The following is a 51,273-nucleotide window of genomic DNA, read 5'->3' on the forward strand; positions in this document are numbered from 1 at the left end:
GGCCTCGAACAAGGCTGGATCACCCACGATGCCTCGCGCCTGGAGCAGGACCTGACGTTTGAGGCCGATGTCGCCGTGATCGGCAGCGGCGCAGGCGGTGCCACCACGGCCGAGGCACTGAGTGCCGCCGGCCTGAACGTGCTGCTGATCGAGGAAGGCCCGCTGAAAACCAGCAGCGACTTCCACCTGCTGGAGCACGAAGCCTACGCCGATCTTTATCAGGAGGGCCTGGGCCGGCTGAGCAAAGAGGGCGCCATCACCATCCTCCAGGGCCGCGCAGTGGGCGGCACCACCCTGGTCAACTGGACCTCGAGCTTTCGCACCCCGTCGCAAACCCTTGAGCACTGGGCCCGGGAACACGCCGTCAAAGGCCTGGACAGTGCCACCCTGGCCCCCTGGTTCGAGCGCATGGAGCAGCGCCTGGGCATCACCCCCTGGGCGCTGCCACCCAACGCCAACAACGACGTGCTGCGCCGTGGCTGCGAGGCGCTCGGCCACCGCTGGGCGGTGATCCCGCGCAACGTGCGCGGCTGCTGGAACCTGGGCTACTGCGGCATGGGCTGCCCGGTCAACGCCAAGCAGTCGATGCTGGTCACCAGCATCCCGGCCCTGCTGGAAAAGGGCGGCACGTTGCTCTACCTGGCCCGCGCCGAACGCTTCAGCCATGACGGCCAACGCATCGACCACCTGCAATGCCAGGCCCTGGATGCCCGGGGCGTACACCCCACCGGCCGGCAGGTCCAGGTGCGCGCCCGCCACTACGTGCTGGCCGGCGGCGGCATCAACAGCCCGGCCCTGCTGCTGCGCTCCGAGGCCCCCGACCCGCACCAACGCCTGGGCAAACGCACCTTCCTGCACCTGGTCAATTTCAGCGCCGCGCAGTTTGCCGACAAGATCGACCCGTACTACGGCGCGCCACAGTCGATCTACAGCGACCAGTTCCAGTGGCAGGGCGGCGTCGACGGGCCGGTCGGCTACAAACTCGAAGTGCCACCGCTGCACCCGGCCCTGGCCAGCACCCTGCTCGGTGGCCAGGGCCAGGACAACGCCCTGCGCATGGCCGAGTTGCCGCACACCCATGTGATGCTGGCGCTGCTGCGCGACGGTTTCCACCCGGACAGCCCGGGCGGCCAGGTGGAACTGCGCGGCGATGGCTCGCCAGTGCTCGACTACCCCGTCACCGACTACCTGCGCGATGGCTTGCGCCGGGCCTGGCACAGCATGGCGCAGATCCAGTTCGCCGCCGGGGCCCGCCAGGTCATGCCCGTGCATGGCGATGCCCGCTACATCAGCACCCCCGCGCAAGCGACCGAGATGATCGACGGCCTGCCCCTGGAGCTGTTCCGCATGCGCCTGGGCAGCGCCCACGTCATGGGCGGCTGCGCCCTCGGCGAAGACCCGCGCCAGGCGGTGTGCGACAGCCTGGGCCGGCATCATCAGCTGGAAAACCTGTCGATCCACGACGGCTCGCTGTTCCCCACCAGCATCGGCGCCAACCCGCAGCTGTCGGTATACGCCCTGGCCGCGCGGCTCAGCGAGGCACTGGTTGGCCGCCTGACACAGACCGCATGACAGCCGATACACACAATGTCTATAGTGCCATCAGCCAGCCGCGCGGCTTGGCCAGGCGCGGTCGCTGCGCTACCATCCGACTCCCCAACGCACTCCAGCCAGGATGACGCGATGAACCGAGTGTTGTACCCGGGTACTTTCGACCCCATTACCAAAGGCCATGGCGACCTGGTCGAGCGCGCCTCGCGACTGTTCGATCACGTGATCATCGCCGTGGCCGCCAGCCCGAAGAAAAACCCGCTGTTCCCGCTGGAGCAACGGGTAGAGCTGGCCCGCGAGGTCACCAAGCACCTGCCCAATGTCGAAGTCATCGGCTTCTCCTCGCTGCTGGCGCACTTCGCCAAGGAACAGAACGCCAATGTGTTCCTGCGGGGCCTGCGCGCGGTCTCGGACTTCGAATACGAGTTCCAGCTGGCCAACATGAACCGCCAGCTGGCCCCGGACGTCGAGAGCCTGTTCCTCACGCCTTCGGAGCGTTATTCGTTCATTTCCTCGACGCTGGTCCGGGAAATCGCCGCGTTGGGCGGTGATATCGCCAAGTTCGTCCACCCGGCGGTGGCCGACGCGCTGACCGAGCGCTTTCGCAAGTAACTTTCGTGCCCGGGGCGCGTCCCGCTGACGCGCCCGCGTGCACTGCGGGCGCGAATCCGGCACAATTGCGCCTATCGCATTGAAACATGCCCGGGCCCACCGCCCCGGCCGGAGTCCCCATGTCCCTGATCATCACCGACGATTGCATCAACTGCGACGTCTGCGAACCCGAGTGCCCGAACGCTGCCATCTCGCAAGGCGAAGAGATCTACGTGATCGACCCGAACCTGTGCACCCAGTGCGTGGGCCACTACGACGAGCCGCAATGCCAGCAAGTCTGCCCGGTCGACTGCATCCCGCTGGATGAAGCCCACCCGGAAACCGAAGACGAGCTGATGGCCAAATACCGCCGGATCACCGGCAAGGCCTGATGCCGTTCGTCGCCGCGATACGCCGCGCCGCGCTTGGCGCTGCCCTGGCGCTGCTGGCCACGGCCGCCCAGGCCGACGGCCCGGGCCGCGCCGCCATCGCCAGCCCGCACGCCGAAGCCACCGCCGCTGCCCGGCAGGTGCTCGAGCAAGGCGGTAACGCCTTCGATGCCGCCGTGGCCATCAGCGCTGCCCTGGCGGTGGTCGAGCCCTACGGCTCGGGCCTGGGCGGCGGTGGTTTCTTCCTGCTGCGCGAACAGGCCGCCAGCCCACGCTACGCCTTCCTCGATGCCCGAGAGCGCGCACCTGCCGCCGCCCGCGCCGACATGTACCTCAAGGACGGCAAGGTCCAGCCCGGCCTGTCGATCAACGGCCCGCTGGCGGCGGCCATCCCCGGCCTGCCCCAGGCCTTGGCCGACCTCGCCGCCCGCCACGGCAAACTGCCGCTCAAGGACAGCCTGGCACCGGCGATCCGCCTGGCCAACCAGGGCTTTGCCGTCGACCGCATCTACCGTGACCGCGCCACCATGCGCCTGACGGCGCTGCGTGATGACCCAGAAAGCGCCCGGCTGTTTCTCAGCGCCAACGACGTACCGGCCCTCGGCACGGTGATTCGCCAGCCCGAACTGGCCGCCACCCTGCAAACCCTCGCCGCGCATGGCCGCGACGGTTTCTACCGTGGCCCCACCGCCCAGCGCCTGGTCGATGGCGTGCGTCAGGCCGGCGGCCTCTGGAGCCTCGACGACCTGGCCGATTACCACACCGCCTGGCGCGAGCCGCTGCGCTACCAGTTGGCAGAACAACGGGAACTGATCAGCAGCCCACCGCCTTCGGCAGGGGGCATCGCCCTGGCCCAAAGCCTGGCGATGCTCCAGCGCCTGCCCTGGCAAAGCGCCGAGCCGGTACAGCGCAGCCACTACGTGATCGAGGTGCTGCGCCGGGCGTACCGCGACCGTGGCCTGCTGGGCGACCCGGACTACGTCGCCAACCCGGTCAACCGCCTGCTGGCGCGCCACTACCTTACCGGCCTGGCGGACAGCATCGACGTGCACCAGGCCACGCCCAGCAGCGCCCTGCCGCCGTCACCGGCCTGGCGTGAAGGCGACCACACCACTCACTTCGCGGTGATCGACGCCGACGGCAACGCGGTGTCCGCCACGCTGTCGGTCAACCTGCCGTTCGGCGCGGCGTTCAGCGTGCCCGGCACGGGCGTGGTGCTGAACAACGAGATGGACGACTTCGCCGCCGACCCCAGCGGCAGCAACAGCTACGGCCTGGCCGGTAGCCAGGCCAACGCGGTCGCGGCCGGCAAGCGGCCACTGTCGAGCATGAGCCCGACCTTCATCGAAAGCCCGAGCCAGTTCGCCAGTTTCGGCACGCCGGGCGGCAGCCGGATCCCGAGCATGGTGTTGCTGTCGGTGCTGGGGTTCCTGGAGGGCCGCCCCGTGGCCGAATGGCCGGCGACGCCGCGCTACCACCACCAGTACCTGTCGGATGTGGTGGAGCATGAGCCGGGGACGTTCAGCGACGCACAAAAAGCCGAGCTGCAGGCGCGCGGGTATCGGTTGAAGGATGTGGGGCGTAACTACGGCAACCAGCAGGTGCTGTATTGGGACAAGGCTGGCGGGACGGTCGAGGCGGCCAGTGATCCGCGGGGTGTAGGCGAGGCAGTGATAGTCAACTGAACTGCTGTCACCTGCACCGGCCCTATCGCCGGCAAGCCGGCTCCCACACTTTACAGCGCAGCCCCCTGTGGGAGCCGGCTTGCCGGCGATAGGGCCGCTCAGCGGCCCCTCCCGAGTTCAACGCTGGCATTTCGGGCAAAACACGCTCGCCCGCTGCCCCAGCTTCACCTCACGCAATTCAGTGCCGCACACCTTGCACGGCTGCCCACCGCGCCCATAAACGAACAGCTCCTGCTGGAAATACCCCGGCTGCCCGTCACCACCGATGAAATCGCGCAAGGTCGTGCCACCTTGCTCGATGGCCGCCGCCAGTACCCGCTTGATCTCGATCGCCAGCCGCAGATAGCGCGCCCGGGAAATCCCGCCCGCCTCGCGGCGCGGGTCGATGCCGGCGGCAAACAACGCTTCGGTCGCGTAGATGTTGCCCACCCCGACCACCACCGCGTTGTCCATGATGAACGGCTTGACCGCCATCGAGCGGCCACGGGACAGCTGGAACAGCCGCTCGCCATCGAACAGGTCGGTCAAGGGCTCCGGCCCCAGGCGTAGCAGCAGTTCGTGGTTGAGCGGGTCGAGGCTCCAGAGCATGGCGCCAAAGCGCCGGGGGTCGGTGTAGCGCAGCATCAGCCCCGACTCCAGCTCGATGTCCACATGCTCATGCTTGGCCGCCGGCAGGCCCAGCTCGACCAGGCGCAGGTTGCCCGACATGCCCAGGTGGCTGATCAGCGTGCCCACCTCGGCGTTGATCAACAGGTACTTGGCGCGGCGCTCGACGCTGACGATGCGCTGCCCCGACAGGCGCACGTCGAGGTCTTCCGGGACCGGCCAGCGCAGGCGCCGGTCACGCACCACCACGCGGCTGACTCGCTGGCCCACCAGGTGCGGCGCGATACCGCGCCGGGTGGTTTCGACCTCTGGCAATTCCGGCATGGTTCAGTGCCCGCCCAGTTCGCGGATATCCTGCTTGAGCTGTTCGAAGTCGTATTCCGACAGCCCGATGTATTCCAGCACCAGCGGGCCGACCACGTTCCACTCATGGTCGACGCTCTGGTTGCCCAGCACCCGGTACGAGGCGCAGATGTGTTCGGACATCTTCAGCACCGCCAGCAGGTTCTTCAGCTGGGTCTTGGTGTTGCACGAGGACTCGTCGCGGAACACCGCCAGGGCATTGTGGTGGTTGGCGATGGCCGCGCTGATGTGCTCCGGCAGGCGCCAGGACTTGGCGGTAAACAGGCCGACCACCGAGTGGTTGGTGTTGAACGCGCGGTTCTCGGTGTCGACCACACGGGTTTCTGAATCCGCCTTGGCATAGGCGTCTACCAGGACATCCATGTAGTTGGGGAAACGCTTGAGCATCAGCGGCACGCCACAGTCGTGGAACAGCCCCAGGGTATAGGCCTCGTCCGCCGACTGGATGCCGGTGCGCTTGGCCAGGGTGAGGCAAGTCATGGCCACGTCCTGGGCGGTGTCCCAGAAGCGGTTGAGGGTGACGATGGTCTCATCGCTCATCTCGCCCTTGATCGACTGGGCGTTGATCAGGTTGATGATCGAGCGGCTGCCCAGCAGGTTCACCGCGCGCTGGATCGAACCGATCTTGTTCGACAGGCCGAAATGCGGCGAATTGACCAGCTTGAGCAAGGCCCCCGACAGCCCTGGGTCCTGCGCGATCAGCTTGGCGATGGTCTCCAGGTCCGGGTCGGGCATGTACTGCTCGAACTGCAGGTCGACCATGATCTGCGGCTGCGGCGGAATGGTGATGCCTTGCAAGGCTTGCTGGATCTGTTCGGCGGTAAGTTCCTGGGACATGCGCACTCTCTCGCTGGGGACGGGGAATTCTAACCCTGTACGCCGGCAGGGCACCAATTAGTGGATCGTTGGGTTCAGGAATTTCTTTAGCTGTAGGAGCGGCCTCGTGCCGCGAAAGGGCTGCGCAGCGGCCCCGGCGATTTCTGCATGCACGCTGAAATCCTGGGGCTGCTGCGCAGCCCTTTCGCGGCACAAGGCCGCTCCTACAGTAGAGCTGCGTAGGGCAGTGGCTCACACGCTCGCCACTTGGTCGCAGCTACCAGCGAATTCAGGGCCGACGCGGTATACTCCCGCTCTTTTTTCCCGGAGCGACGTCATGTCCCTGCCCAGCCTTCGTCTCAAAGCCAATGCCGACCGCCGCCTGCGCGCCGGCCACCTGTGGGTCTACAGCAATGAAGTCGACGTTGCCGCCACCCCGCTGCAGGGCCTGAAGGCCGGCCAGCAGGCCATCCTCGAAGCCGCCAACGGCAAGCCGCTGGGTGTGGTGGCCATGAGCCCGAACAACCTGATCTGCGCCCGCCTGCTGTCGCGCGACGCCAAGCTGCCGCTGGACAAGTCGCTGCTGGTGCACCGCCTGAACGTGGCCCTGTCACTGCGCGAGCGCCTGTTCGACAAGCCCTGCTACCGCCTGGTGTACGGCGACTCCGACCTGCTGCCGGGCCTGGTGGTCGACCGTTTCTTCGACATCCTCGTGGTGCAGCTGGCCTCGGCCACCATGGAAGCGCACAAGGACGAAGTGATCGCCGCCCTGATCCAGGTGCTCAAGCCCAGCGGCATCCTGTTCAAGAACGACTCCGCCGCCCGTGATGCCGAAGGCCTCGAGCGCTATGTCGACACCGTCTACGGCGAAGTGCCGGACTGGGTCGCCCTGGAAGAGAACGGCGTCAAGTTCGAAGCCCCGGTACGTGAAGGGCAGAAGACCGGCTGGTTCTACGACCACCGCATGAACCGCGCGCGCCTGGCGCCCTACGTCAAGGGCAAGCGCGTACTCGACCTGTTCAGCTACATCGGTGGCTGGGGTGTGCAGGCCGGCGCGTTCGGCGCCAGCGAAGTGTTCTGCGTGGATGCCTCGGGCTTCGCCCTGGACGGCGTCGAGCGCAACGCCGCGCTGAACGGCATCAGCGAGAAGGTGACCTGCATCGAAGGCGATGTGTTCGAGGCCCTGCGCGAACTGAAAGCCGCCGAAGAGCGCTTCGACGTGATCGTTGCCGACCCGCCCGCCTTCATCAAGCGCAAGAAAGACCTGAAAAACGGCGAGGCCGCTTACCGCCGTCTCAACGAACAGGCCATGCGCATGCTCAACAAGGACGGCATCCTGGTCAGCGCTTCGTGCTCGATGCACCTGCCCGAGGACGACCTGAACAACATCCTGCTGACCAGCGCCCGCCACCTGGACCGCAACCTGCAACTGCTCGAACGCGGCGGCCAGGGCCCGGACCACCCGGTGCACCCGGCGATCAGCGAGACCCGTTACATCAAGAGCATTACCTGCCGCTTGCTGCCCAACAGCTAGGCGCGGCGGCCTGACAGCATGGGCGAGGTGGGACAACTGTCTTGCTCAGCCTTTCTGTAGGAGCGGCCCGGCAAGGCCGCTCCTACAGTGGGCGTGTGCACACACGCGATGGGCTGCAGGGCAGGCCCGTTACCGCCTGAAATCCTGCATCAGCTCCTGCCCGCCAATGCTCAAGGTCTTGTAGCGCGGCGTGACCAGCTTCACCGCCCCTTCGCGAATGCCGTTGGCCAACCCCTCCAGGTTGTCCATGTTGCCGCTCAAACTCCCCACTTCACGCCATCCCTGGTTATCCCAGGTGAGCACGAACAGGCGCGATGCATAGGTGTGCCGGGGGATCATCAGCACTTCGTTGTGCCCGTCGCCGTCCAGGTCCACCGCCCACAGATAGCACCCTTTGCCACCGCACTGGCTGTCGGCCAGGGTCGAGTCGGCCAGGGCTTCGCTGCTGGACTGCACCGGCCCCAGCCACTCCAGTTTTGGCCCGCGCTCCACGGCCACCTCCGGCTTGCGCACTTCCTCCAGCGTCGCCAGCAGTTGCGCACGCCCTGGCGCATCGAGCAACTCATCCGTTTGCAGCCGTTTCTCAAGCTGTTCGAAGGCGTCACGCCCCGGCTGGCCTAGCTCGTGATACAGGTTGCGCGCATCGAACTCGCCGACCGGCGTGCGCCCACTGACCAGGCGCTCGACCTGGTTTTTCGCACTCAGCGCCTGTGGCGCGAGCAACGGCGTGTAGAACACCACTACCAGCACCGCGCTCAGCAGAGCGATCCACGGGTTGCTCACCCGCAGGCTGTACAACCAGCCTTCGCGCGACGCCAGCACCGCCCAGGCCGCCGCCAGGCCGTGGGCCAGCATCACCCCCACCAGCAACAGCGCCAGGATGCGCGATGGCGTCAGCCCGTACTGATCGATGCGCATCCAGCTGGCGTAGGCGGCCAGGCTCACCAGCACCGGCAGGCACAGCAGGCTGGCGTTTACCAGGCGCTTGAGCGCAACGGGGTAGACGCTGCCCTGATGCCCCTCCTGGAACACACCATTGACCAGGAACAGATTGATGATCGCCAGCACCAGCAGCAGGGTCGTGGAATAGCCTGTGTCCCACACCGGCTGCAGCCCGGTGAACGGCAGCGTCAGGGTGAACAGCACGGTAATCAGTGCACCGAGCGGCAGCAGGAAGCGGCACAGCGTCAGCAGGATGCCGCGCAGCAGGCCGATGACCTTCTCGTTCTCCCGGCCCATGCGCACACCCAAGGAAAACACCACCGGCAGCACCAGCCAGAGAAACAACGGCGACTCCACCGCATCCGTCACCTGCGGGATACCCAGCATCTTGAACAGCAGCGCACACAGCCACAGCAGTTGCCAGAACAGGCCTGTCAGCATCTGCGCCAGGAACAGGATGAACACGTTGTTCCAGGCATGGCGGAACAAGTCTTCGTAGCGCGGCCGCAGCCCCTCGCGGGTCGGCCAGGCAAGGATGAACGCGGTGCCGATATAGCCCAGCACCACCGCGGCCAGGCACCAGGTCTGCTGCAGCCAGCCCATGGGCTCGGCGGCAAACACCCAGGCGCTGATCCCGCTGATCAACAAGGTGAGGCCCAGCACCAGCCATCCCGTGCCACGCTGGCGCACGGCGCTGCCGAGCAACTGCAGGTTGAGGCCCGCCACCACTACCGCGACGCACACGGCGACCGACAGGCCGAAGCCGAGCACTTCACCGTGCCCCAGCACGGTGGTGAGCAATACCAGGCCCTGGAGCAGGCCGATGACAACGTAATACAACAACGAGCGAGTAGGCGCCGGCATGGCAAATCCTTTTGGCCAGTGGGGTACGAAGCGCGTGAGTTTACCGAACCCTGCGCAACCGATGCCAAGGGCTTTACCGTGCGGGCTGGGCCGACTGCCAATTATCACAACGGCATTCCCTCGCAGGCGCGGCGGTGTAGAATCGGGCCTATTCATCGCCAGACATCCCCGGCGGGTTTATGAGCTCTGGTCGAGCCTGCGGCGATCCCGCGCGGTCTTCGGCCCCCATCCTTGCCAGCGGCGACCGGCCTTCGGCGTTTCAGGACAAGAGAAGCTCACTCCCTATTTACGTGACGTGATTTGCCGCCAGGAGCGCTCCATGCCTGATTACCGTTCCAAGACCTCCACCCACGGCCGCAACATGGCCGGCGCCCGCGCCCTGTGGCGCGCCACCGGGATGAAGGACGACGATTTCAAGAAACCGATCATCGCCATCGCCAACTCGTTCACCCAGTTCGTCCCGGGGCACGTGCACCTGAAGGACCTGGGCCAGCTGGTCGCCCGCGAGATCGAACGCGCCGGTGGCGTGGCCAAGGAGTTCAACACCATCGCGGTGGATGACGGCATCGCCATGGGCCACGACGGCATGCTCTATTCGCTGCCCAGCCGCGAGATCATCGCCGACGCCGTCGAGTACATGGTCAACGCCCACTGCGCCGACGCCATCGTCTGCATCTCCAACTGCGACAAGATCACCCCCGGCATGCTGATGGCCGCCCTGCGCCTGAACATCCCGGTGATCTTCGTCTCCGGCGGCCCGATGGAAGCCGGCAAGACCAAGCTGGCCAGCCACGGCCTGGACCTGGTCGACGCCATGGTCATCGCCGCCGATTCCAGCGCCTCCGACGAGAAAGTCGCCGAATACGAGCGCAGCGCCTGCCCGACCTGCGGTTCGTGCTCCGGCATGTTCACCGCCAACTCGATGAACTGCCTGACCGAAGCCCTCGGCCTGGCCCTGCCGGGTAACGGTTCGACCCTGGCCACCCACTCGGACCGCGAGCAGCTGTTCCTCACTGCCGGGCGCACCATCGTCGAGCTGTGCAAGCGCTACTACGGCGACAACGACACCTCGGTGCTGCCGCGCAGCATCGCCAACTTCAAGGCGTTCGAGAACGCCATGATGCTCGACATCGCCATGGGCGGCTCGACCAACACCATCCTGCACCTGCTGGCCGCGGCCCAGGAAGGCGAGGTGGACTTCGACCTGCGCGACATCGATCGCCTGTCGCGCAAGGTGCCGCAGCTGTGCAAGGTGGCGCCGAACATCCAGAAGTACCACATGGAAGACGTGCACCGCGCCGGCGGCATCTTCAGCATCCTCGGCTCGCTGGCCCGTGGCGGCCTGCTGCACACCGACCTGCCGACCGTGCACAGCGCCAGCATGGAGGAAGCCATCGCCAAGTGGGACATCACCCAGACCGATGACGAAGCCGTGCACACCTTCTTCAAGGCAGGCCCGGCCGGCATCCCGACGCAGACCGCGTTCAGCCAGTCGACCCGCTGGGAAACCCTGGACGACGACCGCGAGAACGGCTGTATCCGCAGCTTCGAGCACGCCTACTCGCAAGAAGGCGGCCTGGCCGTGCTGTACGGCAACATCGCCCTGGACGGCTGCGTGGTGAAGACCGCCGGCGTGGATGAGTCGATCCATGTGTTCGAAGGCAACGCGAAGATCTTCGAAAGCCAGGACAGCGCCGTGCGCGGCATCCTTGCCGACGAAGTGAAGGCCGGCGACATCGTGATCATTCGCTACGAAGGCCCGAAAGGCGGCCCGGGCATGCAGGAAATGCTGTACCCGACCTCGTACCTGAAATCCAAAGGCCTGGGCAAAGCCTGCGCCCTGCTCACCGACGGCCGCTTCTCCGGCGGTACTTCGGGCCTGTCGATCGGCCACGCCTCGCCGGAAGCCGCCGCGGGCGGTGCCATCGGCCTGGTGCAGGACGGTGACAAGGTGCTGATCGACATCCCCAATCGGTCGATCAACCTGCTGGTCAGCGATGAAGAGCTGGCTGCACGCCGTGCCGAGCAGGACAAGAAGGGCTGGAAGCCGGCCGAAGTACGCCCACGCAAGGTGACCACCGCGCTGAAGGCCTACGCCCTGCTGGCCACCAGTGCCGACAAGGGTGCGGTGCGTAACAAGGCGATGCTTGAAGGGCTGTGAGGCTCTGACTGGCTGAAAGAAGAACCGGCGCCCTGAGCGCCGGTTTTTTATGCCTGTGATGGCCCTATCGCCGGCAAGCCGGCTCCCACAGGTACAGCGTGATTGCAAGGCCTGTGACAACCCTGTGGGAGCCGGCTTGCCGGCGATGGGGCCGGTACAGGCAACCCAGCTGTTACTGAATCTGCTCCGGCGTCACGATCACCCAGTTCTTGTCCGCCGTCACCGGCAACCCCTCCTTGGCCTGGGCCGCCGCATGCTTGGCGATCATGCCGTTCAACTGGTCCATGTACTTGGCCTTGCGGTTTATCCACAGGTGGATGCCGCCCTTGCCCACGTCGACGCTGTGGAACTGCATGTAGCCATCGCTGGTTGGCGTGTCGCCACCCACCAGCACCGGTTTCTTCCACTCGTCGATATAGGTCAGGATCGCTGCCTGCTTGCCAGCCATCCAGGTCGCCGGGGTCCACAGGTAAGGGGTCAGCTCCAGGCCTTCGTTGGCCTTGGGGTCATAGTGCCCGGCCGTGATCTGCTTGCGCGCGGTGGTCAACTGGCCCGTGGCGCGGTCCTTGAGCAACAGGCTCACACCAATCACGTTCTCGGGTTTGACGTTGTAGCCGTACTTGGGGTCGGCGGCGACCATGCGCACCAGCTCTTCCGACGCCGCCGAAATCACGTACACCTCGATGCCATTCTCCATCAGCTTGTTGTACAGCTCGGCCTGGCCGGTGAAGACCTTGGGCGGCTGCACTTCGATGGTCTTGACCTGGTCCCCTTCGTAATAGGTGCTGGGGATCGGCTTGCCCGAGGCCATCAACTCGTCGACCTGCTGCTTCAGCTCCTTGAGGGTGAAGCCCGAGAACACCTGGGCCACCCAGGGGTAGCAGACCATGTCGTCGATCTCGCACAGGCGGTAGTAGTAGCTGAACAGGCTCTCCTTGTGCTCGGCGGTGTCTTTGAACGGGATCAGCTTGAGCGAGGGGTCGAGCTTGTCGCGGGTCAGCAGGCCCTTGTTCTCCATGTACGGCAACAGCGACTCTTCGAGGTCGAAGCGGTAACTGGTGTTGTCCATGTCGAACACCGCGTAGTTACCCTTGTTGGCATTGGCGGCGATCATTGCGTCGAGTTTGCTGGCCGCTTCGGCGGGCCAGTGTTTGAGCTCGGTGGCCGCCCAGCTGCTGGCGCTGAGCAACAAGGCCAGACTGCCGGCAAGCAGTTTCGGAGCAGACATCATGTGCAGTTCTCCCAAAGACGTGGCCGCTCAACCCTAGACCCGTTTTGTGACACCCAGACGCTCGCGACCGACCCCGACGCAGCCGCAAACGCCATGTGGATTGCCAATTGCGACATGGCGTTATTCCATAAACGACTATGCACATTCCTTTTAGGTATAAATTCGTTTGTTTTCAGGCTGTTAGCATTTCGGTTCGCAATCGCTCATCAGAGGCGATGCCTCTTCTGCTTTTTCTGGAGCTTCAATGAACCTGCCGCTGTCTCTCAACCTGCTGGCGTTCCTGGCCCTGCTGCTGGGCCTGGCGCAAACCCGCCGCACCGACTGGAGCCTGGCCAAGAAAGTGCTGTTGGGCCTGGCCCTGGGCGTGGGCTTCGGCCTGGTCCTGCACACGGTCTACGGCGCCGGTCACCCGGTGCTCAAAGCCACCATTGCCTGGCTCGACCTGGTCGGCAACGGCTATGTCGGCCTGTTGCAGATGATCGTCATGCCGCTGATCTTCGCCTCGATCCTCAGCGCCGTGGCCCGCCTGCACAATGCATCCGCGCTGGGCCGCATCAGCGTGCTGAGCATCGGCACCCTGCTGCTGACCACCGCCATCGCCGCGCTGATCGGCATCGCCCTGACCAACCTGTTCGGCCTCAGCGCCGAGGGCCTGGTGGCCGGCGTGCAGGAAAGCGCGCGGCTGCAGGCGATCCACAGCGACTACGCGGGCAAGGTCGCCGACCTCAACATCCCGCAGCTGCTGCTGTCGTTCGTTCCCACCAACCCGGTGGCCGACCTGGCGCGGGCCAAACCGACCTCGATCATCAGCGTGGTGATCTTCGCCGTGTTCCTGGGCCTGGCTGCCCTGCAACTGATCAAGGACGACAAGGACAAGGGCGAACGCGCGCTCTCGGCCATCGATGTGCTGCAAGCCTGGGTGATGCGCCTGGTGCGCCTGGTGATGAAGCTCACCCCCTATGGCGTGCTGGCGCTGATGACCAAGGTGGTGGCCAGCTCCAACCTCGACGACATCCTCAAGCTGGGCAGCTTCGTGGTGGTGTCGTACATCGGCCTGGGCCTGATGTTCGTGGTGCACGGGGTGATCCTGGCGCTGACCGGCGTCAGCCCGCTGCGTTTCTTCCGCAAAGTGTGGCCGGTGCTGACCTTCGCCTTCACCAGCCGCTCCAGCGCCGCCAGCATCCCGCTGAACATCGAGGCGCAAACCCAGCGCCTGGGCGTGCCGCAGTCGATCGCCAGCTTCAGCGCCTCGTTCGGCGCCACCATCGGCCAGAACGGCTGCGCCGGCCTGTACCCGGCGATGCTCGCGGTGATGGTCGCCCCGGCGGTGGGCATCGACACCTTCGACCCGCTGTGGATCGCCACCCTGGTGGCCATCGTCACCCTGAGCTCGGCCGGTGTGGCCGGCGTGGGCGGTGGTGCAACCTTCGCCGCGCTGATCGTGCTGCCGGCCATGGGCCTGCCGGTGGAACTGGTGGCACTGCTGATCTCGGTGGAGCCGCTGATCGACATGGGCCGCACGGCATTGAACGTCAATGGCTCGATGACGGCGGGCGTGGTGACCAGCCAGTTGCTCAAGCAGACCGACCAGCAGGTGCTGGGTGGGGATGAGCATGCCGAATTGAGTCATTCCTGAGAGATTGCTGGGGGCGCTGTGCGTCCCTTTCCGGCCGGTCCGGCGCCCCCGGCAAGGCCGCTCCTGCAGGAAATCGCATCCTCCTGTAGGAGCGGCCTTGTGTCGCGAGTGGGCTGCGAAGCAGCCCCGGCAATATCAAGCCTTGTCCCAAACCTCGAAGTGATACGCAGGCTTGCCGTCCTCAGCCTGCGCCGCACTCGACGCCAGCCGCCACTGCCCCTTGTCGAACACCGGGAACCACGCATCGCCCTCCGGCGACAGCTCCACCCGAGTCAGGTACATCCGGCTCACCAAGCCCTTCTCCAGCGCCTGCCCGTACAGCTGCGCCCCGCCGATCAACATCAGTTCCTCGACACCCTGCTCCCGCGCCCACTGCTCGGCGCGCACCACGGCGTCTTCCAGCGAAGCGAACACTTCGGCACCGGCCAACTGCAGGCCCGGTTGGCGACTGACGACGATGTTCAACCGCCCCGGTAGCGGCCGGCCCAGCGAATCCCAGGTCTTGCGACCCATGATGATCGGCTTGCCCAGGGTGGTGGCCTTGAAGTACTTGAAGTCCCCCGGCAGGTGCCAGGGCATGGTGTTGTCGATGCCGATCACACGGTTCTCGGCGAGGGCCGCGATCAGGCTGAGGGGAAGTGAGGTAGTCATGGCGGCGAGGATAGCACCGGGCACGTGGGTTATGCTTGCGCCCTGACCTGTGCAATGGACGAGCTTGTGACTGCACTGACTGAACTGGACAAGCGCTGGCTCACCGAAGCGGTGCGCCTGCGCGAAGAACACGCCGGCCCCCTGGAGGACCAGGAAGCCAACCGCCGCGCCCGCCAGCAGGGCGGCGACCTGGCCACGCGCATCGAGGCCCGCGCCCTGTGGCTGGCCGAACGCGACGGCATGGCCGATGCGCTGCGCCACTGGAAGCAAGGCGCCCGCCTGGCACTGATGGCGCTGATGGTGCTGGCCGTGTTCAGCGGCGCCGGGCTGGGCCTGGCGGCACTGGGCGATGGCCAGCGCCCGGTGAACGTGTTCTGGGCCCTGGGCAGCCTGCTCGGGCTCAACGTTCTGTTGTTGGCCGGCTGGGCCATCGGCTTCTGCTACGCAGGCGAACAAGGCGCAACGCTGGGCCGCCTGTGGTTGTGGCTGAGCGAACGCCTGGCCCGTGACGCCAAGGCTGCGCAACTGGCCCCGGCGCTGCTGGTGCTGCTGCAACGCCAACGCCTGAACCGCTGGCTGCTCGGCGCCCTGGTGCATGGCCTGTGGCTGCTGGCGATGCTGGCAGCGCTGGGCATGCTGCTGGCGTTGCTGGCGACCCGGCGCTATGGCTTCGTCTGGGAAACCACCCTGCTCGCCGCCGAACCCTTCATCGCCCTCACCCACGCCCTCGGCGCCCTGCCAGCGCTGCTCGGCTTCGCCGTGCCGGACGAGGCGATGATCCGCGCCAGCGGCGACACCCTGCCGGCCCTCGACCTGGCCCGCCAGGCCTGGGCCAGCTGGCTGCTCGGCGTGGTGCTGGTGTACGGCCTGCTGCCGCGCCTGGTGCTGGCCGCGCTGTGCCTGTGGCGCTGGCGCCAGGGCCGTGGGCGGCTGGCGCTGGACCTCAACCTGCCCGGCTATGCGCAGTTGCGCGAGGCGCTGATGCCACGCAGCGAACGGATCGGCGTGCAGGACGCAGCTCCCGAAGCACTGCCGCAGTTCGAGGCCGGGCAACTGGACAGCGGCAGCAGCGGCGCCCTGCTGGTGGGCCTGGAGCTGGACGATCAGCATCCCTGGCCACCGGCGCTGGCGAAAAACGTGACCAACGCCGGCGTGCTCGACAGCCGCGAGTCCCGCAACAAACTGCTCGAACAACTCGGCCGCTTCCCCCCGGCGCGCCTGGCCATTGCCTGCGATCCACGCCGCTCGCCGGACCGTGGCAGCCTGGCGCTGCTCGCAGAACTTGCACGCAATGCCGGCGCCACGCGCATCTGGTTGCTCCAGCCGCAACCCGGCCAGGCGCTGGACGCTGCACGCCTGGGCGACTGGCACGACGCCCTCGACCGCCTGGGCCTGCGCCACGCCGATACCTCGCCGCTGACCTGGCTGGAGCATGGCCATGACTGAGCCCCTGAAACTGGCCGTGGTCGGCCACACCAACGTCGGCAAGACCTCGCTGCTGCGCACCCTCACCCGTGATGTCGGCTTTGGCGAGGTCTCGCACCGCCCCAGCACCACCCGCCATGTCGAAGGCGTGCGGCTGTCGGTGGACGGTGAGCCGCTGCTGGAGCTGTACGACACCCCCGGCCTGGAAGACGCCATCGCCCTGCTCGACTACCTCGAACGCCTGGAACGCCCGGGCGAGCGGCTGGACGGCCCGGCCCGGCTGGAGCGTTTTCTTCAGGGCAGCGAGGCGCGCCAACGCTTTGAACAGGAAGCCAAGGTGCTGCGCCAGTTGCTGGCGAGCAACGCCGGGCTGTACGTGATCGACGCCCGCGAGCCGGTGCTGGCCAAGTACCGCGACGAGCTGGAGGTACTGGCCGGTTGCGGCAAGCCACTGCTGCCAGTGCTCAACTTCGTCGCCAGCCACCAGCACCGCGAGCCGGAATGGCGCGAAGCCCTGGCGCGGCTGGGGTTGCACGCCCTTGTGCGGTTTGACAGCGTGGCCCCGCCCGAAGATGGCGAACGGCGCCTCTACGAAAGCCTCGCCCTGTTGCTGGAAGAGGCCCGCCCGGCCCTGCAACGGCTGATCGACGACCAGCAGGCCCAGCGCCTGGCCCGCCAGCACAGCGGCAAGCGCCTGATCGCCGAATTGCTGCTCGATTGCGCCGCCTGCCGGCGCAGTGTCGAGCCCGCCGACGAAGCCAAGGCCATCGAGGCCCTGCGCCGCGACGTGCGCCAGCGCGAGCAGCGCTGCGTCGAGGCGCTGCTCAAGCTCTATGCCTTTCGCCGTGAAGATGCCGAGGCCGGTGACCTGCCGTTGCTGGATGGCCGTTGGGGCGATGACCTGTTCAACCCGGAAACCCTGAAGCTGCTGGGTGTGCGCCTGGGCAGTGGGGTGGCGGCAGGTGCGGCGGCGGGTGCCGGTGTCGATCTGCTGGTTGGCGGCCTGACCCTGGGCGCTGCCGCATTGGCTGGCGCCATTGCCGGCGGTGCGCTGCAGACTGCACGCAACTATGGTTCGCGGTTGATGGGCAAGTTGAAGGGCCAGCGAGAGTTGACGGTGGATGACACTGTGCTGCGCCTGCTGGCACTGCGTCAGCAGCAGTTGATGGTGGCGTTGGATAGCCGCGGGCATGCGGCGCAGGACAGCATTCGCCTCGGCGCACTGGACGAGAAGGCCTGGCGCGAAGGCAAGCTGCCCGAGGCGCTGAACAAGGCGCGGGCGCACCCGCAGTGGTCCACGCTCAATCCGGGGGCCAAGGTGAACCAGGCTGAGCGCCAGGAGCAGTTGGAGGCGTTGGTTTTACAGATCTGAGTCAGCAGGCCCGGCCCTTTCGCGGGCAAGCCCGCTCCCACAGGATCTCCAAATAACCTGTGGGAGCGGGTTTACCCGCGAAGAGGCCAGTACAGTCACCATCAGATCAAAGCCAGTGCCTTGGCCTTGAGGACCTCCAGGTCCAGCAATGCCACACCCACTTCCTTGGCCTGCTCATCCCACTCCCGCATCCGCAGGCTCACCGCAAACAACGGATCGCCCTCGAACGTATCCGCCTCGGCCTCACTCATCACCCCACCCTGATACCCCAGCGTGCGTCGGCTCGCCTCGCTCAACCGGTCGTAGTACCCCGGCTGGCGCAGGGTCAGGTAGCGCTTGGCCTCGACGTGGTACTGCACCAGCCGCGCCATGCGCTCGCCGAAACCGCAACGGCGCAGGTAGTCGGCGCCGAGGCGCTCATGGCTGACCACACCAAAGCCGCCCATGCTGCCTTGGCCTTCCCCCAGCAAGTGGCCGATGTCGTGGAAGAACGCGGCCAGCACCACTTCGTCGTCGTAGCCTTCGGCCATGGCCAACTGGGCGGCCTGGGACATGTGCTCGAGCTGGGTGATGGCTTCGCCGATGTAGTCGGCACTGCCGTGGTGTTGGTACAGGGCGAAGGTGTTGTCGATGACCTGGACTGCAGTGAGCATGGATTCACTCCTGGATAAATCGGTAAGGCCAATCGCCGGCAAACCGGCTCCCACAAAGAGCAGCGTTACGCCGACCCTGTGGGAGCCGGCTTGCCGGCGATTCGAGGCCGCAGGCCTCGCAGAAGACCAGCCGCTGTTACTGCTGGGCGACTTTCTCCGACTTGCCGTCATAGCGCTTGCGCCATTCGCTGAGGATCTCGTCGCGGTTCTTCGAGGCCCAGGCGAAGTCGTTCTTGATCAGGCGCTGCTCGTAGTCGGCCGGCAACTCGGTCTGTGGCTTGGCGATGCCCGGAGCAGCGAGCACGGCGAAGTTCTCTTTGTATAGCTCCATCGCGGCGGGGCTGGCGGAGAAATCTGCCAGGCGCTTGGCCGCATCGGCCTTCGGCGAGCCCTTGATCACTGCAGTGGCCTCGATCTCCCAGCCCAAGCCTTCCTTCGGCAGCACGATGTCCAGCGGCGCGCCCTGGCGCTTGAGCTGCACGGCGGGGTATTCGAACGAGATGCCGATCGGGAACTCGCCAGCGGCAGCGAGCTTGCACGGCTTGGAGCCGGAATGAACGTACTGCCCGATGTTCTGGTGCAGGGCGTCCATGTAGGCCCAGCCCTGGGGCTCGCCAAAGGTCTGCAGCCAGGCGCTGACATCCAGGAAGCCAGTGCCGGACGAGGCCGGGTTGGGCATGACGATCTTGCCCTTGTACTCAGGCTTGGTCAGGTCCTGCCAGCTCAGCGGCTTGCTCAGGCCCTGTTTCTCGGCTTCGACGGTGTTGAAGCAGATGGTCGCAGCCCACACGTCCATGCCCACCCAGGCCGGCGGGTTGGCGGCGTCGCGGTAGTTGGGCGAGATCTTGCCCAGGTCCTTCGGCGCATAGGCGTCGAGCATGCCGTTCTGGTCGAGGATGGCCAGGCTGGACGCGGCCAGGCCCCACACCGCGTCGGCCTGCGGGCGGTCTTTTTCGGCCAGCAGCTTGGCGGTGATGATGCCGGTGGAGTCACGCACCCACTTGATCTCGATGTCCGGGTTGGCCTTCTCGAAGGCCTGCTTGTAGCTCTTGAGCTGCTCGGCCTCAAGGGCGGTGTAGACGGTCAGCTGGGTGGCGGCAGCCGAGGCCTGCAGGCTGAACACGGCGGATACGGCAGCGGCAAGTGCGAGGGGCTTGAACATGGTGCGGTTCCTATCGTTGTGGGCAGTCGGTCAATGGCCGGGGGCGCGTTGGCGCCAGGCCTGGGAGCGGCGCAGCAGGCCGCGTGAAGCACCGGCCAGCAGCAGCGAGGCGGCGGCACTGGTGAGCAGGATCAGGGTGGACATGGCGGCGGCGCCGCCGACGTTGCCGGCGTCATCCATGTTCAGCACGGCGACGGCAGCCAGGATGGTGTCGGGGCTGTAGAGGAAGATCGCCGCCGACACGGTGGTCATGCCCGAGACGAACAGGTAGCGGATGATGTCCAGCAGCGCCGGCAGGCAGATCGGTACGGTGACGCGCATGAAGTGCTTGTACAGCGGCGCCTTGAGCGACAGCGCGGCGGCTTCGAACTCGCCGTCGAGCTGGCGCAGGGCGGTGGTGGCGGTCATCTGCGCGGTGGTCAGGTAGTGGGCGATGGTGCACACCACCAGCAGCGCCATGCTGCCGTAGAACACATGCAGCGGGTTGCCGTTGAGGTTGAAGAAGAACACGTAGCCCAGGCCGAGTACCAGGCCGGGCACGGCCATGGGGATGAAGCTGAGCAGGCGCAGGGCCTGATTGAGCAGGCGTTGGCCCTGGGTCTTCTCCATCAGGTAGGCGCCGCTGAAGATCACCACGCTGCCGATCAGCGCCGTGCACAGGGCCATGGTCACGCTGTTGCGGTAGGCCAGCCAGCCGCCACCGGCGGTGTCATCGAACTGGTAGTGGTTCAGCGACAGCGACAGGTTGTAGGGCCAGAACTTGACCAGCGACGAGTACACCGCCATGCCGATCACCGCCAGCAGCGCCGCACACACCAGCACCACGATGGCCAGGAAGCAGGCATCGCGCAGCCTGGAAGGCTTGGGCTCGAACACCTGGGCCCGGCCGCTCATGGCATCGCCCTGGCGGCGGCGCAGCCAGGCATCGACCGCAAAGCTGAGCAAGGCCGGCACCAGCAGCACCATGCCGATCAACGCGCCACGGCCAAATTGTTGTTGGCCGACCACCGCCTTGTAGGCTTCCAGCGCCAGCACCTGGTAATCACCGCCGACCACCACGGGCACGCCGAAGTCGGTGATGGTCAGGGTGAACACCAGGCAGAACGCGGCGAACACCGCCTGGCGCGTGGCCGGCCAGGTAATGCTGAAGAAGGCCCGGGTTGGCCCGGCGCCCATGCTCGACGCGGCGTCGAACAGCCGCGCATCGGCCAGCGACAGCGCCGAGAGCAGGATCATCAGGGCGTGGGGGAAGGTGTAGATGGCCTCGCCGAGCACGATGCCCCAGAAGCCGTAGATGTTGTCGCTGAGCAGCCCGCGCAGCAGGCCCTGGTTGCCGAACAGGTACACCAGGGCGATGGCCGGCAGCATCGACGGTGCCAGCAGCGGCAGCAGCGAGATGCCGCGCCACAGGCCCTTGGCCGGGATCAGCGTGCGTTGCAGGGCATAGGCGAACAGGTAGGCCAGCGGCACCACGATGGCTGCGACGGTGAAGGCCACCGACAGGCTGTTGCCGAGCAGCCAGTGGAAGTTGGCGCTGGCGAACAGCTCGCGGGCCGCCACCAGGCCACCGCCCTGGCCGGCATCGGCACTGAAGCCTTTCCAGAAGATCGCCAGCAGCGGCATCAGCACCGCCAGCACCAACAGGAGCAGCAGCAGGCTCTTGCCACCGACGACAAACAGGCGGTCACCGAAGGCGACGCCACTGCGCGGCGCGGCCTTGGCGGTGTTCAGGGGCAGGGTCATGGGCGCGGCCATCTCAGGCAAACACCTGCAGGCTCTGCGGTGGCAGGGCCACCCAGATGTCCTGCGAGCCCAGGCGGGGCATGGCTTCCGGGGCCAGCTCGGCGAGCAGCGCATGGCCCGGCAGGGCCTTGAGCTCGAAGCTCATGCGGCAGCGGTTGCCGAGGAAAGTGATCTCGCGGACCTTGGCCGGGAACAGGTTCTCTTCATGCACCACCGGGTTGACGGTGATCGCCTCGGGGCGGCAGAACAACCGGCCACTGCTGGCACTGCCGGCGTTGGCCGCCAGGCGCATGTTCATGCCGCCGACCTGGGCATGGCTGTCGCCGCTGCGCTGGAACGGCAGCCAGTTGCCCTGGCCGACGAATTCGGCGACGAACGGCGTGGCCGGCTGGTCGTAGATTTCCTGCGGGGTGGCGTACTGCTCGACCTGGCCGTTGTTCATCACGGCGATGCGGTCGGCCATCAGCATGGCCTCGTCCTGGTTGTGGGTGACCATCAGCGTGGTGATGCCCAGTTGGCGTTGCAGCTGGCGCAGCTCGGTGCACAGGTGCTCGCGCACGCGGGCATCGAGTGCCGACATCGGCTCGTCGAGCAACAGCAGCGAAGGCTTGGGCGCCAGGGCGCGGGCCAGGGCCACCCGTTGCTGCTGGCCGCCGGAAAGTTGGCCGGGGTACTTCTTTTCGCTGCCCGACAGGCCGACCAGTTCGAGCATCTCGCTGACACGCTCGCGCACCTGGTCCCGGCTGCTGGCGGTCAGGCCGTAGGCGATGTTGGCTTCGACGGTGAGGTTGGGGAACAGCGCATAGGACTGGAACAGGATGCCGTAGTCACGGGCCTGGGGCGGCAGCTCGGAAATGTCGCGCTCGCCGATGTACAGGGTGCCGCGGTCCTGGCGCTCGAGCCCTGCGATGCAGCGCAGCAGGGTGGTCTTGCCGCAGCCCGAGGGGCCGAGCAGGCACACCAGCTCGCCGGCGGCGATGTCCAGGGACACGTCGTTGAGCGCGGTGAAGGCGCCGAAGCGTTTGTGGATGCCGCGCACTTTCATCTGTGCGCCCGGGGTGACGTGGTTCATGGCAGGTCCTCATCGAAGCGATGGGGGCCATGCTAGGCAGGCTGTGCGAAGGTTCTGTGGCGTTGGGGCAAAAGCCGGTGATAGTGGTATAGGCAGATTTTGTAGTGGCCTTGAGGGCCCTATCGCTGGCAAGCCAGCTCCCACAAAAGCAGGTCGGCGCTAGCCCTGTGGGAGCCGGCTTGCCGGCGATGAGGCCGGTGCAACCAGTCGAGAACTGTCAGAATTGCGAACCCACCACTTCCTGCGCCACCCCCAGGAACGCCGCCGGTAACCGCGCCTGGCGCCGCTCTTTCAGGCAGTACAGGTACTCATGCATCACCGGCGCATCGTCCAGCGCCAGCACCCGCAGCTCGGGGTTGTGCGGCACCTCATGGCGGGCAATGATGCTGATGCCGATATTGCGCAGCACCGCCTCGCGGATCGACTCACGGCTGCCGATCTCCAGCAGCGCCCCGGCCTTCACCCCGGCGTCCTGCATCATCTGCTCGGTGAGCTTGCGGGTGGTCGAGCCCTTCTCGCGCATCAGCAGGCAATGCCCGGCCACCCCCTCGATCGACACCGCCTGGCGCTGGGCCAGCGGGTGGTTGCGGTGCACCGCCAGCACCAGCGGGTCGGTGCCCAGCACCCGGCGCACCAGGCGTGCGTCTTCGAGCAGTTGCGACGAAGCGGCGATATCCACCCGGTAGTCCTCGAGCATTTCCAGCACCTGCTGCGAGTTGCCGATCTCCACCGCCACTTCCACCTGGGGCAGGCGCTCGCGGAAGATCTTCACCAGGTCGAGGATGTAGTACGGCGCGGTGGCGGCGATGCGCAGGCTGCCCTGGGCCTGGCCGCTGTTGCGCAGTTCGAACTCGATGTCCGCCTCCTGCTGCAGCAGTGCCTTGACCATCGGCAGCAGGCGCACGCCCTCTTCGCTGAGTACCAGGCGCCGGCCGCCACGGTAGAACAGCTCGACGTTGTACTGGCTTTCAAGGTTGCGGATCTGCGTGGTCACCGTGGGCTGGCTGAGCCCGAGCTTCTTCGCCGCCAGGGTGATGCTGCCCTGGCGGGCCACCATGTAGAAGGCCTTGAGCTCGGCACTGAGCATTGTGGATAACCTCTTGTGGAACAGACATGACCGGGGACCCAACACGCCCCCTGTGGGAGCGGCTTCAGCCGCGAACACCGGCAGAGCCGGTGCCATCCACCGCGTTGCCTGCTTCGCGGCTAAAGCCGCTCCCACAATGACCGCGTCGCCGGTGGCGCTATTTGCGCAGCAGGCGCAAGCCGTTGAACACCACCAGCAGACTCACGCCCATGTCGGCGAACACCGCCATCCACAGGGTGGCCATGCCGGCAAAGGTGATCGCCAGGAAGATCGCCTTGATCCCCAGGGCCAGCACGATGTTCTGGGTGAGGATCGCCGCACTTTGGCGCGACAGCCTGACGAAGGCCGGGATTTTGCGCAAGTCGTCGTCCATCAACGCCACGTCGGCGGTCTCGATGGCGGTGTCGGTACCGGCGGCGGCCATGGCGAAGCCGATCTCGGCACGGGCCAGGGCCGGCGCATCGTTGATGCCGTCGCCGACCATGCCGACGCGGTGGCCCTGGGCATACAGGGCTTCGATGGTGTTGAGCTTGTCGGCCGGCAACAGGTTGCCCTCGGCGCGGTCGATGCCCACCTGCGCGGCGATGGCCTGGGCGGTGTGGGGATTGTCGCCGGTCAGCATGACAGTCTTGATACCCAGCTCATGCAGTTCGGCGATGGCCTGGCGGCTGCTGTCCTTGACCGTGTCGGCCACGGCGAACAGCGCCAGCGGGCCGCTGCGGTCGAGCAGCAGCACCACGGTCTTGCCCTGGCGCTCCAGCACATCCAGTTGCGCTTCCAACTCGGGCGAGCACAGGCCCAGCTCCTCCACCAGGCGGTGGTTGCCCAGGTGGTAGGTTTCGCCGTCGATGCTACCGCGCACACCACGGCCGGCCAGGGCGGCGAATTCGCTGACCTCGCTCAAGGGCAGGTTCTGCCCTTGGGCAAACTGGGCGATGGCGCCGGATACCGGGTGGTCGGAGCGCGCGGCGAGGCTGGCGGCCAGGGCCTGGGCGCGGCCTTCGAACAGCGGCTCGAGGACTTTGCTGTCGGTCTGCACCGGCTTGCCGTGGGTGATGGTGCCGGTCTTGTCCAGGGCCAGGAAGTCCAGCTTGCGCCCGCCTTCGAGGTACACCCCGCCCTTGATCAGGATGCCCTTGCGCGCCGCGGCAGCCAGGCCGCTGACGATGGTCACCGGGGTGGAGATAACCAGTGCGCACGGGCAGGCCACCACCAGCAGCACCAGGGCGCGGTAGACCCAGTCGAACCAGGCACCGCCCATGAACAGCGGCGGGATCAGCGCGACCGCCAGTGCCAGGGCGAACACCACCGGGGTGTAGATGCGCGAGAACTGGTCGACGAAGCGCTGGGTCGGCGCACGGGCGCCCTGGGCCTGTTCGACGGCCTTGATGATCCGTGCCAGGGTCGACTGGCCGGCGGCGGCGGTGACGCGGTACTCCAGGGCGCCGGCCTGGTTGATGGTGCCGGCGAACAGTTTGTCGCCCACGCCCTTCTCGACCGGCAGGCTTTCGCCGGTGATCGGCGCCTGATCGACGCTGGATTGCCCACTCACCACCTCGCCATCCAGGCCGATGCGCTCGCCGGGGCGTACCCGCACCTGGGCACCGATGGCCACCTCGCGCACCTCGACTTCGCGCCACTGGCCATCGCCCTGCAGCACGGTGGCGGTGTCCGGGGTGAGTTGCATCAGGCCGCTGATAGCGTTGCGCGCACGGTCCAGCGAGCGGGCCTCGATCAGTTCGGCGATAGTGAACAGCACCATCACCATGGCCGCTTCCGGCCATTGGCCGATCAGCACGGCTCCGGTCACGGCGATGCTCATCAGCGCGTTGATGTTGAGGTTGCGGTTCTTCAGGGCGATCCAGCCCTTCTTGTAGGTGCCCAGGCCGCAGCCGAGGATGGCGGCCAGCGCCAGCGCGGCGACCACCCACTCTGGGGCAAGGGCGGAGAAGTGCACGATTTCGGCGGCGATCGCCGCCACACCCGACAGCGCCAACGGCCACCAGCGGGTCTTGGCGACAGGCGCAGCGCTGGTGTCGTCTTCACCGCTCAGCGGCTCGGCCTGCATGCCCAGGCTGTCGATGGCGCGCTCGATCTCGGCGGTGCCGTCGAGGGTGTGGCGCACGCCCAGCACGCGGTTGATCAGGTTGAATTCCAGCTGCTCGATGCCGGCCATCTTGCCCAGCTTGTCCTGGATCAGGGTCTGCTCGGTCGGGCAGTCCATGGCCTGGATGCGGAAGCGGCTGAGCTGCGCCCCGGCGCTGGCCTTTTCGGTCAGTTGCACCAGGGCCGGCGCGGCACTGGCGGCGCAGCAGCTGTGGGCATGGGTGTCGTGGCAATGGCCTTTGTCACCATGAGCGTGGTCATGGGCGTGGTCATGCTTGTGTTCGGGGCTGACAGGCTGGTTCATGGGTTTGTCCTTAAAGGGAGCCTGTTGCCAAGTGAACACCCTGTAGCCACTATAGGGTCAAGCCCTCTGCAGGAGATTTGCCATGAAGATCGGAGAACTGGCCAAGGCGACCGATTGCGCCGTGGAGACCATTCGCTACTACGAGCGCGAGCAATTGTTGCCCGAGCCTGCCCGCACCGATGGCAACTATCGGCTGTACACCCAGGCCCACGTGGAGCGGCTGACGTTCATCCGCAATTGCCGGACGCTGGACATGACCCTGGATGAGATCCGCAGCTTATTGCGCCTGCGCGACAGCCCGGAAGGCTCGTGCGGCAGCGTCAATGCGCTGATCGACGAGCATATCGAGCATGTGCAGGCGAGGATCGATGGGTTGCTGGCGCTGCAGGCGCAGCTGGTGGAGCTGAGGCAGCAATGCAATGCGCAGGGGGCGGAGTGCGCGATCTTGCAGCAGCTGGAGACCAACGGGGCGGTGACGGTGCCGGAGACCGAGCATTCGCATGTGGGGCGTAGTCACGGGCATTAGAGACTTGGGGCCGCTTTGCGGCCCATCGCCGGCAAGCCGGCTCCCACAGAGTCACGCGTCCCCCTTGTGGGAGCCGGCTTGCCGGCGATGGGCTGCGAAGCAGCCCCGACTCTCTTGAATCAAACCGCCATCGGCGCCGTCATCGGCGCATGGTGCTCATAGCCTTCCAGCCAGAAATCACTCGGTTCGATCTTCTCCAGCCACTCCGGCTCGTACTTGCCGGTCTCGGCAAACGCCGGCACCCGGTCACTGATCACCAGCTTCGGCGCCGCCAGCGGCTCGCGCTTCATCTGCTCGTTGAGCATGTCCAAATGGTTCTCGTACACATGGGCATCGCCGATGAAGTAGGTGAACCAGCGCGGGGTGTAGCCGGTCAGGCGGCCGAACAGCGACAGCAGCGCCGCGCCTTCGGTGAGGTTGAACGGCGTGCCCAGGCCCAGGTCGTTGGAGCGGATGTAGAGGGTCAGGGAGATTTCCCGGGTCTCGACATTCGGGTGGAACTGGTACAGCAGGTGGCACGGCGGCAGGGCCATCTCGTCGAGCTGGGCGCAGTTCCAGCCGTGGAACAGGATGCGGCGGCTGCCCGGGTCGTTGGCGATGGTGTCCAGGCACTGGCGCACCTGGTCGATGGCCTTGTACAGGATGACGAACGCCTGGCCGTCTTCCTCGTCCTGGGCGATCTGGCGGAAGCCCGCTTTTTCGGCCATTGCGATGGCGGCCGGGTTGCTCAGCGCAATGCGCTTGTAGCCCGGCCACTGGCGCCATTGCACGCCGTAGATTTCGCCAAGATCGTCCTGGCCCTGGCGGAACGGGTTGGCCAGCCACTGGGCGTTTTCGTTGGCGTTCTGGTCCCAGACCTTGCAGCCCAGTTCGCGGAACTCGCCGGCGTTCTTCACGCCACGCAGAAAGCCCACCATCTCGCCGATCGCCGACTTGAACGCAAGCCGGCGCGTGGTGATGGCCGGGAAGCCTTTTTGCAGGTCGAAACGCAGCATGGCGCCCGGCAGGCTGATGGTGCGGGTGCCGGTGCGGTTTTCCTGCAGCGTGCCGTTGTCGATGACGTCACGGACCAGATCTAGATACTGTTTCATGGCTTACCTGTAACAAGAACGGCAGGGGGATCGCCCCTGCCGTGGGAATCAGACGGCGGCCTTGGCCGTAGGTTTACGGTTGTAGGCCCACCAGATCAGGAAGATGCCGCCGACGATCATCGGCACGCAGAGCAACTGACCCATGGTCAACCAGCCGAAGGCAATGTAGCCCAGCTGGGCGTCCGGCACCCGCACGAATTCCACGATGAAGCGGAAGATGCCGTAGAACAGCGCGAACATGCCGGAAACGGCCATGGTCGGGCGCGGCTTGCGCGAGTAGAGCCAGAGGATGAGGAATAATGCCACACCTTCCAGGGCGAACTGGTACAGCTGCGACGGGTGACGCGGCAGTTGCGCCGGGTCGCTGAACGGCGGGAACACCATGGCCCACGGCACGTCGGTGGCCTTGCCCCAGAGTTCGGCGTTGATGAAGTTGCCGATGCGCCCGGCGCCCAGGCCGATCGGCACCAGCGGCGCGACGAAATCCATCAGCTCGAAGAACGACTTGTTGTTGCGCTTGCCGAACCACAGCGCCGCCAGCATCACGCCGATGAAGCCGCCGTGGAACGACATGCCGCCCTTCCACACTTCGAAGATCAGCGTGGGGTTGGCCAGGTACTGGTGCAGGTCGTAGAACAGCACGTAGCCCAGGCGCCCGCCGACGATCACCCCCATCGACAGCCAGAACACCAGGTCGGACAGCTTCTCGCGGGACCAGGTGGGGTCGAAACGGTTGAGCCGGCGCGAGGCCAGCAGCCAGGCGCCGCCGATGCCGATCAGGTACATCAGGCCGTACCAGTGGATTTTCAGCGGCCCGAGGGCCACGGCCACGGGATCTATCTGCGGGTAAGGCAGCATGGATTTTCCTCTTGGTTCAAATCAAAAAGCTTAAGCCAACGCAGAACAGCAGCGCGGCGAACAGGCGTTTGAGCAGGCGCGGCGACAGCTTGTGCGCCAGGCGCGCGCCAAAGCGGGCAAAGAACATGCTGGTCACGGCGATGCCGACCAGCGCGGGCAGGTAGACGTAACCCACGCTATGGGCCGGCAGGTGTTCTTCGTGCCAGCCGAGCCACATGAAGCTCAGCGCACTGGCCAGGGCGATCGGCAGGCCACAGGCCGACGAGGTGGCCACGGCCTTCTGCATGGGCAGGCTGCGCCAGGTCAGGAACGGCACGGTCAGCGAGCCGCCGCCGATACCGAAGATCGCCGAAGCCCAGCCGATCACACCGCCAGCGCCGATCAGGCCCGGCTTGCCAGGGATGCCACGGCTGGCCTTGGGTTTGAGGTCCAGGGCCATCTGCACGGCGATCACCAGGGCGAACACGCCGATGATCTTCTGCAGCATCGGGCCCTGGATCAGCGAGGCGGTCTTGGCCCCCACCAGCGCACCGAGCAGGATGCCAACGGCCATCCAGGTGAAGATCGGCCACTGCACCGCGCCTTTGCGCTGGTGCTCGAGCACGGCATTGATCGAGGTGAAGACGATGGTGGCCAGCGAGGTACCGACCGCCAGGTGGGTGAGCACCGCAGGGTCGAAGCCCTGCAAGGTGAAGCTGAACACCAGCACCGGCACGATGATGATGCCGCCCCCCACGCCGAACAGCCCGGCCAGCACGCCGGCGCAGGCCCCCAACAGCAGATAGAGTACGAATTCCATTCGTGGCCCCTGTGGAAAACAATCCGGCATGGTAACGGAAGCCAAGCCCGGCGCTCTAGTGAAGTCTGTGTCAGGTGATGGATCACCACCTCCGGCGCGGGTAGAGTGGCGAAAACACAGGGGACAACCTATGTGCCTGATCGTATTCGCCTGGCGGCCGGGGGCCGCTCGGCCGCTGATCGTCGCGGCCAACCGTGACGAATTCCATGCCCGCCCGACCCAGGCCCTGGCGGCCTGGGAGGATGCGCCGGGGGTGTACGCCGGGCGCGACCTGGAGGCCGGTGGCACCTGGCTTGGAATAGGGCCCCAGGGGCGCTTCGCCGCGCTGACCAATATCCGCGACCCGCGCCAGGCGCTGGGGCCACGCTCGCGGGGCGAGCTGGTGGCGGCGTTTCTGCAGGGTGAACTGGGGGTAGAAGCGTACCTGGATCAGGTCGCCAGCCGCAGCGGGCAGTATTCCGGGTTCAACTTGCTGGTCGGGGATGCCGGGCAGCTGGGCTACCTGCATGCCCGGGAGGCGGCGCCGCGCTTGCTGGGGCCGGGCGTCTACGGGTTGTCGAATGCCGGCTTGGATACGCCTTGGCCCAAGCTGGTCAAGGCGCGTAGCGGGCTTGCGGCGCTGCTCGAATCAGCGCAGCCGGATCAGCTATTGGACTTGCTGGCCGACGGTGAACCGGCTGCGGACAGCGAACTGCCGGAAACCGGCGTGGGGCTGGCCACCGAGCGGTTGCTGTCGAGCGTGTTCATTGCCAGCCAGAACTACGGGACGCGGGCGAGTACGGTGCTGATTGTGGATGACCAGGGGCGGCGGCGGATGGTGGAGCGTAGTTTCGGGCCGTTTGGGGGGCATTTGAGCGAAGTGAGCCTGGAGGTTTGAGTGCAGCCTGTACCGGCCTCATCGCCGGCAAGCCGGCTCCCACAGGTTTGGTGTGATCCTTGTGGGAGCCGGCTTGCCGGCGATGAGGCCGGTACAGGCAACTTCAAATTCAGAGGGTTTTATTGGCCCCAGGCCCGATCATCCGCGCCAGCCCCAAATTCTTCAGCGCCAGCTGCAGCGAGCTGTGGATAACTTGCGGGTTGTCATGGCTCATGGCATCGACCAGCAGTTCCCTGGCCTTGCTCATGTTGATCTGACGCAGCATCCATTTCACTTTCGGCAAGTTGGTGGCGTTCATCGACAGGCTGTCGAAGCCCATGGCCATCAACAGGATCGCCGCGGCCGGGTCACCCGCCATCTCGCCGCAGATGCTCACCGGCTTGCCTTCGCCATGGGCATCGCGCACCACGGTGTTCAAGGCTTGCAGCACGGCCGGGTGCAGGTAGTCGTAAAGGTCGGCGACCCGCGGGTTGTTGCGGTCGACCGCCAGCAGGTACTGGGTAAGGTCGTTGGAACCGACCGACAGGAAGTCCACCTGCCGCGCCAGCTCTTTGGTCTGGTACACCGCTGCGGGGATTTCCACCATCACGCCCACCGGCGGCATCGGCACGTCGGTGCCCTCGTCGCGGACTTCGCCCCAGGCCCGGTGAATGAGGTGCAGCGCCTCTTCCAGTTCGTGGATGCCGGAAATCATCGGCAGCAGGATACGCAGGTTGTTCAGGCCCTCGCTGGCCTTGAGCATGGCGCGGGTCTGCACCAGGAAGATTTCCGGGTGGTCGAGGGTGACGCGGATACCGCGCCAGCCGAGGAACGGGTTCTCTTCCTTGATCGGGAAGTACGACAGCGCCTTGTCGCCACCGATGTCGAGGGTGCGCATGGTTACCGGCAGCGGGTGGAACGCCTGCAGCTGCTCGCGGTAGATCGCCAGCTGTTCCTTCTCGCTGGGGAAGCGCTGGTTGATCATGAACGGCACTTCGGTGCGGTACAGGCCGACACCCTCGGCGCCACGCTGCTGGGCGCGCGCCACGTCGGCGAGCAGCCCGGTGTTGACCCACAGCGGCATGCGGTGGCCGTCCGGGGTGATGCACGGCAGCTCGCGCAGGGCGTCGAGCCCCTGGGCCAGCTGGCGCTCCTCCTCGACCACGTCGCGGTACTGCTTGCGCAGCACTTCGCCGGGGTTGGTGTACACCTCGCCCTTGTAGCCGTCGACGATCAGCTCGATGCCGTCGACTTTCGAATACGGCAGGTCGACCAGGCCCATGACCGTGGGGATGCCCATGGCCCGGGCGAGAATCGCCACATGGGAGTTGCCCGAGCCGAGCACCGAGACCAGGCCGACCAGCTTGCCTTCCGGCACCTCGCCGAGCATGGCGGGGGTCAGCTCTTCGCTGACCAGGATGGTGTTGTCCTGGTACACCAGCGACTGCGAGCGGGCTTCCTGCAGGTAGGCGAGCAGGCGGCGGCCAAGGTCCTTGACGTCGGAGGCGCGCTCGCGCAGGTAGTCGTCGTCCATCAGTTCGAAGCGGTTGACGTGCTCGCCCACCACCTGGCGCAAGGCGCCCTGGGCCCACTGGCCGGTCTTGATGACCTCGGTCACCTCGCCACCGAGGGCGGCGTCTTCGAGCATCATCAGGTACACGTCGAACAGCGCGCGCTCTTCCGGGCGCAGCTGGGTGGCCAGCTTGGCCGACAGCTTGCGCATGTCTTCGCGCACGCCTTCGAGGGCGTTGTTGAACAGTTTGAGTTCGTTGTCGATGTCTTCGACGGTCTTGTCCGGCACCACTTCCAGGTCGGCCGGCGGCAGCATCACCACGGCGCGGCCTACCGCCGCCCCTGGCGAGCCCGGCACACCGACGAAGCGCGCCTCCTGGATGCCCTTGCCCTGGCGGCCCAGGCCGCGGATCGAGCCGGTGGCCTCGGCATGGGCGATAACCCCGGCGAGCTGGGCGCTCATGGTGACCAGGAAGGCTTCCTCGCCTTCATCGAACTGGCGGCGTTCCTTCTGCTGGATGACCAACACCCCGACCACGCGGCGGTGGTGGATGATGGGGGCACCCAGGAAGGAGGCGAATTTTTCTTCGCCGGTCTCGGCGAAGTAGCGATAGCGGGGGTGGTCGGCGGCGTTTTCCAGGTTCAGCGGCTCTTCCCGGGTGCCGACCAACCCGACCAGGCCTTCGTTGGGGGCCATGCTGACCTTGCCGATGGAACGCTTGTTCAAGCCTTCGCTGGCCATCAGCACGAAGCGGTTGGTCTCAGGATCGAGCAGGTACACCGAGCAGACCTGGCTGCCCATGGCTTCCTTGACGCGCAAGACAATGATACCCAACGCCGTCTTGAGATCTTTGGCGGAGTTCACTTCCTGGACGATCTTGCGCAGCGTATTGAGCATGGCTCGGGGTCGGACTCCGTCGTCAGTCGCGCGTCAGCAGGCGCGGGGCTAGCTCTTTCAGGGCGCGTCGGTAGACCTCGCGCTTGAATGTCACCACCTGGCCCAGCGGATACCAGTAGCTGACCCAACGCCAGCCGTCGAATTCCGGTTTGCCAGTCAGGTCCATGCGCACCCGTTGCTCATTGCTCACAAGGCGCAGCAGGAACCACTTTTGCTTCTGACCGATGCACAGCGGCTGGCTGTGGGTGCGCACCAGGCGCTGGGGTAAACGATAACGCAACCAGCCACGGGTGCAGGCAAGAATTTCAACATCGTCGCGCTCAAGGCCGACTTCTTCATTCAACTCGCGGTACAGGGCATCTTCCGGCGTCTCGTCAGGGTTGATGCCACCCTGGGGAAACTGCCAGGCATCCTGGTTGATCCGCCGAGCCCATAGCACCTGCCCGGCATCATTCGTAAGAATGATCCCGACATTGGGGCGAAAACCATCCGGGTCGATCACGGCAGCAACCTCGCAAACGCATGTCGCGGCATTGTTCCACAAAGCTTGCGAGCGCAGCAACGCGCCCCACAAGCTTATGTGCAGCGAGGTGAAAACTCCGTATTGTGCGGGGCTTCCCGAGGGCTTTTGCGAGACACCCCCATGCGCCTGGCTTTATTCGATCTGGACAATACCCTCCTCGGTGGCGACAGCGACCACGCCTGGGGTGACTACCTGTGCGAACGGGGCATCCTCGACCCGGTCGCGTACAAGGCACGCAACGATGCCTTCTACCAGGACTACCTCAGCGGCAGCCTGGACCTGCAGGCCTACCTGGCCTTCTCCATGGAGATCCTGGCCGCCACCGAACCTGCACAGCTGGATCAATGGCACCGCGAGTTCATGCGCGACTGCATCGAGCCGATGATCCTGCCCAAGGCCCTGGCGCTGCTGCAGCAGCACCGCGAGGCCGGCGATCAGCTGGTGATCATCACCGCCACCAACCGCTTCGTCACCGCGCCCATTGCCCGCCGCCTGGGCGTGCGCGTGCTGCTGGCGACCGAGTGCGAAACGCAGGACGGGCGCTATACCGGGCGCAGTACCGATATACCCTGTTTCCGTGAAGGCAAGGTGACGCGGCTGAACCGCTGGATGCTGGAGAACGGCTTCGACCTGGAAGACAGCTACTTCTATAGCGATTCGCTCAACGATGTGCCGCTATTGGAACAGGTGAGCCATGCAGTGGCGGTGGACCCGGACCCGAAGCTGCGCGCCGAGGCCCAGACGCGGGGGTGGCCGGTCGTTTCGTTGCGCGATTGAGATAGCCGGGGCCGCTTTGCGGCCCTTTCCGGCCGGTCCGGCGCCCCGGCAAGGCCGCTCCTACAGATGAACGCATTGCCTTGTAGGAGCGGCCTTGTGCCGCGATGGAGGGCGCAGCCCTCCCCTTGCCTTAGACGGGTTTAGCACCCATCAGCCCGGCGATGGACAGGAAGCACACGCCGCTGAACACCGCCAGCGCCAGGGTGAACTTCAACCCCACCACCTCGGCCTTGCGCAGCCGGTTCAACCGCACCAGCAGCCACCACACGGCAAACGCGCCAACCGTATAGATGACGCTGGACGCCAGCACCCAGGTCTGCCCCAGCGGCCAACCCACCAGGTGCACCAGCCACCAGCCGGTGAACGGCATGCTCACCAGGCACAGGCCCATCAGCAGCCAGACGAATACCAGCGGCCGGCGCAGCAGTTTGGCGTAAGCCTCGGCATCGCCTTTGCGGCGGGCGTAGCCGGTCCAGATCGCCAGGCCCAGGGCGCCCAGCAACAGCAGCGCGGTGGCGAGAATGTGCAGGGTTTTGAGGGTGGTCAGGTGTTCCATTTTGAAAGTGTCCTTCAGCAGGCCTTTTTGCGCTCCCCTCTTCGCGGGTAAACCCGCTCCCACAGGGATCGCGCTGAGCCTGTGGGAGCGGGTTTACCCGCGAAAGGCTCCTACGCCCAGCTTAGCCAGTTAACCCAAGAACAGCCGGTACGCCGGGTTCTCGGTCTCGTCCCAGTACGGGTAGCCGATCTTGGCCAGCGCCGCCGGCACCAGGTGACGCTCGTCTTCCGGCACCTGCAGCCCCGCCACCACGCGGCCATCGGCGGCGCCGTGGTTGCGGTAGTGGAACATCGAGATGTTCCAGCGCCCGCCCAGCTTGTTGAGGAAATTGAACAGCGCCCCCGGCCGCTCGGGGAACTCGAAGCGCAGCACGATTTCGTCGCTGGCCCCGGCCGAATGGCCGCCGACCATGTGGCGGATATGCAGCTTGGCCAGCTCGTTGTCGGTCAGGTCGGTGACCGGGAAGCCTTGCTCGGTCAACTGCTGCACCAGCGCCGCACGCGGGTCGGTATCGGGATGGGTCTGCACGCCAACGAAGATGTGCGCCTCGTCCGAGGTGTGCTTGCGGTAGTTGAATTCGGTGATCTGGCGCTTGCCGATGGCCTCGCAGAAGGCCTTGAAGCTGCCCGGGCGCTCGGGGATGGTCACGGCGATGATCGCTTCGCGCTTCTCGCCCAGTTCGGCGCGCTCGGCAACATGGCGCAGGCGGTCGAAATTGACGTTGGCGCCGGAGTCGATGGCCACCAGGGTCTGCCCGCTCACGCCCTTGAGCTCGACGTACTTTTTGATCCCGGCCACGCCCAGTGCGCCGGCAGGTTCGGTGATCGAGCGGGTATCGTCGTAAATATCCTTGATCGCCGCACAGATCTCGTCGGTGCTGACAGTGATCACCTCATCCACGTGGTGCCGGCAGATGTCGAAGGTGTGCTGGCCGATCTGCGCCACCGCCACACCGTCGGCGAACAGCCCGACCTGCGGCAGCACCACGCGCTCGCCGGCGGCCATGGCGGCCTGCAGGCAGTTGGAATCGTCCGGCTCGACGCCGATCACCTTGATCTCCGGGCGCAGGTACTTCACGTAGGCGGCGATGCCGGCGATCAGGCCGCCGCCGCCGACCGGCACGAAGATCGCATCGAGCTGGCCCGGGTGCTGGCGCAGGATCTCCATGGCTACCGTGCCTTGGCCGGCGATGGTGTGCGGGTCGTCATAGGGGTGGATATAGACGAAGCCCTTCTCTTCGACCAGCTTCAGCGAATAGGCCAGCGCCTCGGGGAAGGAATCGCCATGCAGCACCACTTTGCCGCCGCGCGAGCGCACGCCCTCGATCTTGATCTCCGGGGTGGTCTTGGGCATCACGATGGTGGCCTTGATGCCCAGCTCGCGGGCGGCCAGGGCCACGCCCTGGGCGTGGTTGCCGGCCGAGGCGGTGACCACGCCACGGGCCAGTTCTTCCGCGCTCAATTGCGCCAGCTTGTTGTACGCCCCACGGATCTTGAACGAGAACACCGGCTGCAGGTCCTCGCGCTTGAGCAGCACCGTGTTGCCCAGGCGCTTGCTCAGCTGCCCGGCGCTGTGCAGGGGGGTTTCGACGGCAACGTCGTAGACGCGCGAGGTGAGGATCTTCTTGACGTACTGTTCGAGCATCGGGAAAGCATCACTGGGCCGCGGGACAAGGCCTGGGAGTCTACCGCAGCGCTACGTCGGGCGACCACAGCAAAGCCGTGCAAGCCGTTATACTAGGCCCCTTTCGATTTCCGCCCAGCCCCTCCCGGAGCCCGCATGACCCAGGACCAACTCAAACAGGCCGTTGCCCAGGCCGCCGTCGACCTCATCCTGCCGAAACTGGATGAAAAGAGCGTCGTCGGTGTCGGCACCGGCTCTACCGCCAACTTCTTCATCGATGCCCTGGCCCAGCACAAGACCGCCTTCGATGGCGCCGTCGCCAGCTCCGAGGCCACCGCGCAGCGCCTGAAGGGCCATGGCATCCCGGTCTACGAGCTGAACAGTGTCAGCGAGCTGGAGTTCTACGTGGACGGCGCCGACGAAAGCGACGCCCACCTCAACCTGATCAAGGGCGGCGGCGCGGCCCTGACCCGCGAGAAGATCGTTGCGGCCGTGGCCAAGACCTTCATCTGCATCGCCGACGCCAGCAAGCTGGTACCGGTACTGGGCGCCTTCCCGCTGCCGGTCGAAGTCATCCCCATGGCCCGCAGCCATGTGGCGCGCCAGCTGGTCAAGCTGGGCGGCGACCCGGTGTACCGCGAGGGCGTGCTGACCGACAACGGCAACGTCATCCTCGATGTGCACAACCTGCAGATCACCGACCCGGTGGCGCTGGAAAGCCAGATCAACGCCATCGTCGGTGTGGTCACCAACGGCCTGTTCGCGGCGCGCCCGGCGGATGTGCTGTTGCTGGGTACCGCCGAAGGCGTGAAAACCCTCAAGGCCGAGTAAAGCTCGCGAGGGCTGCGCCCTCGTATCGCTGGCAAGCCAGCTCCCACAGGGTATGTAACAGCCCTTGTGGGAGCTGGCTTGCCAGCGATGAGGCCGTCAAGGCATTCAGTTGGCCGGCTGCTTGAACACATAGAACAGGTTCGGCTCGCTGACCAGGTAGAGCGTCCCGGCGTCATCCATGGCGATCCCCTCCGCCTGCGGCACGGCCTTCTGCAAGCCCTGGAAGCCTTTGCGCAATGACATCGTGCTCAGCGGCCTGCCCTTCACGTCCAGCTCCAGCACCAGCCGCGACTCGTCCGACAACGCCAGCAGATGCCCGCTGCGCTCGTCGTACTGCAGGCTCGACAGGTCCCTCACGAACAACCGCCGGTCACGCTTGCGATCCTGTACCACATGCACCGCGTAGGGTTTGTCGGGGTTGTCATGGGGGAAGCCATGCACCTCGTAGATCACCATCGGGTCGCGCTCCTTGGCCACGAACAGGCGCTTGCCGGTCGAGTCGTAGGCCAGCCCTTCGAACCCCTTGTTGCCATTGAGGCCAATCCCCAGGCTGAGCTGCTCGGCATCGTTGGCATCGAGGAACAGGGTATCGTCGTCCAGGCGCACACGAATCAAGCGCTGTTGGCGCTCATCGGTGATCACATAGGTGTTGGGGCCCACATACTCCACCGCTTCGGGGTCGCCGAAGCCGGTCAGCGGCACCCGGCGCAGAATCCGTCCGTCCAGTGACAACTCGACCAGCTCGGACTTGGCATTGGTAACGGTGAACAGGCTCTTGCGGTCGGGGTCGTAGGTCAGCGCCGAGATATCGTCGTCCAGCCCGATCACGGGCTGCGCCTCGAGCACCACCTGGTAACGGTCCAGGCCCATGCTCTGCTGCGCGGGCTGCCACCAGGCCTTGAGGTTGAACCAGCCGCGCTCGAACAGGCGGAACTCTTGCCCCGCCGCGCCGGCCAGCAGCAGTAGAACAATCAGGGTGACAGCAGAGATCAGGCGGTGGTGACGGCGCATTGGGGCAAACTCGGCAAAGTGAGCGCGAATCTAACCATCAGCAACTGAAGTTAAGCTTAATGCCACCGTAGGACTTTTCTGAACGCCAATCAGTTCTTCTTGAAGCGATAGAACAGGTTGGGCTCGCTGACCACATAGAGGTTGCCCTGGTCGTCCATGGCCACGCCCTCTGCGCGGGGAATCCGGCTATTGAGGCCATTGAAACCGCCGAGCAGGGTCATGAAGCTGACCTGCTCACCTTTTTCATCCAGCTCCAGCAGCAGGTTCGAGTCCGCCGACAACAACAACAGGTGGCCGGTGCGGGGGTCGACACCCAGTGCCGAGAGGTTGCGCAGGTCGAGTTCGTCGCTGGGCAGCGACTGTTTGTCGCCCTTGAGCGGGCCGCGCCCATCGGTGCTCCAGGTATACAGCTGTGGCGGGCGCTCTTCGCCAATCACCAGGCGCTGGCGCATCGGGTCCCAGACCACCGCTTCGAAGCCCTTGTTGCCATTGCCTGCATCTCCCAGGCCATAACTGTGGAAGTCGGCGCGGTTCAGCGTTGTGGTACTGGCATCCACCTTTACCAGGGTCAGATCATGGTTGCGTTCGTCGACGATGGCGATCAGGCCATCCTCCAACACTGCCACCCCTTCCGGGTTGGACCAGCCCACCAGCGGTATCTTGCGCAGCACATCGCCTTCCAAGGTGAGCTCGACCAGGAACGGGTGCTTGCCCATCACCGCGAACAGGGTGCGGGTGTGAGGGCTGTAGGCCAGGTCGGAGGCTTCGTCCTTTTCCATGCCTGGCAGTGGCTTGGCGTCGATGTCTACCACGTAGTCCGGCAGCCAGATGCTCTCCTGGCGTTCAGCCTGGGTCTCGAAGCGCTCTTTTATCCACAGCATCCCGCGATCGTCCCAGTGCATGGCCACGGCCAGGCCATAGCCGATCAGCACCAGTGCGGCGAGCCAGGCCGGCCAACGCAGCAGCGCGTGACGTTTACGGGTGGGCGGAACAGGAGCGGTGGACGGGATAGCCATTTGCAAAGTCCTGATGATGGGCCGTGATGTCTTCCTTAACGTCGGCGAATGAACATGAAACTGCGCATTATCCGGATCGTTTGTGAAAAAAACGACAAATTGCCATCAGGTAATGGCCACACGACGGCAGCAGGGCTACCGTCGCACCTGCGGAGTCAGAGCACGCGGCCTTCGAACCGGCTGACGCCCGGAAGTTCCAGCACCAGCTCGTCACCGACATTGAACGGCCCCACGCCCGCCGGGGTGCCGGTGAGAATCACGTCGCCCGCCTGCAACGAGAACATCGCCGCCATGTGCTGGATCATCGGCACGATCGGGTTGAGCATCATCGCGCTGTTGCCATCCTGGCGCACTTCGCCATTGATGGTCAGGCGGATGCCGATGTCGGTGAGGTCCTCGAACGTGCTGGCCGAAACGAACGGCGGCAGTACACAAGCGCCGTCGAAGCTCTTGCACAGCTCCCACGGCAGGCCTTTTTCCTTGAGCTTGCTCTGCAGGTCGCGCAGGGTCAGGTCCAACGCGGGGGCGAAGCCGGAAATGGCGTCGAGCACTTCTTCTTCGGTGGGGTGGGGCGACAGCGACTTGCCCAACAACACGGCAATCTCGGCCTCGTAGTGCACCGAACCGCGCTCGGTCGGGATCTTGAAACCACCCTCAAGTGGCACCACGCAACTGCCCGGCTTGATGAACAGCAGCGGCTCGCTGGGGATTGGGTTGTCCAGTTCCTTGGCATGCTCGGCGTAGTTGCGGCCGATGCACACCACCTTGCCCAGCGGGAAGTGGATGCGCGTGCCGTCTACGTACTGGTGCTGGTAACTCATGGCCGACTCCTGTGAACACTGCTTTTTATTCGGGAGCAAAGATCTTACCCGGATTCATGATGCCGTTCGGGTCGAACACCGCCTTGATCGCCTTCATGCAGGCAATTTCATCCGGGGAGCGGCTGTAGCCCAGGTAATCACGCTTGGTCATGCCCACGCCGTGCTCGGCAGAGATCGAACCGTTGTAGCGCTGGACGATCTCGAACACCCACTTGTTGACCTTGGTACACGAGGCGAAGAAGTCGTCCTTGCTCATGTGGTCAGGCTTGAGGATGTTCAGGTGCAGGTTGCCGTCGCCGATATGGCCGTACCAGACCACTTCGTAGTCCGGGTAGTGTTGGGCGACGATGGCGTCGATATCACGCAGGAACGCCGGCACCTTGGACACGGTGACCGAGATGTCGTTCTTGTACGGGGTCCAGTGGGAGATGGTCTCGGACAGGTATTCGCGCAGCTTCCACAGGTTCTTCAGCTGCGTCTCGCTCTGGCTCATCACCCCGTCCAGCACCCAGCCCTGCTCGACGCAGTGCTCGAAGGTGGCGAGCGCTTCGTTGGCCACCTCTTCGGTGCTGGCTTCGAACTCCAGCAGGGCATAGAACGGGCAGTCGGTGGCGAAGGGCGCGGGCACATCGCCACGGCCCATGATCTTGGCCAGGCCTTTATCGGAGAAAAACTCGAAAGCGGTGAGGTCGAGCTTGCCCTGGAAGGCGTGCAACACCGGCATGATCGCGTCGAAATCCGGCGTGCCCAGCACCATTGCGGTGAGGTTGCGCGGCGCGCGGTCCAGGCGCATGGTCGCCTCGACCACGAAGCCCAGGGTGCCCTCGGCGCCAATGAACAGCTGGCGCAGGTCATAGCCGGTGGCGTTCTTGATCAAGTCTTTATTGAGTTCGAGCAGCTCGCCCTTGCCGGTGACCACCTTCAGCCCGGCGACCCAGTTGCGGGTCATGCCGTAGCGAATGACCTTGATCCCGCCGGCATTGGTGCCGATATTGCCGCCGATCTGGCTGGAGCCGCTGGAGGCGAAGTCCACCGGGTAGTACAGGCCCTGGTCCTCGGCGAACTGCTGCAACTGGCGGGTGATCACGCCTGGCTGGCAGACCACGGTGCGGTCGAACTCATTGAAGGCGAGGATCTGGTTCATGTTGTCGAAGGCCACCACCACTTCGCCATTGGCAGCGACTGCGGCGCCTGACAGGCCAGTGCGCCCGCCAGATGGCACCAGGGCGACCTTGTGCCGGTTGGCCCAGGCGACGATGGCCTGGACCTGCTCGGTGGTCTTGGGGAAAACGATGGCGCTCGGCGCGGGCGGATAATGCTTGGTCCAGTCCTTGCCATAGGCCTCGAGCGAGGCCGGGTCGGTGAGGACCTTGCCAGGGTCGACCAGGGTCATCAGCTCATCGATTACTGCAGACTGGGTCATCGCCGGAACCCTCGACTTATTCATAGTCACCCTGAGTACTCTTCACCTGTCGGGATAAGCTCAGACCGAGTCGCGTATGCTAGCATAGCCCTCCCGCTGTTCGTGCTAAGGCCGACGCCGCGCCGCTTCAACCCCCCTCGCCATTTTTCTCCGGGATACAGGTTTACGCAGATGAGCAAGACTTCTCTCGACAAGAGCAAGATCAGGTTCCTTCTTCTTGAAGGCGTCCACCAGAATGCGGTGGATACCCTCAAGGCTGCCGGGTATAGCAACATCGAATACCTCACCGGCTCGCTGCCGGACGCAGAGCTGAAGGAAAAGATCGCTGATGCCCACTTCATCGGCATCCGCTCGCGCACCCAACTGACCGAAGAGGTCTTTGACTGTGCGAAGAAACTGGTCGCGGTCGGCTGCTTCTGCATCGGCACCAACCAGGTCGACCTGAGTGCGGCCCGCAACCGCGGCATCGCAGTATTCAATGCGCCCTACTCCAACACCCGTTCGGTCGCCGAGCTGGTGCTGGCCGAAGCCATCCTGCTGCTGCGCGGCATCCCCGAGAAGAACGCTTCCTGCCACCGTGGTGGCTGGATCAAGAGCGCGGCCAACTCCTTCGAGATCCGTGGCAAGAAGCTGGGCATCGTCGGCTATGGCTCGATCGGCACCCAGCTGTCGGTACTGGCCGAGAGTCTGGGCATGCAGGTCTACTTCTATGACCCGCTGACCAAGCTGCCGCTGGGCAACGCCACCCAGATCACCAGCCTGAACGAGCTGCTGGGGCTGGCCGACATCGTCTCGCTGCACGTTCCCGAGCTGCCATCCACCCAGTGGATGATCGGCGAGAAGGAAATCCGCGCGATGAAGAAGGGCGCGATCCTGATCAACGCCGCCCGTGGCACCGTGGTCGAGCTGGACCACCTGGCCGCCGCGATCAAGGACAAGCACCTGATCGGCGCCGCCATCGACGTGTTCCCGGTCGAGCCGCGCTCCAACGACGAAGAATTCGAAAGCCCGCTGCGTGGCCTGGACAACGTGATCCTGACCCCGCACATCGGTGGCTCCACCGCCGAAGCCCAGGCCAACATCGGCCTGGAAGTGGCCGAGAAGCTGGTCAAGTACAGCGACAACGGCACCTCCGTGTCGTCGGTCAACTTCCCTGAAGTGGCCCTGCCGGCCCACCCAGGCAAGCACCGCCTGCTGCACATCCACGAAAACATCCCGGGCGTGCTCAGCGAAATCAACAAAGTATTCGCCGAGAACGGTATCAACATCTCCGGTCAGTTCCTGCAGACCGACGAGAATGTGGGTTACGTGGTCATCGACGTCGACGCCGAATACTCGGACCTGGCCCAGGAAAAACTGCAGCACGTCAAAGGCACTATCCGCTCGCGCGTACTGTTCTAAGTTTGCTGGCTGCATGAAAAAGGGAGGCCCTGGTGGCCTCCCTTTTTTATTGGCGATTTGAACCCAATCCTGTGGGAGCAACTGTCTTGCGCAGTTTTTTCTGTAGGAGCGGCCTTACTTGACGTTGACGGTAATCTTCTGCGACTCGACGCTCGGCTTGAACGGCACGTGGTACTTGTCGCCCAGCACCAGTTGCAGGGTGTGCTTGCCCGGCGTGAGGGTAATGGTCGCCTCGGTCTGCGCCTTGCCGAAGTGCAGTACCTGCGGGCCGGCCGGCAACGGGGCATTGTTCTCGGGCATCAGGCTGGTGGGCAGCGGCATGTCGGCCACCGGTGCCTTGTCGACATCCACCAGCAGGTGGTGATGGCCGCTGTGCGCGGTCTGATCACCGGCAGGCTTGAGGGCAATACCCTCGATACCGAACTTGACGGTGAAGGTCTTGTCGACCGTGGCGCCGTCGGCGGGGGAAACGATGAAGACCTTGGCGCCTTCCGGTGGCTGCTCGCTCTTGAGTGCATCCGCGGCACTGGCGAACACCGACGCCCCCATCAGCAGACCGGCAACGGCAGCACGCGAAAATAGGCTTTTCATTCACTTCTCCTGTCATTCACTTCAATTGACCGCTATCACTAAAACGAAGCAAAGCGGTTATTCACCATAGTTCATCTGCGTCGGGGAAGGTTCAGAAAAACGCCACAGAAATAGTTGCAATGGCGTTAAACATTACCCAAGTCCTGGGGTCATAGGCTGCGTTCGACCGGGCGAGGAACAAGCTGCGGCGAATGACATTCATCTGCCATACAAGTAAGGGGCTCTCATGCGTTTGACCATTGGCGTACTGCTCGCAGTACTGTTCTGCCCATTGGCCCAGGCCGAATTGATCGACGAAATCAACGACCGTGGCGAACTGCGCATTGCCGTGCTGAGCGATACACCGCCCTACGTACTAAAAGAAGACGAGCACCTGACCGGCTTCGAAATCGAATTGGGCCAGGTCCTGGCCAAAGAACTGGATGTGCGCGCCGAGTTCGTCGAGGCCACGGCTGAGGAGGTATTGCCGGGTGTGGTCAGCGGCAAGTACGACATTGCCTTCAACAAGCCTCAACCCGAACAGGCACTGGACCCTGAACTGGTAACCAGCCAGCCCTTCAGTGACCCGCACCTGGTGATCCCCTTCCAGAAAGGCAACCCAGCCTTCGAGAGCGCCGTGAACAATGCCCTGAAGCGGATCGAGAGCGATGGCCGGCTGGCAGCGCTTGAAAAGAAATGGCTGCAGAGCGAAGCGCAGAAATGAGTACCTGCTGACGCTGGTGCCTACAACAGACTTGCCAGCGCCCGCTCGGCGTCGTCCAGTTCCAGCTCGCTGAACACCTGCACCCCTTCACGGCGCAACAACGCCGTGGTGACACCCTCCCCCGGCACTTTCACCCCTGTGAAAGTGCCGTCGTAAGTCTGCCGGTTACCACACGACGGGCTGCCGGACTTGAGCACCGCCACCCGGATGCCATGCCGGCGCACCAGTGCCAGCGCCAACTGCGCCCCGGCCATGAACGCCGCGCTGACATCCTCGCCGCTGGCCGTCAGTACCTGGGCCTGCCCGTCCAACACTTGGCCACCCTGCCCGCCCGGGATCTCCGCTGCGGGGCGAGGTGTCGGCAGGCCTCCGGCCACCTCCGGGCACAACGGCACCACTCGGCCCTCGGCCTGCCAGCGCTGCAGCAGGTCGGGGTGGCCGCTGGCGCGCCCGTCGTAGCGCACCGGCTGGCCCAGCAGGCAGGCGCTGACCAGGACTTTCGGCCACTCAGAACGGGTCATTGCCACGGCGGCGGAACCAGCCCGTCAGCGACAGGCGCTCGCGCCCGGCCGGCAGGACTTCATGGGGAATGGCACCAGACAGGAACACCACCAGGCTGCCGGCAACCGGCTGCACGTCATGCTCGACATCGCCGTCGAGGAACATGCGCAGCTGCCCGCCATCGTCCGGCTGCCAGCCTTCATTGAGATAGAACACGGCAGACACGGTGCGCCGGTCGTCGTCGCGGAAGCGATCCAGATGGCGGCGGTAGAAGGCCCCCGGCGGGTACAGGGCAAAGTGACACTCGAAATCCTCGAGCCCGAGGAACAACCCCTGGTTGATGGCCTGGCGCAGGTTGTCCATGGCCCCCAGGTAACGGTCGCAGGCCTCGGATTCGCCAGGGTCGATCCACTGGATCTGGTCGCCACGAATGGCTTCGCGCACTTCCTGCGCGGCGCCACGCCCCACCCCGGCAGGGTTGAGTTCGCCTTCGGCATAACGGCGCCGGCACTCGAGCGCGAGCTCACGCGACAGCTCGTCGGGGAGAAAGAGGGTTTGCTGCGACCAGCCACGGGTGGCCAGGTCGTCGACGATTGCCGACAGCATGGGATGTTCGCAAGGATTGTGCATGGCGCATCATAGCCATTCGGCCTGCCCGCGCACAGCGCCACTTGGTCAGGAAGCGCCCCCGGCGACTCGACAAAGCCCCGCCATGCCAAGGACAATGGCGGCCTGACGACAGGAGTCCTGAATGCGCCGTCTGTTTTCCCTGCTTCTGCTGATGATCTGCACCATGCCTGTCTGGGCAGACAACCTCGATCAGCTGTACAAGGCCGCCGGCTGGCCCGACCAGCGCGCCCATTTCAACGATGCCGTGAGCGCCGCCCAGCAGCGCTACCGCAACAGCCTGCCGCCTGCGGTTTACCAGGCGCTGGTCAACAACAGCAACCAGCGCTTCCAGGCCCAGGCCATGGACCGCCGCGCCCAGGCGCAGTTGCGCAGCACCCTCAAGAACCCGGCACCGGCCCTGGCCTTCTTCCAGTCGCCGCTGGGGCGCAAGGTGGTGGCCGCCGAGCTGTTGGCCACGCGCAAGGACCAGTTGGCCAAGAACGCCAAGGGCCTGCCGAAGATCCAGGCCAGCGACAATCGCCAGCTGATCATCGGCCACCTGGCACAGGCACTGCCCGCGCGCGAGGCCGGTGCGGAAGTCAGCCTGGCCATCGCCGGGGTGGCCGCCGACAGCCTCAGCTCGATGATCCCCGGCCTGTTCGGTGGCGGCCAGACCCAGAGCCTGCTCGACGGCCAGCGCCAGCGCCTGATGAACCAGGTCGGCGAAGACCTCGACAACACCCTGCTGTATGTCTATCGCGACCTGTCGGACGCCGAGCTGGAACAGTTCTCCACCTTCGCCGAATCGCCGGACGGCCAGGCCTACTACAAGGCGGCGGTAAGCGCAGTGCGCGCCGCCCTTGCAGTGGGCCAGAACGCCAACGACCTGAACTGATCAGCCCAGGCGCTGGCCAATGAAGTCGAAGTAGCGCCGGCGGATGCCCGGCAGCTCGTTGGCCAGGTGGTGCCGGGCCTCGGGCAGCATCAGGATCTGCGGCTCGGCGAACTTGGCCTTGAGCACCTTGAGGTTATACGGCCAGTCCACCGTCGCGTCCGCTTCCCCCTGTACGATCAATGGCCGCCGCGCGCTCTGCGGCGCGGCCTCGATGCGCCTTACCCACTTCATCAAGGCCCCGACCCAGGCGGTTGGCAGGCGCCGTGGCTGCAGCGGGTCGGCCTCCAGGAACGGCAAGAACGCCGGGTCGTTGGTGTTTTCGCTGAAGCGCCGCTCGATGCCGTTGACGAAATGGCGCAGCACCCGGTAGCTCAGCTTCGACCAGCCCCAGGCGCGGGGGCGCACCAGCGGCGCCAGCAGGATGACCTCGCCGTCGGCGGGGCTCTGCCCGGCGCAGTGCAACAGGTGATCGACCACGATCGCACCGCCCGTGCTTTGCCCGCACAAGTGCCAGGGATGTGGCAGCTCAAGCCGGCGTGCCTGCTCGAACAGCGCATCGAGGGCCTGCTGGTAGACGGCGAAATCGTCGATGCTGGCCCGTTCGCCGCTGGACAGCCCGTGCCCCGGCAGGTCACAGCTGATCACCGCATAGCCTTGCCCCAGCGCCCACTCGATCACATGCCGGTACAGCCCCATGTGGTCGTAGTAGCCGTGCAGCAGGAACAGCGTCGCCACCGGCTGCGCGGGCAACCAGACCTGGCCCACCAGCTCGAAGCCCGCCGCACGAAAGCCGCCAAGCCAGCTGGGCACGCCCAGGTCCAGGCCGTAGAAGCGCTGGTAGTCGCGGGCTTGAGCAGACAGCGGTTGACGTTCGGCAAGCGGCGCCAGGCTGGCGCGCAACAGGTCGGGCTGGAAAGCGGCAGGCATCGGTACATCCACAACGAAGCGAGTATTGATCTGGGATATTCAGGTCTGGGCGATGACATGGCAAGCTGCAACCCCACTCAACGGGCGGCACGCCGACCCTGTGGGAGCGGGTTCACCCGCGAATGCGAGGGTGCTGCCACTACCGCCTTCGCGGGTGAACCCGCTCCCACAGGGGCATGCGCCGCTCACAGGCTCTGCAGACTGCCCATGCCAATCCGAATCACCCAGTCATTGCTCGGCGCCCTCGCCGCCCTGCTCTGCGCCGCCGCCCTGTGGTGGGCCTACGACAGCTTCCAGGCCCGCTACCTGCGCCCCTTCGACAACCAGGCCACGCTGTTCGACGGCAGCCTGCTGCGCCTGCCGCCCGAACTGGCCGGCCCCGGCCCGATCCGCGTGGTGCACTTCTGGGACCCGGCCTGCCCGTGCAACGTCGGCAACCAGCAGCACCTGGGTGAGCTGGTCGAGCACTTCGCCCCGCAGGGGGTCAGCTTCCACGTCGTGCAGCGGCCCGGCAGCCACGGCCAGCTACCCGCCAACCTCGCTGTGCTCAAACCCTTGGCCGGGCTGCCCGGCAGCGAACACCTGCCAGCCACGCCCGCCGTGGCGATCTGGGACCGCAATGGCGACCTGGCCTACTTCGGCCCCTACAGCGAAGGCGCGGTGTGCAATTCGAGCAACAGCTTCATCGAACCCATCCTCAAGGCCCTGAATGAAGGGCGTCGAGTGCAGGCCAGCAACACCCTTGCCGTGGGCTGCTACTGCCCCTGGGCCGGCTGACGCACCCGCGCCGGGTTACCCACCACCACCGCCCCCGCCGGCACATCGCGGGTGACCACGCTGCCGGCACCGACCACGGCGTTATCGCCGATGGTCACCCCCGGCAGGATGATCGCCCCGCCGCCGATCCACACGTTGTCACCGATGGTCACCGGCCGCCCGCTTTCCAGGCCACTACGGCGAAGCTCGGGGTCGAGCGGGTGGTCGGCGGTGTAGATCTGCACCGCCGGGCCGATCTGGCAGTCGGCGCCGATGCGCACCGGCAGCACGTCGAGGATCACGCAGTTGAAGTTCATGAAGGTATTGGCGCCAACGCTGAGGTTGTAGCCGTAGTCGCAATAAAACGGCGGGCGGATCACCACACCGTCGCCGACGCTGCCGAAGTGCTCGACCAGCAGCCCGTGGCGCGCCTCGTTAAGCAGCTCGACACTGGCGTTGTAGCGGTGCATCCAGTGCTTGTTGGCGATCTGCTCGGCCTGCAGTTCCGGGCAGCCAGCGTGGTAGAGCTGGCCTTGCAGCATCTTCTGTTTTTCGCTGAGGGACATGGAAACTCCTTGTTGGGGCTATGCTCAGTGCGCGAATCCGCCGATGATCGGACCACATTTTTCGCTCGAGTGCACAAGGAGTCTCGATGAAGCGCAGCCTGACCCTGCTGGCCGTGGTGATTGCCGTGGCCGCCGCCGGCACCGGTTACTGGTATGTGCAGGGCAAGCAGCCCCAGCGCGATGGCGAACTGGCCCTCAGCGGGCTGCAGGCGCCGGTCACCGCCCGTTATGACGCACGCGGCGTGCCGCACCTGCAGGCGCAGAACGAGCAGGACCTGTACCGCGCCCTGGGCTACGTGCATGCCCAGGATCGCTTGTTCCAGATGGAGATCATGCGCCGCCTGGCCCGGGGCGAGCTGGCCGAGGTGCTGGGCGACAAACTGCTGGCCACCGACACCCTGTTCCGCAGCCTGCGCATCCGCGAGCAAGCCGCACTGATGGTGCAGCGCCAGGACCGCCAGGGCCCGGCCTGGATTGCCTTGCAGGCTTACCTCGACGGGGTGAACCGGTGGCAGGCCAGCCACCCCAAGCCGATGGAGTTCGACCTGCTCGGCATCACCCCGCGCCCGTTCACCGCCGAAGACACCCTGAGCATCGCTGGCTACCTGGCCTACAGCTTCGCCGCCGCGTTTCGCACCGAGCCTGCGCTCACCTACATCCGCGACCAGCTCGGCGCCGATTACCTGAAGATCTTCGACCTCGACTGGCAGCCCGACGGCGCCATCGCCACGCCGCTGGCCGCCGCCGACTGGCGCAGCCTGGAGCAACTGGCCCGGCTCAGCCACGAGGCCTTGGGCGATGCCGGAATCCCCCAGTTCGAAGGCAGCAACGCCTGGGCCGTGGCTGGCAGCCGCACCCGCAGCGGCCGCCCGTTGCTGGCAGGCGACCCGCACATCAGTTTCGCCGTGCCGGCGGTGTGGTACGAGGCCGAGCTGTCGGCGCCGGGCTTCAACCTGTACGGCTACTTCCAGGCGCTCAACCCGTTCGCCCTGCTGGGCCACAACCGCGACTTCGGCTGGAGCCTGACCATGTTCCAGAACGACGACGTCGACCTGATCGCCGAAAAGACCAACCCGGCCAACCCCGAGCAGGTGATGGTCGATGGCCGCTGGCAGGCCCTGGAAAAAACCGAGCAGCAGATCGCCGTCAAAGGCGAGCAGCCGGTGCCCCTCACCCTGCGCCGTTCGCCCCACGGCCCGATCGTCAACAGCGTGCTGGGCAACAGTGCCGGCGCCGCGCCCATCGCCATGTGGTGGGCGTTCCTGGAAACCGACAACCCGATCCTCGAAGGCTTCTACCAGATCAACCGTGCCGACACCCTGGGCAAGATGCGTGAAGCGGCAGCCAAGGTGCAGGCGCCAGGGCTGAACCTGGTCTGGGCCAACGCCCGTGGCGATATTGGCTGGTGGGCGGCGGCGCGCCTGCCGATCCGCCCGGATGGGGTCAACCCGGCGTTCATCCTCGACGGCAGCAGCGGCCAGGCCGACAAGCCAGGGTTCTACCCGTTCAGCGTCAACCCACAGCAGGAGAACCCGGCCAGCGGCTACATCGTCTCGGCCAACTACCAGCCACCGGCGGTGGTGCCGGTGCCCGGCTACTACAACCTGGCCGACCGTGGCCGCCAACTGGACCGCCACCTGAACAACCCGGACATCAAGTGGGACACCCAGAACACCCAGGCCCTGCAGCTGGACACCAGCAACGACTACGGCCCACGCACCCTGGCGCCGCTGCTGGGCACCTTGCGCAGCGTGGCCCAGGGCGACGAAGAGAAAGAGCTGGTCGAACAGCTGGCCGCCTGGCGCGGCGACTACCCGCTGGATTCCACCAGCGCCACGCTGTTCAACCAGTTTCTCTACGAGTTGGCCTTCGCTGCGCTGCATGACGAGCTGGGCGATACCTGGTTCCCGATCCTGATCAGCACCCGCGCCATCGACGCGGCCCTGCCGCGCCTGGCCGCCGACCCGGCGTCCCCCTGGTGGAACCTGCGCGGCGGCAATGAACACACCGACCGCAGCGCCATCGTACGGCTGGCCTGGCAGCGCAGCCTCAAGCATCTGGGCGAGAACTTCGGCAAGGACCCGGCCAGCTGGCAATGGGGCAAGGCCCACACCCTCACCCACAACCACCCGCTGGGGGTGAAAAAGCCGCTGAACCTGCTGTTCAACGTCGGCCCGTTCGCCGCCCCGGGCACCCATGAGGTGCCGAACAACCTTTCGGCGAAGATCGGCCCGGCACCCTGGCCAGTCACCTACGGCCCGTCCACCCGCCGCGTGATCGACTTCGCCGACGCCGGCGCTGCGCTGACCATCAACCCGGTCGGGCAGAGCGGCGTGCCGTTCGACAAGCACTATGGCGACCAGGCAGAGGATTACATCGAGGGGCGCTACCACAAGGCGCGGATGGGGGTGATTCCGGCGCAGAGCACGCTGCGGCTGGTGCCTGGTAATTAACACCCAGGTCGAGGGCGCGGCCCTCGCCAGGGCCGATATCGCATCAGGGTTGCCAGGTGCCTGGCTGTTGATTGCATCGGGGCATGCAGGTGCTTGCCACAACTCTTGCAGCGCCTATGAGATCGAGCGCCGCCCGCGCGGCGCATCGCTGGCAAGCCAGCTCCCACAGTTTGTTTCGGGCCAGTTATTCCTGTGGAAGTACCGGCGCCTGCCTTGGTGCATGCCTTGAGTCATGCGGGGCGGCGGCAACGCCCATGCTGAAACCGCGTCGTACCAACAAGACGGACAGTGATGACCTTGCAGGAGTAACTGGCCCGAAACAGATGTGGGAGCTGGCTTGCCAGCGATGCGCCGCGCGGGCGGCGCTCGATCTCAAGAGCGCTGCAAAAACACCGGCGAACACCTGGTGGCCGTGATGCGGTCCAGCGCCAGACCTTCCCAGCCTCAAGCATTTTTGCGACTTGCCAGAACCCCGTACGACATTTCCGAAACTGAAACCAAATCCTACAGCTCCGCATAGCTTGGGACGTATCCTACGCGGCTTGCGGAAGCTTCGATGTTGTCGGTGGAATCCCTCAGGAATAACTTCCTCGGGTCGCTATTTCAGGCGACCGGGCGTGAGACACCCGGCAGGCAAACGGAAGCACCGCTTGATGGTGGTCGTGCGCGGGCAGGCTATGCCTGGCCGGGTTTTCCGTATGCCCCGGGTCTCAACCCGTGCACGACTGCCACCCAAATCCGTGAGACGAGGAGGACGGCAGTTCTGACTACGCATACGGAGATTCGTCATGAAAAAACTCGTCCCC

The 51,273-nt window shown here is 65.6% G+C and carries 45 protein-coding genes (1 of these 45 running past the window's edge); 18 read left to right on the forward strand and 27 right to left on the reverse strand.

The window, feature by feature from the left end; genetic code table 11:
- The 4 genes from L6D77_RS17185 to ggt all read left to right on the forward strand — a co-directional run.
- A protein-coding gene (locus L6D77_RS17185) for a GMC family oxidoreductase (protein WP_232882998.1) crosses the window boundary here: on the forward strand, positions 1-1,572 show its 3' portion. It extends 27 nt beyond the left edge of the window; only the last 1,572 of its 1,599 coding nucleotides appear in the window; its start codon lies off the left edge, out of view; its stop codon occupies positions 1,570-1,572.
- A 111-nt stretch (positions 1,573-1,683) separates the two neighbouring features.
- A complete protein-coding gene (gene coaD, locus L6D77_RS17190) occupies positions 1,684-2,163 on the forward strand; it encodes a pantetheine-phosphate adenylyltransferase (RefSeq protein ID WP_232882999.1) in 480 nt (159 codons plus the stop codon).
- A gap of 119 nt (positions 2,164-2,282) precedes the next feature.
- Positions 2,283-2,534 carry a YfhL family 4Fe-4S dicluster ferredoxin gene (locus tag L6D77_RS17195; protein ID WP_011531711.1) on the forward strand — a complete coding sequence of 84 codons (252 nt, stop codon included), beginning with the start codon at positions 2,283-2,285 and terminating at the stop codon, positions 2,532-2,534.
- Positions 2,534-4,216 (forward strand): gamma-glutamyltransferase, encoded by a 1,683-nt coding sequence (ggt, locus tag L6D77_RS17200; protein ID WP_236170099.1) that lies wholly within the window; start codon positions 2,534-2,536, stop codon positions 4,214-4,216. Before L6D77_RS17195 ends, ggt begins: the two co-directional genes overlap by 1 nt.
- A 117-nt stretch (positions 4,217-4,333) precedes the next feature.
- Here the strand turns inward: ggt and mutM are convergent, their stop codons facing one another.
- A complete protein-coding gene (gene mutM, locus L6D77_RS17205) occupies positions 4,334-5,146 on the reverse strand; it encodes a bifunctional DNA-formamidopyrimidine glycosylase/DNA-(apurinic or apyrimidinic site) lyase (protein ID WP_232883001.1) in 813 nt (270 codons plus the stop codon).
- Between the two features lie 3 nt (positions 5,147-5,149).
- Complete coding sequence (locus L6D77_RS17210; protein ID WP_232883037.1) at positions 5,150-5,968, reverse strand: HDOD domain-containing protein; 819 nt, start codon at positions 5,966-5,968, stop codon at positions 5,150-5,152.
- Positions 5,969-6,338: 370 nt separating this feature from the next.
- Between L6D77_RS17210 and L6D77_RS17215 the strand changes: the two genes are divergently transcribed.
- The gene (locus L6D77_RS17215; RefSeq protein WP_110992134.1) at positions 6,339-7,535 is read left to right on the forward strand and encodes a class I SAM-dependent rRNA methyltransferase; all 1,197 of its coding nucleotides are present in this window, start codon (positions 6,339-6,341) and stop codon (positions 7,533-7,535) included.
- Positions 7,536-7,664: 129 nt separating this feature from the next.
- Here L6D77_RS17215 and L6D77_RS17220 read toward each other — a convergent pair whose 3' ends face one another.
- Entirely contained in the window at positions 7,665-9,341 is a 1,677-nt protein-coding gene (locus tag L6D77_RS17220; RefSeq protein ID WP_232883002.1) for a DUF4153 domain-containing protein, read from the reverse strand.
- A 319-nt stretch (positions 9,342-9,660) separates the two neighbouring features.
- On the opposite strand from L6D77_RS17220, the gene ilvD reads away from it, so the two are divergent.
- Positions 9,661-11,502, forward strand: coding sequence for a dihydroxy-acid dehydratase (gene ilvD, locus L6D77_RS17225; protein WP_232883003.1), 1,842 nt, complete (start codon positions 9,661-9,663; stop codon positions 11,500-11,502).
- A gap of 172 nt (positions 11,503-11,674) precedes the next feature.
- On the opposite strand, the gene L6D77_RS17230 is transcribed toward ilvD, so the two are convergent.
- A complete protein-coding gene (locus tag L6D77_RS17230) occupies positions 11,675-12,730 on the reverse strand; it encodes an HAD family hydrolase (RefSeq protein WP_232883038.1) in 1,056 nt (351 codons plus the stop codon).
- Positions 12,731-12,977: 247 nt separating this feature from the next.
- Between L6D77_RS17230 and L6D77_RS17235 the strand changes: the two genes are divergently transcribed.
- The gene (locus L6D77_RS17235; protein WP_232883004.1) at positions 12,978-14,369 is read left to right on the forward strand and encodes an L-cystine transporter; all 1,392 of its coding nucleotides are present in this window, start codon (positions 12,978-12,980) and stop codon (positions 14,367-14,369) included.
- Positions 14,370-14,504: 135 nt separating this feature from the next.
- On the opposite strand, the gene L6D77_RS17240 is transcribed toward L6D77_RS17235, so the two are convergent.
- Positions 14,505-15,020 (reverse strand): dihydrofolate reductase, encoded by a 516-nt coding sequence (locus L6D77_RS17240; protein ID WP_232883005.1) that lies wholly within the window; start codon positions 15,018-15,020, stop codon positions 14,505-14,507.
- 54 nt (positions 15,021-15,074) lie between these two features.
- Here L6D77_RS17240 and L6D77_RS17245 point away from each other — a divergent pair, with 54 nt between their 5' ends.
- Together L6D77_RS17245 and L6D77_RS17250 are read left to right on the forward strand one after the other, a co-directional pair.
- A complete protein-coding gene (locus L6D77_RS17245) occupies positions 15,075-16,466 on the forward strand; it encodes a DUF2868 domain-containing protein (protein WP_232883006.1) in 1,392 nt (463 codons plus the stop codon).
- A complete protein-coding gene (locus L6D77_RS17250) occupies positions 16,459-17,817 on the forward strand; it encodes a GTPase/DUF3482 domain-containing protein (RefSeq protein ID WP_232883007.1) in 1,359 nt (452 codons plus the stop codon). The genes L6D77_RS17245 and L6D77_RS17250 overlap by 8 nt, the downstream gene beginning before the upstream one ends.
- A gap of 101 nt (positions 17,818-17,918) precedes the next feature.
- Here L6D77_RS17250 and L6D77_RS17255 read toward each other — a convergent pair whose 3' ends face one another.
- The 6 genes from L6D77_RS17255 to L6D77_RS17280 all read right to left on the reverse strand — a co-directional run bounded on the left by L6D77_RS17255 (position 17,919) and on the right by L6D77_RS17280 (position 25,944).
- A complete protein-coding gene (locus tag L6D77_RS17255) occupies positions 17,919-18,470 on the reverse strand; it encodes a phosphonate degradation HD-domain oxygenase (RefSeq protein ID WP_232883008.1) in 552 nt (183 codons plus the stop codon).
- Between the two features lie 136 nt (positions 18,471-18,606).
- On the reverse strand, positions 18,607-19,632 hold the full coding sequence (locus L6D77_RS17260) for a putative 2-aminoethylphosphonate ABC transporter substrate-binding protein (RefSeq protein WP_232883009.1): 1,026 nt from the start codon (positions 19,630-19,632) through the stop codon (positions 18,607-18,609).
- 30 nt (positions 19,633-19,662) lie between these two features.
- Positions 19,663-21,387, reverse strand: coding sequence for a putative 2-aminoethylphosphonate ABC transporter permease subunit (locus L6D77_RS17265; protein ID WP_232883010.1), 1,725 nt, complete (start codon positions 21,385-21,387; stop codon positions 19,663-19,665).
- Position 21,388: 1 nt separating this feature from the next.
- Positions 21,389-22,447, reverse strand: coding sequence for a putative 2-aminoethylphosphonate ABC transporter ATP-binding protein (locus L6D77_RS17270; protein WP_232883011.1), 1,059 nt, complete (start codon positions 22,445-22,447; stop codon positions 21,389-21,391).
- 217 nt (positions 22,448-22,664) lie between these two features.
- On the reverse strand, positions 22,665-23,534 hold the full coding sequence (locus L6D77_RS17275) for a LysR family transcriptional regulator (protein WP_232883012.1): 870 nt from the start codon (positions 23,532-23,534) through the stop codon (positions 22,665-22,667).
- Positions 23,535-23,691: 157 nt separating this feature from the next.
- Positions 23,692-25,944, reverse strand: coding sequence for a heavy metal translocating P-type ATPase (locus L6D77_RS17280; RefSeq protein WP_232883013.1), 2,253 nt, complete (start codon positions 25,942-25,944; stop codon positions 23,692-23,694).
- Between the two features lie 82 nt (positions 25,945-26,026).
- On the opposite strand from L6D77_RS17280, the gene cadR reads away from it, so the two are divergent.
- A complete protein-coding gene (gene cadR, locus L6D77_RS17285) occupies positions 26,027-26,470 on the forward strand; it encodes a cadmium resistance transcriptional regulator CadR (RefSeq protein ID WP_232883014.1) in 444 nt (147 codons plus the stop codon).
- A 119-nt stretch (positions 26,471-26,589) separates the two neighbouring features.
- On the opposite strand, the gene L6D77_RS17290 is transcribed toward cadR, so the two are convergent.
- From L6D77_RS17290 to L6D77_RS17300, 3 genes are read right to left on the reverse strand one after another with little or no spacing between them, the layout of a single operon-like run.
- A complete protein-coding gene (locus L6D77_RS17290) occupies positions 26,590-27,561 on the reverse strand; it encodes a thymidylate synthase (RefSeq protein ID WP_232883015.1) in 972 nt (323 codons plus the stop codon).
- A gap of 48 nt (positions 27,562-27,609) precedes the next feature.
- Positions 27,610-28,419 carry a prolipoprotein diacylglyceryl transferase gene (gene lgt / locus L6D77_RS17295; RefSeq protein WP_232883016.1) on the reverse strand — a complete coding sequence of 270 codons (810 nt, stop codon included), beginning with the start codon at positions 28,417-28,419 and terminating at the stop codon, positions 27,610-27,612.
- A 16-nt stretch (positions 28,420-28,435) separates the two neighbouring features.
- Positions 28,436-29,218: a sulfite exporter TauE/SafE family protein gene (locus tag L6D77_RS17300; protein WP_232883017.1), complete on the reverse strand. Its 783-nt coding sequence runs from the start codon at positions 29,216-29,218 to the stop codon at positions 28,436-28,438.
- 130 nt (positions 29,219-29,348) lie between these two features.
- On the opposite strand from L6D77_RS17300, the gene L6D77_RS17305 reads away from it, so the two are divergent.
- On the forward strand, positions 29,349-30,095 hold the full coding sequence (locus L6D77_RS17305; RefSeq protein WP_232883018.1) for an NRDE family protein: 747 nt from the start codon (positions 29,349-29,351) through the stop codon (positions 30,093-30,095).
- Positions 30,096-30,204: 109 nt separating this feature from the next.
- Here the strand turns inward: L6D77_RS17305 and ptsP are convergent, their stop codons facing one another.
- Entirely contained in the window at positions 30,205-32,484 is a 2,280-nt protein-coding gene (gene ptsP / locus L6D77_RS17310; protein ID WP_232883019.1) for a phosphoenolpyruvate--protein phosphotransferase, read from the reverse strand.
- 22 nt (positions 32,485-32,506) lie between these two features.
- Positions 32,507-32,986, reverse strand: a complete 480-nt coding sequence (locus tag L6D77_RS17315) for an RNA pyrophosphohydrolase (RefSeq protein WP_003249017.1) — start codon at positions 32,984-32,986, stop codon at positions 32,507-32,509.
- Positions 32,987-33,127: 141 nt separating this feature from the next.
- On the opposite strand from L6D77_RS17315, the gene L6D77_RS17320 reads away from it, so the two are divergent.
- Positions 33,128-33,784 (forward strand): histidinol-phosphatase, encoded by a 657-nt coding sequence (locus tag L6D77_RS17320; RefSeq protein ID WP_232883020.1) that lies wholly within the window; start codon positions 33,128-33,130, stop codon positions 33,782-33,784.
- A gap of 130 nt (positions 33,785-33,914) precedes the next feature.
- On the opposite strand, the gene L6D77_RS17325 is transcribed toward L6D77_RS17320, so the two are convergent.
- Both L6D77_RS17325 and ilvA read right to left on the reverse strand, forming a co-directional pair.
- Complete coding sequence (locus L6D77_RS17325; protein WP_232883021.1) at positions 33,915-34,340, reverse strand: DUF2269 domain-containing protein; 426 nt, start codon at positions 34,338-34,340, stop codon at positions 33,915-33,917.
- Positions 34,341-34,469: 129 nt separating this feature from the next.
- Positions 34,470-35,984, reverse strand: a complete 1,515-nt coding sequence (gene ilvA, locus L6D77_RS17330; protein ID WP_232883022.1) for a threonine ammonia-lyase, biosynthetic — start codon at positions 35,982-35,984, stop codon at positions 34,470-34,472.
- Positions 35,985-36,119: 135 nt separating this feature from the next.
- On the opposite strand from ilvA, the gene rpiA reads away from it, so the two are divergent.
- Entirely contained in the window at positions 36,120-36,794 is a 675-nt protein-coding gene (gene rpiA / locus L6D77_RS17335) for a ribose-5-phosphate isomerase RpiA (RefSeq protein ID WP_110992109.1), read from the forward strand.
- Positions 36,795-36,899: 105 nt separating this feature from the next.
- Here the strand turns inward: rpiA and L6D77_RS17340 are convergent, their stop codons facing one another.
- The 4 genes from L6D77_RS17340 to L6D77_RS17355 all read right to left on the reverse strand — a co-directional run bounded on the left by L6D77_RS17340 (position 36,900) and on the right by L6D77_RS17355 (position 41,065).
- A complete protein-coding gene (locus L6D77_RS17340) occupies positions 36,900-37,805 on the reverse strand; it encodes an SdiA-regulated domain-containing protein (protein WP_232883023.1) in 906 nt (301 codons plus the stop codon).
- Positions 37,806-37,894: 89 nt separating this feature from the next.
- The gene (locus tag L6D77_RS17345; protein WP_269807476.1) at positions 37,895-38,821 is read right to left on the reverse strand and encodes an SdiA-regulated domain-containing protein; all 927 of its coding nucleotides are present in this window, start codon (positions 38,819-38,821) and stop codon (positions 37,895-37,897) included.
- Positions 38,822-38,976: 155 nt separating this feature from the next.
- The gene (locus L6D77_RS17350) at positions 38,977-39,642 is read right to left on the reverse strand and encodes a fumarylacetoacetate hydrolase family protein (protein ID WP_232883024.1); all 666 of its coding nucleotides are present in this window, start codon (positions 39,640-39,642) and stop codon (positions 38,977-38,979) included.
- Positions 39,643-39,667: 25 nt separating this feature from the next.
- Positions 39,668-41,065 (reverse strand): FAD-binding oxidoreductase, encoded by a 1,398-nt coding sequence (locus L6D77_RS17355; protein ID WP_232883025.1) that lies wholly within the window; start codon positions 41,063-41,065, stop codon positions 39,668-39,670.
- A gap of 171 nt (positions 41,066-41,236) precedes the next feature.
- Here L6D77_RS17355 and serA point away from each other — a divergent pair, with 171 nt between their 5' ends.
- Entirely contained in the window at positions 41,237-42,466 is a 1,230-nt protein-coding gene (gene serA, locus L6D77_RS17360) for a phosphoglycerate dehydrogenase (protein WP_232883026.1), read from the forward strand.
- A gap of 114 nt (positions 42,467-42,580) precedes the next feature.
- Here the strand turns inward: serA and L6D77_RS17365 are convergent, their stop codons facing one another.
- Entirely contained in the window at positions 42,581-43,057 is a 477-nt protein-coding gene (locus L6D77_RS17365; RefSeq protein WP_110992104.1) for a DUF4399 domain-containing protein, read from the reverse strand.
- Positions 43,058-43,283: 226 nt separating this feature from the next.
- Here L6D77_RS17365 and L6D77_RS17370 point away from each other — a divergent pair, with 226 nt between their 5' ends.
- Complete coding sequence (locus tag L6D77_RS17370) at positions 43,284-43,760, forward strand: transporter substrate-binding domain-containing protein (RefSeq protein ID WP_232883027.1); 477 nt, start codon at positions 43,284-43,286, stop codon at positions 43,758-43,760.
- A 20-nt stretch (positions 43,761-43,780) separates the two neighbouring features.
- Here the strand turns inward: L6D77_RS17370 and L6D77_RS17375 are convergent, their stop codons facing one another.
- Both L6D77_RS17375 and L6D77_RS17380 read right to left on the reverse strand, forming a co-directional pair.
- The gene (locus L6D77_RS17375; RefSeq protein WP_232883028.1) at positions 43,781-44,281 is read right to left on the reverse strand and encodes a 2-thiouracil desulfurase family protein; all 501 of its coding nucleotides are present in this window, start codon (positions 44,279-44,281) and stop codon (positions 43,781-43,783) included.
- Positions 44,268-44,891, reverse strand: coding sequence for a 2OG-Fe(II) oxygenase (locus tag L6D77_RS17380; protein ID WP_232883029.1), 624 nt, complete (start codon positions 44,889-44,891; stop codon positions 44,268-44,270). The genes L6D77_RS17375 and L6D77_RS17380 overlap by 14 nt, the downstream gene beginning before the upstream one ends.
- Positions 44,892-45,012: 121 nt before the next feature.
- On the opposite strand from L6D77_RS17380, the gene L6D77_RS17385 reads away from it, so the two are divergent.
- Entirely contained in the window at positions 45,013-45,765 is a 753-nt protein-coding gene (locus L6D77_RS17385) for a DUF2059 domain-containing protein (RefSeq protein ID WP_110992100.1), read from the forward strand.
- On the opposite strand, the gene bipL is transcribed toward L6D77_RS17385, so the two are convergent.
- The gene (gene bipL, locus L6D77_RS17390; RefSeq protein ID WP_232883030.1) at positions 45,766-46,692 is read right to left on the reverse strand and encodes a phospholipase BipL; all 927 of its coding nucleotides are present in this window, start codon (positions 46,690-46,692) and stop codon (positions 45,766-45,768) included.
- Between the two features lie 207 nt (positions 46,693-46,899).
- On the opposite strand from bipL, the gene L6D77_RS17395 reads away from it, so the two are divergent.
- A complete protein-coding gene (locus tag L6D77_RS17395; RefSeq protein WP_232883031.1) occupies positions 46,900-47,469 on the forward strand; it encodes a DUF6436 domain-containing protein in 570 nt (189 codons plus the stop codon).
- Here the strand turns inward: L6D77_RS17395 and L6D77_RS17400 are convergent.
- Positions 47,448-48,014, reverse strand: coding sequence for a sugar O-acetyltransferase (locus L6D77_RS17400; RefSeq protein ID WP_232883032.1), 567 nt, complete (start codon positions 48,012-48,014; stop codon positions 47,448-47,450). The genes L6D77_RS17395 and L6D77_RS17400 overlap by 22 nt on opposite strands.
- 86 nt (positions 48,015-48,100) lie before the next feature.
- On the opposite strand from L6D77_RS17400, the gene L6D77_RS17405 reads away from it, so the two are divergent.
- Positions 48,101-50,467, forward strand: coding sequence for a penicillin acylase family protein (locus tag L6D77_RS17405; protein ID WP_232883033.1), 2,367 nt, complete (start codon positions 48,101-48,103; stop codon positions 50,465-50,467).
- Positions 50,468-51,273: the final 806 nt, after the last annotated feature.

The sequence above is a fragment of the Pseudomonas parasichuanensis genome (assembly GCF_021601385.1).
Lineage (GTDB): Bacteria > Pseudomonadota > Gammaproteobacteria > Pseudomonadales > Pseudomonadaceae > Aquipseudomonas > Aquipseudomonas parasichuanensis.

What these genes read in the sequence shown, in the direction of transcription:
- coaD (WP_232882999.1), top strand. Translation starts at nt 1,684, where the DNA reads ATGAACCGAGTGTTGTACCCGGGTACTTTCGACCCCATTACCAAAGGC.
- L6D77_RS17195 (WP_011531711.1), top strand. Translation starts at nt 2,283, where the DNA reads ATGTCCCTGATCATCACCGACGATTGCATCAACTGCGACGTCTGCGAA.
- ggt (WP_236170099.1), top strand. Translation starts at nt 2,534, where the DNA reads ATGCCGTTCGTCGCCGCGATACGCCGCGCCGCGCTTGGCGCTGCCCTG.
- mutM (WP_232883001.1), bottom strand. Translation starts at nt 5,146, where the DNA reads ATGCCGGAATTGCCAGAGGTCGAAACCACCCGGCGCGGTATCGCGCCG.
- L6D77_RS17215 (WP_110992134.1), top strand. Translation starts at nt 6,339, where the DNA reads ATGTCCCTGCCCAGCCTTCGTCTCAAAGCCAATGCCGACCGCCGCCTG.
- L6D77_RS17220 (WP_232883002.1), bottom strand. Translation starts at nt 9,341, where the DNA reads ATGCCGGCGCCTACTCGCTCGTTGTTGTATTACGTTGTCATCGGCCTG.
- ilvD (WP_232883003.1), top strand. Translation starts at nt 9,661, where the DNA reads ATGCCTGATTACCGTTCCAAGACCTCCACCCACGGCCGCAACATGGCC.
- L6D77_RS17230 (WP_232883038.1), bottom strand. Translation starts at nt 12,730, where the DNA reads ATGTCTGCTCCGAAACTGCTTGCCGGCAGTCTGGCCTTGTTGCTCAGC.
- L6D77_RS17235 (WP_232883004.1), top strand. Translation starts at nt 12,978, where the DNA reads ATGAACCTGCCGCTGTCTCTCAACCTGCTGGCGTTCCTGGCCCTGCTG.
- L6D77_RS17240 (WP_232883005.1), bottom strand. Translation starts at nt 15,020, where the DNA reads ATGACTACCTCACTTCCCCTCAGCCTGATCGCGGCCCTCGCCGAGAAC.
- L6D77_RS17245 (WP_232883006.1), top strand. Translation starts at nt 15,075, where the DNA reads ATGGACGAGCTTGTGACTGCACTGACTGAACTGGACAAGCGCTGGCTC.
- L6D77_RS17250 (WP_232883007.1), top strand. Translation starts at nt 16,459, where the DNA reads ATGACTGAGCCCCTGAAACTGGCCGTGGTCGGCCACACCAACGTCGGC.
- L6D77_RS17255 (WP_232883008.1), bottom strand. Translation starts at nt 18,470, where the DNA reads ATGCTCACTGCAGTCCAGGTCATCGACAACACCTTCGCCCTGTACCAA.
- L6D77_RS17260 (WP_232883009.1), bottom strand. Translation starts at nt 19,632, where the DNA reads ATGTTCAAGCCCCTCGCACTTGCCGCTGCCGTATCCGCCGTGTTCAGC.
- L6D77_RS17265 (WP_232883010.1), bottom strand. Translation starts at nt 21,387, where the DNA reads ATGGCCGCGCCCATGACCCTGCCCCTGAACACCGCCAAGGCCGCGCCG.
- L6D77_RS17270 (WP_232883011.1), bottom strand. Translation starts at nt 22,447, where the DNA reads ATGAACCACGTCACCCCGGGCGCACAGATGAAAGTGCGCGGCATCCAC.
- L6D77_RS17275 (WP_232883012.1), bottom strand. Translation starts at nt 23,534, where the DNA reads ATGCTCAGTGCCGAGCTCAAGGCCTTCTACATGGTGGCCCGCCAGGGC.
- L6D77_RS17280 (WP_232883013.1), bottom strand. Translation starts at nt 25,944, where the DNA reads ATGAACCAGCCTGTCAGCCCCGAACACAAGCATGACCACGCCCATGAC.
- cadR (WP_232883014.1), top strand. Translation starts at nt 26,027, where the DNA reads ATGAAGATCGGAGAACTGGCCAAGGCGACCGATTGCGCCGTGGAGACC.
- L6D77_RS17290 (WP_232883015.1), bottom strand. Translation starts at nt 27,561, where the DNA reads ATGAAACAGTATCTAGATCTGGTCCGTGACGTCATCGACAACGGCACG.
- lgt (WP_232883016.1), bottom strand. Translation starts at nt 28,419, where the DNA reads ATGCTGCCTTACCCGCAGATAGATCCCGTGGCCGTGGCCCTCGGGCCG.
- L6D77_RS17300 (WP_232883017.1), bottom strand. Translation starts at nt 29,218, where the DNA reads ATGGAATTCGTACTCTATCTGCTGTTGGGGGCCTGCGCCGGCGTGCTG.
- L6D77_RS17305 (WP_232883018.1), top strand. Translation starts at nt 29,349, where the DNA reads ATGTGCCTGATCGTATTCGCCTGGCGGCCGGGGGCCGCTCGGCCGCTG.
- ptsP (WP_232883019.1), bottom strand. Translation starts at nt 32,484, where the DNA reads ATGCTCAATACGCTGCGCAAGATCGTCCAGGAAGTGAACTCCGCCAAA.
- L6D77_RS17320 (WP_232883020.1), top strand. Translation starts at nt 33,128, where the DNA reads ATGCGCCTGGCTTTATTCGATCTGGACAATACCCTCCTCGGTGGCGAC.
- L6D77_RS17325 (WP_232883021.1), bottom strand. Translation starts at nt 34,340, where the DNA reads ATGGAACACCTGACCACCCTCAAAACCCTGCACATTCTCGCCACCGCG.
- ilvA (WP_232883022.1), bottom strand. Translation starts at nt 35,984, where the DNA reads ATGCTCGAACAGTACGTCAAGAAGATCCTCACCTCGCGCGTCTACGAC.
- rpiA (WP_110992109.1), top strand. Translation starts at nt 36,120, where the DNA reads ATGACCCAGGACCAACTCAAACAGGCCGTTGCCCAGGCCGCCGTCGAC.
- L6D77_RS17340 (WP_232883023.1), bottom strand. Translation starts at nt 37,805, where the DNA reads ATGCGCCGTCACCACCGCCTGATCTCTGCTGTCACCCTGATTGTTCTA.
- L6D77_RS17345 (WP_269807476.1), bottom strand. Translation starts at nt 38,821, where the DNA reads ATGGCTATCCCGTCCACCGCTCCTGTTCCGCCCACCCGTAAACGTCAC.
- L6D77_RS17350 (WP_232883024.1), bottom strand. Translation starts at nt 39,642, where the DNA reads ATGAGTTACCAGCACCAGTACGTAGACGGCACGCGCATCCACTTCCCG.
- L6D77_RS17355 (WP_232883025.1), bottom strand. Translation starts at nt 41,065, where the DNA reads ATGACCCAGTCTGCAGTAATCGATGAGCTGATGACCCTGGTCGACCCT.
- serA (WP_232883026.1), top strand. Translation starts at nt 41,237, where the DNA reads ATGAGCAAGACTTCTCTCGACAAGAGCAAGATCAGGTTCCTTCTTCTT.
- L6D77_RS17365 (WP_110992104.1), bottom strand. Translation starts at nt 43,057, where the DNA reads ATGAAAAGCCTATTTTCGCGTGCTGCCGTTGCCGGTCTGCTGATGGGG.
- L6D77_RS17370 (WP_232883027.1), top strand. Translation starts at nt 43,284, where the DNA reads ATGCGTTTGACCATTGGCGTACTGCTCGCAGTACTGTTCTGCCCATTG.
- L6D77_RS17375 (WP_232883028.1), bottom strand. Translation starts at nt 44,281, where the DNA reads ATGACCCGTTCTGAGTGGCCGAAAGTCCTGGTCAGCGCCTGCCTGCTG.
- L6D77_RS17380 (WP_232883029.1), bottom strand. Translation starts at nt 44,891, where the DNA reads ATGCACAATCCTTGCGAACATCCCATGCTGTCGGCAATCGTCGACGAC.
- L6D77_RS17385 (WP_110992100.1), top strand. Translation starts at nt 45,013, where the DNA reads ATGCGCCGTCTGTTTTCCCTGCTTCTGCTGATGATCTGCACCATGCCT.
- bipL (WP_232883030.1), bottom strand. Translation starts at nt 46,692, where the DNA reads ATGCCTGCCGCTTTCCAGCCCGACCTGTTGCGCGCCAGCCTGGCGCCG.
- L6D77_RS17395 (WP_232883031.1), top strand. Translation starts at nt 46,900, where the DNA reads ATGCCAATCCGAATCACCCAGTCATTGCTCGGCGCCCTCGCCGCCCTG.
- L6D77_RS17400 (WP_232883032.1), bottom strand. Translation starts at nt 48,014, where the DNA reads ATGTCCCTCAGCGAAAAACAGAAGATGCTGCAAGGCCAGCTCTACCAC.
- L6D77_RS17405 (WP_232883033.1), top strand. Translation starts at nt 48,101, where the DNA reads ATGAAGCGCAGCCTGACCCTGCTGGCCGTGGTGATTGCCGTGGCCGCC.